The sequence below is a fragment of the Thalassotalea castellviae genome (genome assembly GCF_031846185.1).
GTDB classification, from domain to species: Bacteria; Pseudomonadota; Gammaproteobacteria; order Enterobacterales; family Alteromonadaceae; genus Thalassotalea_H; species Thalassotalea_H castellviae.
Window position 1 is genome coordinate 1 of sequence record NZ_JAVRIF010000001.1, and the last position, 57,671, is coordinate 57,671.

The window sequence follows — 57,671 nt, forward strand, 5'->3', positions numbered from 1 at the left end:
AATTTGAATACAAACAAGACGACCTTCGGCTATTCCTTTAAAAAACAGCCCGACGAGGTTGAACTTTTAGGCTGCTCCATCCCGCGTCCGAATGGTTTAAGTTTAACTTAAACAAGCCAACAACATTTTTATTCCGTTATTAAAGAAAGGTTTCACTGCTGTGAAAACGAGGCGTATCTTAAGGATAGTTACCGAATAATGCAAGGCGTTTTAGCAAGTTTTTTGTTTTTTATGCTAATAAAATGCTAATTGTTTTTTTTATCAACAAAGAGAAGGATATATGAACAATTTAATGGTCATTTTTAAAGCACAGAGAAATATCAGAAATTATTTCGTGATTTAAACTGTTTTATAATTATTGCTCTATCAGTAACGCCTGTCTTTGTTTATAATCGCGGGCATTACAAATTCAGTCTCCATAGGTCTTGAAAATCTACATGCAACAGTTTTTAGCATTAACATCTCCTGGTATAGAAATTCTTTTAGCGCAAGAGTTAAAAGATTTACATGCAGAACAAGTAATACAAAAGCCAGAAGGGGTATATTTTACTTCAACAATTGAAAATGCTTATCACATTTGTCTGTTCTCACGCTTAGCGACTCGCATTTTACTCAAGTTAGGTGAAGGAGATGCCGAAAATAAAGACGCGCTTTATGCAACGGCTAGAAGTATTAACTGGTCTGAACAATTTTCATCGGATTGTAGCTTTGCTATCGACTTTGTCGGTGTATCTGAAAATATAAGAAACAGTCAATTTGGTGCATTAACTATTAAAGACGCGTTAGTTGATGATTTTAGAGATCAAGGTTTTGATAGGCCTACAGTCGATAAACATGCACCTGACATTAGTTTTCAAGCGAGACTGTTAAAAGAAAAAGTAGCTATATACCTCGATTTTTCTGGTCGTAGTTTATTTAAGCGTGGTTATCGACAGAATACCGGTGCTGCGCCGTTAAAAGAACATTTAGCTGCAGCCATTATTATCCGTTCTGGTTGGCTCGATGATCCGTCAAAACCCTTAGTCGACCCTATGTGTGGCTCTGGTACTATCTTAATAGAAGCGGTTTCTATGGCGGCTAATTATGCTCCTGGTATCGATAGAGAAAAATGGGGATTTTCAAGTTGGCAAGGTCACGATGAAGAAAAATGGTGCGAACAATTATCTTATGCCAAACAAACATCACAGTTTGGTTTAGAAAAACTTAAAACTAAAGTGTTTGGCGTTGATATTGACAGTCGTGTATTAAAAACGGCTCAACAAAATGCAAGAAACGCTGGTTTACAACAATTTATTGAATTTTCTTGTAAAGATATCAACAAACTAAACAACGCGTTTGGTCCTAAAGGTACTTTTTTGTTTAACCCTCCTTACGGTGAACGTATTGGTGAATTACCAGAGTTGGTTGAAAATTTTGTTTTATTAGGGCAAAAATTAAAAAATCAATTCATTCATTGGCGTATCGCAATATTAACAGCGAATACAGAATTACTAACGTTAATGAAGCTAGCTAGTTTCAAACGCTACAAATTTAAAAATGGCCCATTAGATTGTCAATTCGCCCTCTATAATATTGATGAGAAGCAAGCAGCTGGAAACAGTCATCATTTAGAGTTTGAACAAAAAGAGTCGGCCTTTGCTAACCGGTTAGCAAAAAATAAAAAGAACTTAAAAAATTGGCTTAAAAAAGAACAAATAGAGTGTTATCGGATTTATGATGCCGATATTCCAGAATACAATGTTGCTGTTGATGTTTATGGCGATTATTTAGTTATTCAAGAATATGCTGCACCGAAAACCATAGATGAAGCTAAAGTCATGAAAAGGTTGCAAGAAGTTATTTATTTTGCCCCGAAAGTGCTTAATGTTGCCACTGATAAAGTCGTATTAAAAACCCGCGCGAAACAAAAGGGTAGTAATCAATATCAAAAAGTCGCTGAGAGTAAGCAATCGATTGTGTTATCAGAATATGGCGCCAAACTAAAAATTAATGTCTGGGATTACCTCGATACAGGGTTATTTCTTGACCATCGTAAAACTCGGCAAATGGTCGCGAAAAAAGCAAAAGGGAAATCATTATTAAATCTTTTTGCATACACGGGTTCTGTTTCATTACAAGCAGCTCTTCATGGTGCTGAATCTGTGACGACTGTAGATATGTCTAATACCTACTTAAATTGGGCTCAAGACAACTTCACCTTAAATAACTTATCTGGTCATAAATATCAATTCATCCAAGCCGATTGTTTAAAGTGGCTAAAAGACAACACACAAACATTTGATATCATTTTCATTGATCCGCCAACGTTTTCAAATTCTAAAAGAATGGAAGATAGTTTTGATGTGCAACGTGATCATATCAAGGTGATTTCAGATGCTTTAAAGTCATTATCCCAAGGTGGTGAAATTATTTTTACTAATAATAAGCGCAATTTCAAAATGGATAATGACGCCATTTCGGATCTTGGGTTAACCGCCCAAAATATTAGTGATGTAACGCGCGATAAAGATTTTGAACGTAATAAACATATTCATAATAGCTGGCTGATCAGTCGAAAGAGTTAAGATTGATGACAATAAAATATCATTTATACAGTAGTGTCGGCTGTCATTTGTGCGAACAGGCTATCGAGATTTTTTCGAAAACTTCACAGCACAAATACCTAAAAGTTATAGATATTGTAGATAATCCATTAAATCAGGATAATTTAGTTGATCTTTACGGTATGCATATACCTGTTTTAGAACGATTATCAGACAATCATCAATTATTTTGGCCATTTGATATCAAAGAAATTACCGCGTTTATACAAGAGAATTAACCGTTAATCACGCGCGTATATACATTTAAATAAAAGAGTTAAAAGTTAGCATGGAATTGATTCGTATTAGCCAAGGTGAATTAGCCTTTGGTGAAGATAGTATTTTAGATAAAGCAGAATTAACCATTAAAACGGGTGAAAGAGTTTGTTTAGTCGGCAAAAATGGTGCGGGTAAATCGTCATTAATGAAAGTTTTGATGGGTAAACAGACTTTAGATGATGGCACTATGCTAATTTCTAATAATGTAAAATTAGCCATGCTTGAACAAGATCCACCGGAATCTTGTTCGATGACTGTTTTTGATTATGTTGCGCAAGGCGTTGAAGAAAATGCCGAGTTAATCAAACAATACCATGCAATAATTCATTTAATTGATGAAGACCCCTCAGAGGATAACCTTAATAAGCTGGCCAATGTTCAACAACAACTTGATCAAGCAAATGCTTGGCAAGATGAACAACGTATTGAAAAAGTACTGACCACTTTAGCGCTTGATGCTGACAAAATGGTTAGCGACTTATCCGGTGGGTGGTTACGTAAACTTGCTTTAGCTAAGGCACTTGTCAGTGAACCCGATGTATTATTACTCGATGAACCTACTAACCATCTTGATATTAGCAGCGTACTTTGGTTAGAGCAGTTTTTAAAAGACTTTAAAGGGACAATTATTTTTATTAGCCATGATAGGGCGTTTATTCGTGGTTTATCGACTAGGATATTAGATTTAGATCGAGGTCAACTTGTGAGTTATCCTGGAAATTATGATTTATATATTGAACAAAAAGCGCATGACTTAGAAGTGCAAGCTACCCAAAATGCACTTTTTGATAAACGCTTAGCGGAAGAAGAAGTATGGATCAGACAAGGTATTAAAGCCCGTAGAACTCGTAATGAAGGCCGTGTTAGAGCCTTAGAAAAATTACGTGTTGAACGACAACAACGTCGTGATGTGAAAAAACAAGGAGATATTAAAATTTCCGCGGGTGAACGTTCCGGTAAACTAGTGTTTGAATCAGAACAGTTAACAATGGCGTTTGATGAAAAAGTTATTTTTAAAGGCTTAGATTTATTGATCACGCGCGGAGATCGCTTAGCACTCATTGGTGCTAACGGAACAGGTAAGTCGACCTTAATTAAATTACTCATGGAGCAATTAAAACCTACGTCTGGCAAAATGCGTATTGGGGTGAACCTTGATATCGCATATTTTGATCAACATCGCGATGCTTTAGATCTAAATATGACCGTACAAGATACCGTTGCTGAAGGAAAACAAGAAGTTACCGTTAACGGGAAAACCCGTCATGTTCTCGGTTATCTGCAAGATTTCTTATTCAGTCCGAAAAGAGCACGAACACCAGTAAGAGCACTTTCAGGTGGAGAGAAAAATCGTTTATTACTCGCCCGGTTATTTTTAAAACCAAGTAATTTACTAATTCTCGATGAACCTACCAACGATTTAGATATAGAAACTTTAGAGTTATTGGAAGAAGTCGTTGCAAATTATGCTGGAACAGTTATTTTAGTCAGCCATGATCGTGATTTTGTCAATAATTGTGTAAATACTTGCCTATATTTTGATGGCAGTGGTCATATTACTCAAATAGTTGGTGGCTATGATGATGTTGATTCATATTTAGCATTAAAAGATGAACAACGAAAAAAAATGTCTGAAGGTGTTGAAAAATCGGTGGACAACAACACCAATAAAGTTGCAAGTGCACCTAAACCGAAAATAGTAACGAAAAAGAAACTTTCTTTTAAAGAAACAAGAGAGCTTGAAGCGTTACCTGAACAAATTGATGAATTCGAACAATTAATCTCATCATTACAAGAACAAGTTAATTCAGCTGATTTTTTTAACCAAGACAGTGAAATAACTAAAAAAATATTGAACCAGCTTGAAGAAACTGAGTCGAAGCTTGAAGTTGCTTTCGCAAGGTGGCAAGAGTTAGATGAATTATAGCAAGAAGTGAGAGTACAGTAGTTAAATGAATAAATTTTTAAAATCAGTATTAACCCTTGGTATAAGTAGTGCTTTAGCTGCTTCTTCAGTCAATGCAGCTACTTATCAGATTATTGATAAAGGTGCCGCTGAAAAACTTAAATACACTTATTCTCAGCAAGAGAATAACGTCGGGGAAATGGCGATATCGGGTACCGATGTCTATAACTTCCCAGTTTTATTTCAATATTTAGACAGTGACGATTTTGATGAAATCGTTTATTTGGCGTTTTCTCAACATGAAAATATTCATGAACTAGAAAATATTGAAGACGAAGATGCATTAAGAGCAGGAACGCCTACAGCGAATGATTTATCTTGGGTAATTCAATTTCTAAAAGGTAAAAACGCTGATTCTTATTATCAGAAATATGGCGATATCATAGCCATGACAAATTTCGGCGGTGAGTCTGTTGAATTTACCGTATTTGACCAATATTTTGAAGGAACAGAAACCTATACACGTTCAACCGTTGATTATATAAATGGTGTGACTGATCAAGGCTGGATTTATGGTAATGGTTCCGCACCATTTTTACCCGTAGATTTCACTGAAAGTGATGATGATGAAGTAACCTTTTGGATCAGTGAATTTACCACCCGTGGCTTTTTATCAACTGATCAAGGTCAAACCATCATTCCCATTATGCCACCAGAGAATAGGTATGGCGGTGAGTCAGCGGTGTTACATATAAACAATAATGGTGTTGCTGTTGGTTATGCCAGTACAGTGATTAATGAAGCAGCGTTAGAATTTATTGAAGACGAAGACGGTGGTTGTGCAGATCCTGAAAGATTAGAAGATCTGCTTTTTGAAGCATGTGTTCAAACAATCTCATCAACTATGTATAACACAGAAGCGTTTAAATGGAATGTTGACGCATCGGGTGAAATATCTAGTGAAGCTTTAGGTTACTTGGTAACACCTCATGTTGACGATCAAAGACAATTTACCAGTGTTGCACAAGCAATCAATAACCATGGTGTTGCTGTGGGTTATTCAACTGGTTGGATTGACGAAAATGAAACGGATCCAAGTGCTACTGAGCCTACAAGTACTTATGCGGTGATATTTAAAAATGGTACGGTAACGGATTTTACCGAAGATCATGGAAAACATTTCGAATCTCGTGCTTATGACATTAACGATGCAGGGATAGCTGTAGGGCATGCCACCACAATTAGTAACGGCTCTTATCGAACAAAATTTTATTATGTAGATACTAATGCTGAAAACCCCGAAATGATCTTACCCCAAGGTTACTTTACCGGTTCAGCAAGTACAGCTAGAGCCATCAACGAACATGGTTTTGTTGTCGGTGAAGGTGAAGTTGAAACCCATAACGACAGCTCAACAAACCCTCGTCGTACCAATGGGTTCTTATATGATATTAATACAGATACATTCACTAATTTAAATGATTTTTTACCATGCTTGAGTGAATACACCATTATAGAAGCACGTGATATTAACGAAAATAATGAAATATCAGCCACGGCAATTGTAAAAGTGCACAGAAGAGATTCAAAGGGCGAGTTAATGTATGACTCATCAGGTGATGCATTAATGGAAGATGTCGTGCGTGCGGTAAAAATGGCACCAATAGCAGGTGAAATTGAAGATTGTTCTGAAGTAGAAGATAAAATAGAAAGACAAGGTGCTGGCTTAGGTACTTTAACTTTATTATTGTTAACTGGGTTTGCCAGACGTTTTACACTTAAAAAGTAGCGTTAAGAATAATACTTGAATTACTAAAATAAAATGCACCTGAAGGTGCATTTTTATCTCTAAAGAAAAAGGAAAATACTCGCGTTAACTTATATAGTTTCTGTGCTATTCCCTTTACTCAGGTTAGAAAACTAATATAGTCGAGCAAAAAAAACGCCAATAAAATTGACGTTTTTGTATGTAATTGTAGGCAGTCTTAGTTGAAGATTATTTTGATATATAAGCGACTAAATCTAAAACTTTGTTTGAGTAACCAATTTCATTGTCATACCAAGAAACAATCTTTACAAATTTATCGGTTAGCGCAATACCAGCCCCAGCATCAAATACTGAAGTACAAGTTTCCCCGATAAAGTCATTTGATACTACGTTATCTTCAGTATAACCTAAAACGCCTTCTAACTCACCGTATGATGCAGCTTTCATTGCATCACAAATTTCTTGGTAACTTGCAGGTTTGTCTAAGTTAACCGTTAAATCGACAACAGAAACATTCGGTGTTGGAACGCGAAATGCCATCCCTGTTAATTTACCGTTCAATTCTGGTATAACTTTACCCACGGCTTTTGCTGCACCTGTAGAAGATGGGATAATGTTTTGACCAGCGCCACGGCCACCACGCCAATCTTTCACAGATGGACCATCAACAGTTTTTTGTGTCGCGGTAGTAGCATGAACGGTTGTCATTAAACCGTCAGTGATGCCCCAATTGTCATTTAATACTTTAGCAATCGGCGCTAAACAGTTGGTAGTACATGATGCATTTGAAACAATTTCTTGTCCGTTATATTTATCTTGGTTTACGCCCATAACAAACATTGGCGTATCATCTTTAGATGGAGCAGATAAAACTACTTTCTTTGCACCAGCTTCAATATGTTTACGGGCAGTTTCGTCTGTTAAAAATAATCCCGTTGACTCAACAACCACATCTACGTCAATTTCGTTCCACTTAAGATCCGCTGGATTTCTTTCTGCGGTTACTCGTACGGTATTACCATTTACAACCAATTGACCGTCTACTACTTCAACAGTCCCTTTAAAACGACCATGTGTTGAATCGTATTTAAGCATATAAGCCATGTAATCAACATCAATCAGATCATTAATACCAACAATTTCTATGTCATTTCTTTCTGCTGCTGCTCTAAATACAAATCTGCCGATACGGCCAAAGCCGTTGATACCTACTTTAATAGTCATAATGGATCCTTAATTACAATAATGTAGTAAAATTACATTATTTACAGAAAAACTCAAGAAATAATTGCTTAATCGCAAAATAAAACTCGTATTAATTAATAATATTACAGTAATATATAAAAATATTACATGTTTTAGTGTTTTGGACATTTAAATTGAGCAATTTAATGTGAACTCGACTAATAGCATGATAAAATATTCACAATTTGACTGATTTAAAATTTACTCTCTGGATAACTCATGAATCAACAACCACAACAGTGTGACATCGGCTTTATCGGCCTTGGCGTTATGGGCAAAAACTTGGTATTAAATTTAGCAGACAATGGCTTTACCATTGCTGCATTCGATTTAGATAATGACAAAGTCTCTGACGCAATAAAACAAGATAAATTCGAAAATAACTCTGATATTGAAAGAGTTATCGGTTGTTCATCTTATACTGAATTATTGTCTAAATTAAAATCTCCTCATTTAATTGTGTTATCAGTCCCTGCAGGAGAGCCAGTTGATCAAGTGTCAGAAAGTTTAATTGGCGCAGGTATTCAACCTGATGATATCGTCATTGATACCGGTAATAGTTTATGGGTAGATACGGTCGCTAGGGAAGAAAAGTATAAAAATAACTTTATTTTATTTTCTTCTGCTGTTTCAGGTGGTGAAGAAGGGGCAAGGTTTGGACCATCGTTAATGCCGAGTGGCGCTCCCTATGCTTGGACAAGGATTCAACCTATTTGGGAAGCGATAGCGGCGAAAGTAGATCCGAAAACAGGTAAACCTTTAGAGCGAACCAAGCCCGGCCAAATAATTGAACACGGTGAACCTTGTACTACCTATATAGGTCCAGCTGGTGCAGGACATTATGTAAAAATGGTTCATAACGGCATTGAATACGCCGATATGCAAATTATCTGTGAAGCTTACCATGTACTACGTGCAGGGTTATCACTATCAACGGATGAAATTGCTGATATCTTCGAACAATGGAATCAAGGCCCATTAGATAGTTATTTAATGGAAATATCTGTTGAAGTGCTACGGCATAAAGATAATGAAGGTAAACCTTTAGTTGATTTGATATTAGATAAAGCGGGTCAAAAAGGTACCGGTCTTTGGACAGCAGTGAGTAGTCTAGAGGTTGGGGCACCGGCGCCAACAATTACACAAGCGGTTTATGCTCGTTCTATTTCATCTTTCAAAGAATTAAGGATTGCAGCAGAGCCTTTATTATCAGGACCTGAACAAATAACTTTCAGTGCTGAAGAGAAACATGCATTCATTGAAAATTTACATGATGCACTTTATTGCTCTAAGATTTGCGCGTATGCACAAGGTTTTCAGTTAATGAAATTGGCGGAAAAAGAACATGGCTGGCAATTAAATTTTGCTAATATTGCAAAAATCTGGCGTGCTGGTTGTATCATCAGAGCGGCTTTTTTACAATCTATCACCGACGCTTTTCAACGAAATGAAGATCTTGAAAGCCTTATCCTCGATGAGTTTTTCGCTCAACAATTAAGTAAAAATCAAATGTCTTGGCGTAAAGCTATTGCAAAAATTACTTTAATGGGGATCCCCGCAGGCGCATTGTCTTCTTCTTTATCTTATTATGATTCAATGCGAACTGCAGTGTTACCTGCTAATTTATTACAAGGGCAAAGAGATTACTTTGGTGCCCATACATTTGAGCGAGTTGATAAATCAAAAGGTAAAAAATATCATGTACAATGGGGAACGCCTGATAAAAACATGATTGAGATCTAAAATGAGCAACCAAGATGATATTTATAAAGATAAATTAAGTGACGACGCTTATCGCGTTTGTCGCTTAGCTGCTACCGAACAGCCTTTTACCGGTAAATATAATGATCATTGGCTATTGGGTGTTTACCACTGCGCGTGCTGTGAACAACCTTTATTTGAATCAAGCACAAAATTTAATGCCGGCTGTGGTTGGCCTAGCTTTTTTCAGAGTTTAGATGATCGGGTAAAGTATTTACCCGATGACTCCCATGGTATGCAACGTACTGAAATACAGTGTGCTGCATGCGATTCGCATTTAGGTCATGTATTTGATGATGGGCCAAAACCAACGGGTAAACGATATTGTGTTAATTCATTGAGTTTACACTTTCAAGCGAAATAATCTCACTCAAACAACCTCTTTAAAATTTTGGTGCGGTAAACGTTTCACTTAATATTTTATCGAGTGTTGTTTCTGCTACTTTATCTAAAAATTCCACTTTTAAATGGTGAAGTGCGACATAATTATCTAATGTCGTTTGTGAAAGACTGCTGTCATCAGGCATATATAATTGCAATACCCTTAACCAAATATATGATTGTTTTGGTTGCTTTTTATCGGCAAAGATTGATGATAATGATTTAAAAATTTCTGGGTTAATATCATTGCCATCTTTATATAACTCTAACGCATGAAAGAGTAGCTGTAATGTTTTATTTTGATCTCTTTTTATATAATAAGTAGCCAACTCATATTGCGACTCAGGTGTTTCTAATTCGCCTGTACCTTCTAGGGCTAAAAACTTTTCTAAGGCTTGTTCGTTTAAATAACGAGTCCAATGAAAATACAGTAAGCGTGGGTGTTCAGAGCCGCGCGTTTGCTCAGCTATTTCTTCAATCCTTTGGCGAGCTTTCATCATGTTTTCTATTCTACGGGTTTTCTTTTCTTTTAATTTAATATGCTCAATTTTTGAAGCGTGACTGACACATTTATTATAGTTTTCATAAGCAATCAATTGATTAAACTTTTGTAAGTCACCGGCAGTTTTTTTATGTGCTATATTTGCAGCACCAACGGCTATTCTCTCTCTTTTACACCAAGAATCTTCATGAAATTCTCCACAGATCTCCGGGTTTTCTTCACATAATTGTGAAAAACTCGGCCCTGAATCACATCCCGTCATAAGTAATAATGACAAGAGGAGAGTAAATAATAACGTTTGCATATGTGTGCCTAATATTATTGATAAATTTTATGTAACCTATGGCGAAATGTTTTATGTTCCATTACAATACGCACCGCATTTCACTATTGTGAATTCTAACTATAATTTATAATAGTACTTCGTTCAATTGACTGAAATAAAAAGGTTTACGCAATGACTTCTCATCTTGAGGAACAATATCAAACTAGTTGGCAAGAGCGCCAAACATTTGCTGAAAATATGCAGCCAATAATTGGCCAACTTTTTAGAAATAATGGTATCGAAATATCTGTTTATGGTCGTCCTTTAGTGAATGCTTCGGCAATCGATATAATTAAAGCACATAAATCTGTAGCACTTCATGAAGAAAGTAAACTTCGTTTACGCGAAAGTTTCCCGTTCGTTGAAGCATTAAGTAAAATGAATTTAGCTCCCGCTCGAATTGATGTCGGAAAATTAGCTTATCGTTATTTATTTAAAGGCGAAGCAAATGGTCTGTCAATTGAACAATTTTTAGAAAAAGAATTAGTAGACATTGCTAAAACCAACGATTTACTTGAATCGAAAGATATTGTTTTATACGGCTTTGGTCGCATTGGTCGTTTACTCGCGCGTTTATTGATTGAGCGTGCCGGTCCAAGCTCTACCTTAAACTTACGCGCTATTGTAATTCGTCCAGGTCAAGAAGGTGATCTTGCCAAACGTGCAAGTTTATTACGACGTGATTCTGTTCACGGTGCTTTTAACGGTAGTATCACAATTGATGAAGAAAACAATGTCATCAGAGCCAATGGTGCTTTTATCAAAGTAATTTATGCTAAATCTCCGGCTGAAATTGATTACACAGCACATGGTATTAATAACGCATTAGTTGTTGATAACACAGGTATTTGGACTGATGAAGAAGGTTTAGGCCAACACCTTAAATCAAAAGGTGTTGCAAAAGTTTTATTAACAGCTCCTGCCAAAGGTGATATAAAAAACATTGTTTATGGTGTAAACGAAGATATGATTTTAGCAGATGATAAAATCATTTCAGCTGCCAGTTGTACAACCAATGCAATTACGCCTGTTTTAAAAGCGATTAATGATAATTTTGGTATTAAAAACGGTCATGTAGAAACGGTTCACTCTTATACGAATGATCAAAACCTAATTGATAATTACCATAAAGCGCCTCGCCGTGGCAGAAGTGCTCCTTTAAATATGGTGATCAGTACAACAGGTGCTGCAAAAGCTGTGTCTAAAGCATTACCAGAGTTAAAAGGTTTACTAACCGGTAACGCGATACGCGTTCCAACGCCAAATGTATCAATGGCAATTATGAATTTAAACTTAAAAGAAGCGACCGACAAACAATCATTAAATGATTATTTACGTAATATTTCTTTAAATTCTAAATTACAAAACCAAGTAGATTATACTGCTTCAACAGAAATCGTATCAACGGATTTAGTTGGTTCTCGTTATGCAGGTGTGGTTGATTCACAAGCAACAATTGTTGATGGCGACCGTGCAGTATTGTATGTGTGGTATGACAATGAGTTTGGTTATAGTTGTCAGGTGGTAAGAGTGATGCTTGAAATGTCTGGCATTGCAGTACCAACACTGCCTTTGAATTAATTAATTCATCAGTCATACTAAAAAAGGCACATAAAGTGCCTTTTTTTATTCATGTTTTTTATACAAAGGCCGATAAAGTATATTAAGCTATAGCTTAAAGTTACTGATTTTTTATTCAGCACAGCAATTTTTAAGGGTTTTATATGTCAATAACAATCGCATCATCAAGTAATACCAATACCAATATTGATACAGGCCATGCGTTACTTACTGCAAAAAAAGTTCAAGATCAACAAGAGCTTGAAGGTCAGTTAGCGATGAAACTTATTGAAGGGGCGAATGTAGAAGCGGCTAGTTTACCGACAACGGCAAGTAGTGGTCATCATATTAATGTCAAAGTCTAAGCAACTGTCTATTAAATGCAACGAGCGGGTTTAGGTAAACCCGCATATTTTGTTGCTTGTTTAGCCGGCCCTTCAGGAAACAATCGATAAAGGTATCGACTACTTGCTTTTTCCTCGCCAAATTCTGCTTTCATTGCTTTAGTTAACGCTCGTATTGCTGGAGAAGTTTTATAGTTAAGGTAAAACTCTCTGACGAATGTGATCACTTCCCAATGTGCTTGTGTTAATTCAGTATTATCATTTTTGGCAAGTATTTCAGCCAACTCTCTGTGCCAATCAAGATAATTCACTAAATAGCCTTGAGCGTCAGTTTCTATTTCTTTCCCTTTAAATACTATATTCATTATTGCCAGGTTACCGAGTTATCATATTGAAATATTAGTTGATTAAGCTTTGCTAAATTAATACCGTTACTATGGTTTGCTAAGGTTATTCCACGCGCTATAGCGTGTTGTTCAACCACATAGATTTGCTGGCAACTAAGTTGTAATTCTTCAAAAATTTGATGATTAAGAGTGTAACAACCATCATCAATTAAAACGATTGAATCATCCGCTAATAAATTGTCGCGACAAAGCTCAATATCTGTATTTATAAAAGGTGAAAACCTAACTAAATGAAGTGTTTTTTTATTCATCTTTAAAACCTTAACAAGATATCACTGGCCGTTAGTTTAGTTGCAAAATCTTTTTTATCTAATACTTGAACATTATCAATATGGAAACATAAAGGTAATTTACGCTGAGTTAAACTTTCTTTACAAACATAAATATTTTCTAAATCATAAAATTCAAACGCTGAAAATGTTTTAAGAAAATCTTTCATTTGAATCGATTCAGGCTGCTGATTGTTAACTAATTGCCATACACCATCACCTTGAAAAAAGAGATGAGTAACTTGTTCGTATGTGCCCATAATAAGGGCAATATCCAAGGAGTCCTTGGCATTTGCTTGGCCAAAGGGCGATGACGTATTTAAAATAGAAATTGTTTTAGTCGTTGGTTCAGACATTATAATTGCACCACACGATCAGCTTTAAGCGATAATTCTACAAGTTCACCTAACCCAGCAATAGTAAAGCCACTTATTATCAAGCTAGTACACATTGGCTCTTCTGCTTTTATCAAACCATGTTTTTCTGCTGCCGTACTACAAAGATAGAAGGGCACATCATGATCTTTATTTAATTGTTGCCACTTATTATGTAAAGGAAATTCGTCATTGGGTAATGATAAATACTGACTTGCATTTAAAACACCGGATTGATAAAAAAATACACCTAATAGCTCAACACTCTGACTTAGCGCTGTTTCAATAAACTGATAAGCCGTCTGAGTTAAAGGACTCGTGGGTGGGGTGGTAACAATAACCGCCAATTTTTTCATCGAATATATCCAAACAAAATTTAAAAAAAAGCCTCGATAATTCGAGGCTTTTTATTATATCTGATTTTTTAGCAGAGATTAATCATCACCGCCAAATACACCTAATAAATGAAGAAGGTGAACAAAGATGTTATAGATGTTTAAGTATAACGAAACAGTCGCTCTAATGTAGTTTGTTTCACCACCATGAATGATACGACTTGTATCAAATAAAATTAAACCAGACATTATCATAATAATGGCAGCGCTTATCGCAAGAGATAGTGCTGGAATTGCAAAAAAGATATTAGCAATAGAAGCAATAATCGCCACGATTAAGCCAACCATTAAAAAACCACCCATAAATGAGAAGTCTTTTTTACTTGTTAATGCATAACCAGATAAAGCAAAAAATATTAATGCTGTTCCACCTAGTGCTTGCATAATTAATGAAGGACCGCTTGGCATTGCCGCATAATAATTTAACATTGGCCCAAGTGAAGCCCCCATTAAACCAGTGAATGCGAATATCCAAAATATGCCACTCGCTTTATCTGCTTGCTTATGAACCACAAATAATAAAACAAAAGCGACAAGGGTCATAATTAACCCAGCCATATGAGACAAGCCCATAGACATTGAAATACCTGCGGTTACGGCACTAAATGCTAATGTCATTGATAACAACATGTAGGTATTCTTTAACACTTTATTGATTTCAATTGCTGAGCTCTTGCTCGCGGTTTGAAAACTCATATTAGATTGCATAAACATTCCTCTAAGAACTTTAAGTTATATTTGTAAGATAAGGCTTTTATTGAGAAGTTCAAGTGCAAAGCAACTTTTCATTTATCACCTTTGACATATTATGACACGTGATTTACAAAATACTATGCTTTTTGTTGATCAAATTCAGATATTATTTGTGATCTTTTGTAACAAGACAAACTATGGTCATTTATCATACCGCATGCTTGCATATGCGCGTAGCAAATCGTTGAACCAATAAATTTAAAACCTCGTTTTTTCAGATCTTTACAAAAGGCATCAGACTCAGGGCTTGTTGCTGGATAATCTTCTGCATTTTTTATTTCATTCACAATGGTTTTATGATCAACAAATCCCCACATGTAATGACTAAAGCTACCAAACTCTTGTTGTATTTCAATAAAACGTTGCGCATTGTTTATAGCTGCTTTGATTTTTAATTTATTACGAATTATGTCTTTATTTAATAACAGTTCTTCATATTTAGTATTATCAAACTGAGCAACTTTATCCACATCAAAATTTGCAAAAGCTTTTCGATAACCATCCCGTCTTTTTAATATTGTATACCAACTTAAGCCGGCTTGTGCTGATTCTAATGTTAAATATTCAAATAACTTTTGATCATCATAAACAGGAACTCCCCATTCTTCATCGTGATACTTCACATAATCTGCTTTTGATGTATCTAACCAAGGACATCTACAAGGCTCATTATTAGTCATTTTCTTCCCTATATGGTTGAATGACAGGCAAAGTGATTAATTTTTTAGCAATCAAACATTTTTAGCAAATTAATACTTTACAAGCGATTAACGACACTTTAATATTCGCCTCGTCTTAAGGCAAGCGCCAAAAGATATCTGGTGAGATGGCTGAGTGGTCGAAAGCACCGGTCTTGAAAACCGGCAAGGGTTTGTAGCCCTTCTAGAGTTCAAATCTCTATCTCACCGCCATATTCTAAGAAACCGCTAATTGAAAAGTTAGCGGTTTTTTTTCGTCTTTTATTTGTTAGATAAATTTTAGGGTTTGTAGCGTAATACCTTCGAGTAGAGTTCAAATCTCTATCTCACCGCCATATTTAGAAAAGCCCGTTACGATAGTGACGGGCTTTTTGCTTTTTAAGTTACAACGATAAAATCAAGATAAAGGTTTGTAGTGCAATACCTTCGAGTAGAGTTCAATTTCTATTTCACCGCAATATTCTAAGAAACCGCTAATTGAAAAGTTAGCGGTTTTTTTCGTCTTAAATTTAATTATTAATCATAGGGTTTGTAGCGCAATACCTTTGAGTAGAGTTCAAATTTCTATGCAAAAAGTACGTGGTATTTTTATGACTTTTCGTTCGATAAAAATTAAATAAATTCTTAAGATTGTAAGTACAACACTTTAATTAAACCTGCTTTTAATATTTTTATGTTCTAATTTTAAAGTCAATAAACTGTTTTTTTACAAAAGGTTGCAGTTTAAGTGATAAATAGTTACTGTAACTGTATAAATATCAACCGACGGATGTTGGTAATATTTGATAATAATAATATAAAAATATAATTGAAGAGGGGATGTTCTATGGAAAAAGTAAAAACTGAAGGTGGAATTGAAAACGAAAATTTATTCCGTGCACTTGTTACGGCACCAATTGCGGTCTTTTTTGTCATAATAGCGGTTAATTCAGTCACATCATCCGGCTTATTTTTATTTAAGTTTATCTTTGTTTGTATGGCGGTATATTTTTCATTAAGTACACTCGCGTATGCAGCTTTCTATTCAAATGACCATCAAACAGAAAAAGCAGATAAAATTTTTAACAATAAGAATTTTTTCAACTTAGTGTTTACAGCTCCGATTTCTTTATCGCTGATAATTTTCACCGCTTTATCATTTTCTTCAAATGCAAGTCTGTTTTTTAATATTGTCTTTGGAGCGTTAGCTTTTATTTCCTGCTTATATACAATTGCATATGCTGCTTTTTATACCAATGATTGTTATGAAGACAATGCCGAGGCTCATTAATTACTACTCTTTATTTATCAGCTACAGTCTTTAATTGTTGAAAAGCCCAGTAACTATATTGTTATTGGGCTTTTCTGCTTTTAACGAGTAAATTGTAATAAACTATGAATGGTGAACAGAAAACATACAATTCCGACAAGATTGATATATAGTTAGTGTTATAAGCATTCTAATTTATGAGAAATCTATTGGAGGTTTTATGCTTAAGCTATCTTATAAAAAATTATTCATTATTTTTTCTTGGCTTTTCATTGTTTCATGCCAGTCAACTATTGCGACTTCCGATAATACATCTATTTATAACGAATTATATTTAGATGATGAATTTGAAGTTGATTCAGCACAATCCATAGAATCCGAAGAAGAAGTGTTTGCGCTCGATGATGAAATGAAATTAATGGTAACTGAAAAGTTACTTTCAGTACGAGCCCCAAATAAAAGAGCTAAACGATTATTAAGACATATTTTTGCAAAAGAAAATATCGATTTAGCATATCAAAGCGCTGCCAATCTCACGGCTAGTCAAGCCTACCATAGTCAAACGGCTAATTGTATGTCGCTCACTATCATGGCCTATGCTTTAGCGAAAGAAGCCGGGCTAGATGTGAAGTTTCAAGACGTGAAAGTTCCTGAATATTGGGTTAGAAACGGGCAATACAATATGCTCACTGGCCATGTAAATTTAATACTGACTGAGGCTAAAGTCCCGAATAAAACGGTAGTTTACGGCAGAGAATTATTACAAATTGATTTTGATCCTGATATTTATAAAAAATCATTTCCGAAAAAAGTTATCACTAAAAATACTGTTTTAGCGATGTTTTATAACAATAAAGGAGCTCATGCACTTGTCGACCAAAATTATCAACTTTCTTATAAATACTTAAAACAAGCGACACTTGTTGACCCGTCGTTTTCATCGGCATGGGGGAATTTAGGTATTCTATATAAGTTAAATGATTTAACTGACTTCGCGGAAAAAACTTATAGACATGCCATTGAATTAGATAACGATAATCTTACAGCACTAACTAATTTATCGCTATTATTAGAAGATAATAATAACCTTGAACAAGCACGTAAAATTGAGAAAATGTTGCATGATAAACGCATTAAAAACCCTTATTATCATGCGTTATTAGCAGATGAAGCTTTTTTTAGAGGTGAGAACCAAAAAGCTTTAAAACATTATAAACGCGCTATACGTATGGATAATAAAGTCCATGAGTTCTATTTTGGTATTGCTAAAGTTTATTATGCCTTAAACCGAATAGAACGAGCCGAAAATGCGATGAATAAGGCCATTGCCTACAATCGTGCTTCTGCAATTGAATCCCAATACCTAGCGAAATTAAACTTTTTAAAAGACTTGGAGATTGCCAATTAAACACAGAGTTAGCGTATTAGGTTTGATATCTGCTGGTTTACTCGCCTGTAGTGCATGTCAATCAACAAACACAGTAGAATATTTAAAACCATTAACAATAAATATTAAATCAGAACAACTACTGAATCATTTTAAAGTCTTGTCATCAGATACTTTTCAAGGACGAAAAGTGTCAACAACAGGCAATAAAAAAGCTCAACAATATCTTATTGACCAGTTATCAACCTTATCCGTTCAAGGTTTTAAAGGGCAATACAAGCATTCTTTTCATTATGGCTCTTCTACTTATCCTAAATCTGGTAACAATATAATCGCTTTCATTCCTGGTAGTAACGAAGCAAATAAGTATATTGTATTAACGGCACATTTTGATCATTTAGGTACTAAAGGTAATCGCATTTTTAATGGTGCAGATGATAATGCTTCTGGTACATCGGCATTACTTGCTATGGCTGAACAATTAGTTAATCAACCATTGTCACACCATATTATTGTTTTATTCACAGATGGCGAAGAAAATGGCTTAAAAGGGAGTAAAGCATTTATTCATGATAATCAAGAGTTACTCAAAAACATTAAGTTAAATATTAATATGGATATGCTTGCCGGTAGTAAACGCAGCAAAAACTTACATTTTATTGCGCGTGGTTTAACTAAAATATTGACCGATAATCAACTGACTATGTTTTATCAAAATCAACAAACCCGAGAGCTCTCTGTTGTTAAAGGGTTTAAACGAGAAAGGCATTCATTAAACAAACGGACTCATTGGTTGCTTGCCAGTGATCATGGTAGTTTTCATCAAGCGGGGATTCCGTTTATATATTATGGTGTAGGCACCCATTCTAATTATCATAGCCCGAGTGATGAATACTTAAATACCAATCATCAGCTATTAACTAACGCTACTAATATTATTTTTCAGCAACTTTTGTTTCTCGATCAGGCAATTTAAACTCATCCTACCATTAACTTTTCATGTTAAAGCACGTTATAATAGTTAAAATCTTGAAAATTAGTTATTGGATATTTCAAAATGCAAAAGCGTTTTATTACGGCACAAGAGCTTTTAGAAGACTCATTTCGTGTGGCTGCAAAAGTTTATGAAGATGGTTTTAGACCTCAGTTTATTGTTGGTATTTGGCGAGGTGGGGCACCAATAGGTATTGCTGTACAAGAATATTTTGATTTTAAAAAAGTTGAAACCGATCATATTGCTGTTCGAACGTCATCTTATTACGGAATCAATCAACAAAGTAAAGAAATTAAAGTACATGGTTTACATTACATTATCGAAAATGCCAATGCTGACGATGGTTTATTAATTGTTGATGATGTTTTTGATTCAGGTCGCAGTATTGAAGCACTAATAGCTCAATTACAATTACTTACAAGAAAGAACATGCCATCAGACGTTCGCATTGCTTGTCCATGGTATAAGCCAAAAAACTCTAAGGTTGCAATCAAACCTGATTATTATGTACATGAATCTGATGAGTGGTTAGTATTTCCACATGAGCTTTCAGGCTTAACACAAGAAGAATTATTATCGGGTAAAACAGATTTAGCGAATATTAAAGACTTATTTGTTTAATAACCTTTAATTGGTTTTAATAAGCACAATAACCTCATTATTGTGCTTTTTATTTTTTGGGTGATCATTTACATGGATACGGGAAAAAAATGACACGTATTATTTTGATAAGTGTATTGGCTTTAATATCGTTTAATAGTGTTGCAAAAAATCCGGTGATTTTATTGTCTGTTGATGGCTTTTCACAACGGTATTTAAAGGAATACCAACCCAAGAATATTCTTGCGCTCTCTCGAAAAGGTGTTATAGCACAAGGGCTTATTCCTACTTTCCCCTCAAAAACGTTTCCCAATCATTTATCGATAGTTACGGGAATGTATCCTGCTAATCACGGCATTATTCATAATAATTTTTATAACCGATCATTACAGCAATACTATACAAAAGGTGCCGCTGCAAAAAATCCAGCTTGGTTATTCGCAAAGCCCATTTGGACGATAGCTGAGCAACAAGGCATAAAATCGGCAATATATTTTTGGCCTGAATCTGAAGCTAAAATTGACGGTGTATTACCGAGTTACTATTTCAAATATAAGCACAATGAAAGCAATTTAAACCGGATCAATCAAATCGTCGATTGGCTAAAACTCCCTGAAAATCAAAGACCAGAGTTAATCATAGGTTATTTCTCAACCATTGATGATGCAGGACATCATTATGGTCCGAACTCAACTGAACTCGCTCAAGCGGTCAAAAATTTTGATCAATTACTTGGACAATTACTCGATAAAATAAACCAAGAAACTGAGTTTACGCCAAATATCGTATTAGTATCAGATCATGGCATGATGACAGTTGATAAACAAAAAACCTTATTGTGGAAAACATTGTTTGAGAATTTTACGTCGTTAAATATTGTTAATGGACAAACGCAGTTATTCATTTATGAGAAAAATCAAAACATATTAAACGATGTCCGATCACATTTATCATCACTGCCTGTAAAATCCTATTTTCAAGTTTTTGATAAAAGCGATTATCCAGAACATTGGCATTTTAACAATCATAATGCCGCTGTTCCTGACATGGTGATTAATGCGCTACCTCCAACAACATTTATTGATGAACACTCAGACAATAATCCTGGTGTACATGGGTATGATCCTTATGGCCAAGACGAATTAACGGGCATTTTCATCACACAAGGACCAGATGTAAAAACCGGCATTCAAATTAATGCTTTTGAGAATATACATGTATTTTCATTACTCGAAAAATTACTCGAAATATCGCCTTCTGATCAGGTTGATAGTCAAATAAGCATTCTTTCAAATGTTATAAATACTACTAAAGCTAATAAATTAATCACTAAATCTAACTAAATGTATAAATTTCCCAATGAAAACACGGTTAATACTTTATTTTCATAGGGAAAGTAGGGTATGTTTAATAGTTAATAATGAATAACAACAATAAGTCTTATTAATAGATGTATAGTACCTATATTGCACGTCAAGCGATTCTTGACAGAAACTCAAAAACGATTGGTTATGAACTATTATTCCGTGATAGTTCTGAAAATACGTTTCCTGAAATTGACCCGGATGTAGCCAGTTCAAAATTAGTCATTCAAAATCATTTATTAGGTGATATTAAAGCAATCAGTCTAGGTAAATTGGCATTCATTAATTTCACTGAAAAATGTCTTATCAATAAATACCCCTTGATGTTTGACCGTGATTCAATTGTTATCGAGTTAGTAGGGCATATCACAGCAACAGATCGTCTAATTAAAATTATTAAGTACTATAGTGAGAAAGGCTATAAAATCGCGTTAACAGAATATGATCTTGACACTAAATGGGATGCATTATTCCCATACCTTTCAATCATTAAAGTTGATATTGAATCTGTTAACCCAAAACGTTTACAGCCTGTTATTGAGAGAATCAAACCGTTTAATATAAAGCTTGCTGCAGAAAAAGTTGAAACTAATTATCAGCTTCAATCGCTTGCCGAAGTTGGTTTTAATTTCTATCAAGGTTTTTTCTATCATGAACCTGAAATTCTTGAAGGGCAGACATTAGCGCCATTTAAAACGCAAATGTTAAACTTGATCAGTGAAACATTTAATATTCCACTTAATTATGATGCTATTGCAGATATTATTAGTCATGACGTCAATTTAACCGTTGGCTTACTAAAAATGGTTAACAATGTCGCTACCAGCACTAAAGTAGAAATTACTTCATTAAAACAAGCAACTGCGTATTTAGGTGAAGATAAACTTAAACAATTTGTCACGATTTTAGCGCTATCCAAATTAACCACGGATAAAACTAACGAAGTATCAAGACAAGCTTTAATCACCGCTAAACTCATGACCGCTATTGCCACAAATCAACCATTTGCTGAAATTAGTGATTTTGCTTTTATCACAGGTTTATTAAGTGCTATCGAAGTTATTCTTAGTATGCCTATCAGTGAAATTGTTAAAACGATGCCATTAGCTTCACCCATTGAACGAGCGTTAGTAAGTCACGATGGTTTATTAGGTGAATTGTTAGAGTTAACAACAAATTATATCACCGGTACTGATGACCACATTGAACCGCTCATTGAAAGATATTCACTGGACGCTGAATTTATTCATAAAGAATTTGTTGAAGCAAGCCGTTGGTGTCAAGAATTGGGTTTTTAAACAAAACTTGGTAAAAGAATATAGTTCTGTGGTGCTTATTGCCGAAAAGGCATAAGTACTTCGCAATGTTAGTTTTCTATATTGATTATTCTGATAAACATCAAACACATTAGCTAAGTGCTTTTATTGGGCGAATTCATGGCTTCACAACAATTAATTCCTTTATTTCCAACCTATGATGAATTAATTAAATTGGATTTTTCTGATTATCCACAGTTATCCAAATTTATAAATGATCCAAACCAACCATGGCGATTAACACTATGGCAATGGGGTAAATCGTTCCTTGAATATACTGGTCGCAATAAATCAATTCACACTTATGATCGTTTTAGAAACGAAGTAGAGAAATTTCTTCTGTGGGCTTTTCTTATAAAGCAATCACCGATTGATGAATACCGAAAATCAGATATTTTAGATTATGCTGATTTTTGCTGGAAGCCTCCTGTAGCTTGGATAGGTTCGAGTAATCAAGAACGATTTAAGTTACAAAATGCCTATTTTCAAATAAATGTAGCTTGGCGTCCTTTTAAAATACAAGCGCCAAAAAGCCAGTTAATTAAAGACATTGATAAAAAGAAATATCGACCATCTCAACAAACCTTAACTTCTAGCTTTACCGGTATTATTGTCTTTTATAATTATTTGATGGGGGAAGAGTTTTGCTATGGAAACCCTGCTCAAATTGCCAAAAAAGACTGTAAACATTTTATCAATGATGCACAAGTTAAAGAAATAAAACGGTTAACCTCAGAGCAATGGCAGTATTTACTGGATACCGCTGTTGAACTTGCTAATGCTGACGAAGTGTATGAACGTAATTTGTTTGTTATCGCGGCTTTAAAAACCTTATTTTTAAGGGTTTCAGAACTCTCGGAACGCGCAAATTGGTCGCCAGTGATGGGACACTTTTGGCAAGATGAAGATGAAAACTGGTGGTTAAAAATTTATGGCAAAGGTCGAAAACTAAGAGATACCACGGTACCTCCAGACTTTTTACCCTTTTTACAACGGTATCGATTATCGCGTGGGCTTTCTGGCTTACCATCAAGTGGTGAGAATAATGTCTTAGTTGAAAAAATACGTGGCCAAGGCGGCATGACATCACGGCACTTAAGACGTTTGGTTCAAGATATATTCGATCAAGCCTATTTAAAAATGAAACAAGCTTCAGGTGAAAACAAAGCCCTAAAACTAAAAGAAGCTACAACACATTGGTTAAGGCATACCGGTGCGAGTATGGAAATTGAACGAGGTAGGGCACTAAAAGATCTGTCTGAAGATTTAGGTCATGCCAGTATGGCCACCACAGACACCATTTATGTTCAGTCAGAAAATAAAATGCGTGCTGAGAGCGGTAAAAAACGCAAAGTCGATTAAGTGATTCATTACTTCACAGTAAAACAATGATTTACCCTTTGATATTTATCTTTTACGATTATTGATAAGAAATGATGGATCAAGTCGTGATTTAAGTGTTGACTCACTCAGTTCAGTCATTTCAATGGCCACATCTAATACGGTTCTATTTTCTGCATATGCTTTCTTGGCGATTTCAGCACTTTTATCATAACCAATTAATTCATTTAGCGCGGTTGCCAATATAGGATTTTTTGCCAGATTTTCTTCAACCTTGGCATAATTAATAGAAAAATCTCGTATGGCTTTATCGGCTAATGAACGTGCGCACTGACTTAAAATCTCAATGCTTTGTACTAAGGTATGGCCAATCAAAGGTAACATAGTGTTTAGTTGAAAATTACCAGAATGACCGGCTAAGCTAATAGTTGCATCATTTCCTATAACTTGTGTACAACCCATTAAAACAGCCTCTGGGATCACAGGGTTAACTTTGCCAGGCATAATGCTACTGCCTTTTTGAAGTTCTACTAACTGAATTTCATTCAAACCATTAATTGGGCCGCTACTTAACCAACGAAGATCATTACTGATTTTACTGATGCTAATTGCCGTTGTTTTAAGAATACCACTAACAAGTACTGCAGTATCTTGAGCACTAATAGCATGAAAATAATTATCAGCAGGTTGAAAGTGTAATTGTGTTTGCTGGCTAAGGTACTCGGTAACTTTCTTCGAAAATTCGGGATGTGTATTCACACCTGTGCCGATAGCTGTACCGCCAATTGCCAGTTTTAGTAAACTTGGGAAAGCATTATTAAGCTGTTGATAAGCATGGTTTATTTGCGAACTCCAAGCGCTAATTTCTTGTTCAAAACTAAGCGGCATGGCATCCATTAAATGTGTTCTACCTGTTTTTATCGTAGTAGCATGTTTTTTAGCTTTGCTATCTAACGTGTCACGTAAGTGCAACAAAGAGGGCAATAAATTATCGGAAATGAGTTTAGCTGCGCTGATATGAATACATGAAGGAATAATATCATTAGAGCTTTGTCCCATATTGACATGATCATTAGGATGAATCGACACATTACCTTTAGTATTAAGCTCAACCAATGTGGCTATCACTTCGTTGGCATTCATATTAGTACTGGTGCCCGAACCAGTTTGAAAAACGTCAACGGGAAATTGTTCATCATATAAACCATCAGCAATCGCATTAGCCGCTTGTTTAATTGCATCCGTTTGCTCTGCGCCCAATAAATCCAAGGCATTATTGGCTTGTGCACAAGCGCATTTTATTTCACCTAAAGCCCACAAAAAAGCTCGAGGCATTTTAATATCGCTAATCGTAAAATTACTCATTGCTTTTGTCGTTTCAGGACCATATAACACGTTATCAATGCCGGTTTTATTTTGTTGTTCAACGTCATTTTTATTCTGCATTAAAGTTTCCTTTTTCCTGGGTTTAATTTTTTAAGCAATTAATCATCATCATTAACGCTAAATACTTATTACATTAATAAATCATTCACATCTGATAACTTGTCCATTTAACTGATGATGTCTAAACAAATCCACTTGGTGATCCGAATAAATCAAAATTGAATTGACGAAAATGTTTTATGATTATTAGTTAATATCATAGAACAATTCTTGGTAATAACTTTTTTACATTAAAGACAGGTTAAGTAAATTTAAATCAAAAATACAAATTGGAAAACTTAATCTCAACGATGTAAGTTTTCTCTGTTAATTTTACCAGCAAAGATACGTAAAACTTGTCAGAATTCACGTAGCGTTACGTAAGTTAAATTATTGAAAACCTTAAATCTTGAATAAACCTTATAAAAGTCAGTTTAAGTAGATAACCACATGTATTAGTCATGTTATTGTATCCACCCTTACTATGTCCGATACTAAAAGGTATCGGATATAGTGGTATGTACTTTGAATACTCTATTCACTGTCTGCCGTTTTGTGTTAATCCAAATTTAAAACTGGATCGGTTCCAGTCTTCTCTGGGAATTCATCTTATTGAATTAGTTAAAGTAATTAATGTTTTGGCTTACTAACAATTTACCGTTTGCAAGTTAACAACAAGATCCTATTTTACTGAACGCTACGTGCATGAAATTTAAATTTGCGACTATTCCTTCGTAAATTTCACGTAGCGTCACGACATTAATTTTAATTATTAGTATATTTTAATTCTGTCTTTAGTCTCTCAACTGTATGAGACCATTTAGGTGTTGTTGGTTTACACACTGAATTTTGATTACCAAACAAACCTGTTTCACTAAAAGCAGATTTTATAGACTTCGTGTCATGCCATTTAATTGGTATTAAATATTCTGCATTATCATCATCTAAACTTTCAAACGATGAATAATTACCTTCGGTAGATAAATCATTAATGGTTTTATTTTCAAACTCTTTAAACTGATAATTTTCTGCTCGGCAAATATCACCAATAACTTATCCTACACCAACATATCCATTACCTGGGATATTTACCCAAATTCTGCTGCCAACTTCTAAACTGTTTAAAGTATTTGAATACCAGCGACCATGACCCGCACTAATATAGCCGTACTTTCTGGCATCAGCCCAATGACGTTCTTTACCATGACCAAACGATACATAAAATTCTCCGTTCCATGGCTCTTTTGATGATTTTGAAATAACACGTTCTTGTGTTTCTTCAGGCGGGATCATCCAGGCACGGCTCAAATACTTATTCCCATTATCTTCAAACACACTAAAGAAAACGGCATTTACTGGTATTTTTGCTTTGTCATTCAGGTAATTAATTATCCGTTCTGAACTAGCATCTAGCTCAGCAGCTACGATTACCATTTGATGTGATCCATCGTAATTAACTTCACTAAAAGCTAAACCAAATTTAGACTTAAACGCCCTATCCAAACTTTGTTCGTTTAACGAACGTTTTTGGCTGTATTCGAAATAGATATCAACTAACTTACTGTCATCAATATCAACGACCCATGAAGCATAATCAATAGCTTGAGCCACAACATCTCTAGGCGTTTTATGCCTTTTTAGCTCAATAATAATTACGCTTCCGCTTGCGTCAATTGCTAGCAAATCAATGTATTTATCAAAAGCTGTTCTGACTTGCTGACCAATAATCATCCACCCAAAATTAAGAATGGATATATCAGCAACTATTTGTTCCTCTAATAAATTTTCACTCTCAATAACTACTGGAGAAAGCTTTTTAGGCCTACTTCCGATCTTCCAAATGCCCTGTTCAATTGCCATTATTTATCTCTTTTGTTATTAACTTTACCTACTTAAACAAGCGTTCTTGAAAGCAGACAAATTTTCGCTTAATGGACTAGGCTTTAACAAAGCAACCTCTGAAAAACCTATAGCAAGCCTAGATGATTTGCTTAATAAGGTGAATAAAATCTGTACTTTTTAAGTACAGATGACCAATCTTTATCTCCTCTGACTTTACAAAGAAATGAAGTGTTAGCCAATACATTAAAATATTTACTTTCCTCAACATGTAGTCCGTTGAAGAAATTTTCATGAAGCCTATTTAGATCACTCAGCCAGTTAGCTATTTCGGACTCTCCTAAATTACATGCTTTAGAGCTTCGTTTAATATACTTTAATGCTTTACTCTTATTTGAGTTTTGAAATTCAAATAAAGCTAATTCCCTTAAAATCAAATCAAAGGGGTGCCCTTCAGAGTTAAGATCTACGAAAGAAATCTGAGCTTCAATAAGTACAATTAACTCTTTTGTATTTTTTAGTGAACCATTTAATAACGCATCATTTGTAGCTCTTAAAAACCAGAAAATATCGAAGATCCCTAACTTACAATCATCTTCATTTTTAAGTATTTCTAAATAATTATTTACAGCAACTAATGGTTGATTTGTTTTAAGTAAATACATAACTTTATAATTAAAAAGTCGGCTAATATCTCCTTTATTACTTATTATATTTTCGAGCTCACTAATTTCTTTAATCAACTCATCGTTTTTTACACCGTATTCTAAGCAAAGAATGTTACAACGAATAGATGTCATCTTGGACTTCACACATGCTCTAGATGAATCAAACTCTGATTGTTCAACATCATCCAGTAATAATGTCCATATATCGTTATAGCTAGAAATTAGTTCAGAGAATTTATTTGATAAATTTAATGCTTGCTCAAACTCTAACAGATTTATGTAAGTTTCGATTTCCGAAATTTTAAAATCTAAAATAATTGGGAAAAAATCAGGATTAGAACCAAGCCTATTAACTAGTTCATTTTGCAATTGTGATATTTGAAGGGCGTGCTGTGTTTCTCCAAGGTGATTATCTATAATAAGGATCAAGTTCCTTAATTTAAAAATAATATTATTAAAATCTCTTATTTTATACTGAGAATCATATTTTGATAGCTGTATGCTAAGCTGCTTTAAAATAGCCAATACTTTATGATATTGGTCTGGCGTGTTAAAACTCCTCCATAAACGTTCAATAACAGCTTCGAATGTTATTAGATACCCAGTTGTACCTGTCGTATTAAATACTTTAAAAAGCACTGACTGTATAGCTATTTCAGTTCTAGTCGTCTGTTCTTTAGAATGGATAACTAACCATCGATATAAAGCAGTGATTAAATCCCCATTTCTTTTAGCAATGTTAGCTCTACGTTCTTCATAATTACCAAAAGATTCAAATCTTGAAAATCGACCTTGAGAAGCCAGTTGTTCTAATAACTCTTTTTCATTTTTATGGTGGTGGTGGTAATTTAAATTGGCTATAAAGTCAGCTGTAACAAGTCCCCAGGAGTTATTAGCATAATCCATGTGAACTTTAAGGTGCTTCCCTATTAACTCAACCATACCCTTAGAAGTTAAATCAACCTCTAGCGCTAACGGCAATGAATTTATAATGTCCTGGTTAACATTGCTAATGCTAGTTTGTAATTCACCATCAATAGTCCTAGTAGCAATAATCAAATCTAGATTAGAAATGACTTCACCTTCAGGTAAAACTGTATCGCATAGTGCTAATAAGTCTGAAAGCATTAGTCTATATGTTTTTTCTCTGCTAGAAAGAGAATGCTTAGAATAATTAATAGCAGCTAAACAGTAATGATCAAAAGGTAAGTTATTTAGCTTTTTCAAAAACTGATTAGCCATTCCTACGGCTTTATCATGGCCAAATTCTTTTCTAAACTCTGTTAGATGGAACTGCTTTATTGACTTTAAATTTAATTCAGCCGGAGCTGACTTAAATTTAGTTGTAAAAGTATTTTCGCAGACCCTATAGCTCTCAGAAAATAAGACACCAGATATCAACCATTGACCTCGCTGTGATTCGAAATCACCAGACTCATCAATGTACAAAGTATATTTCATTTATTCTCTCTCTAATGCTATTTCACCGCAACTGGGGCACTTTATGTTATAGGGTTGCATTGATTGTGTTGCATGATATGACCAATGTTTGCCATGTTTAAAAAGCCTATTTCGGCAAGAACCACAATAATTGATAAATGTTTGGTGCTTACAATCCGTACAGTTGCATATCCATTTTATTCCTCGCGGTGTTGATTTAATCTGCACCTCGTGCTCAGTATTACCGCATACAACACAAAACAACTTCTCTTTTGGCATTGGGTTTATACCGAATTCTTTATTTACACCATGCTGATGTATTACCCAGTCGTTGTAGCCCTCTTCGCCTAACCCATTGCTCTCTATTCCATATTGAAAAAACATACCAAGAGCCATTTGTAAGCTATCTAGATATTTACCTTTACTATGTATTGGAGACAATAATAGAGCACCGTATCGGTGATTAGGAAAATATTCATCCCAGTTAAATAACTGAGTTTCACCCATAAAGTTATTTACAGCCCAATCTTGAGGTGTTTTTATTTCAGGTACAGCCTTTAAAGATGGGTGTAAAATAAATACTTTATTTTCCCCAGACTCTGAATAATTTTTGGCATTGTATAACTCATTTACAACTTCAGATATCCCCCCCATAGCCTTTATGTTTTCGTAAAATTTAGCATCTAAAACCATACGTTTGTTTTTGGGGCTACTGTCAGTAAAATTGCTATCTAAATCAATTACAAAGTCAGCTCTCCTTGGTGTACTTTTACCTTTATTAAGTGGTAATTCTTTTTCATACCAAAGCGATATTTGACGATATGTTTCACTATTTTCAAACTGAATTTGAACATTTCTCACTTTACTCGGCTCAACATTTACAATTTGTGCAAGTAATTTACTTTTCCATTGTTCTTCTGGTAAAAAGCGAAATTTATCAATTAACACTTTAATTATTTGAAGAAAACACCATCTCTCATAAATAAGAGATGTATTTAATATTCCTATCTCTTCAGCTTCTTCCAATCCCTTAAATAAATTTTCATCGATACCTGACAAAGTTTGTATTTCTTTATAAAGTTTATGAACACCTTGATAGTTAGGATTTTGAATAAAGGACATCGAATTAGGAAAAACGCTATTCTGCTTTATGTTTAAATTTTGTAATTTCTTAAGAACATTACGCAATCGTTTTAATGTTGGAGACAATTTAGAAGATAGATTGTTGTTGCGAGTAATGGCGTCATTAGCAGACTCAATCAATGCTTTTATTTCGGTTTTCTCTTGTTCTTGGTCTGTTCTTTCACTTTTAGTAACTGGACGAATCCAGTTATCTTCTTTTAATTTTTTAGCTTGTTTCACTAGGCTTTTAAGCTTTTGTTCTGTCTTAGAGTTTACTAACTCAAGTCCTTCCACTATGCGAAATACAAGGTTATGGACAATTTTGTTATTTCTCATTCCAGTAAAGTAAGAGACCTTAGCTTTAAATCGATATGTATTATAAGGCTTTAAGATAGAAGCAAATATATTATCAAACTCAATCCGATAGTATTCACCTTGTTCTAATACTTTCAATCCTGAATGGTGAAAAAAACTAAGGCTTTGTGAATATTCAAGTTGTTTACCCAGTGTCAACTCACAACTATCATCAAAATCAATTAAGTCTGGCGAATATGGGTTTAATGGTTGTTCGGCAAGTGCTTTATTAATCATTTGCCTTTCCCACAACACAGCCTTTTTAAGTTCTTTATAATCAGACTCAACTGCTTGTTTGTTTATTTTTATCGTATCACTAAAACTGGCTAACCTTTCTTCTTGTGCTTTTACTTTTTCATCTAATGATGTTGATACGTACGAAGATACTTTTCCTAAATTTGACAATAAGTTATATAAACGATTAACAGTAAATAGGACATATTGATTTTCAGGTACATTGTACGATGGTTTGTATGCTCTACTTGTTAGCTGTGATTTAAAACCGCTCGAAGCTATTTCCATGAAAGTACGAGGTGTAGGTTTAACTTGCCTTAAACTTTTTAGTTCTTGGATTTCTCTCAATTCAGATTTAGGTTTATCTACAATTTTTTCCACAAATGAAATATAACGGTGAAAGTATTCAAGTGATGAATCATCTAATATTTTAACTTTCTTTTCTTTAACTGGAGCTGAGATGTAACTAGTTTCATGAAGGATTAAATACCAGAGTTCATTTTTAAAATCCTGTAGATAATTTTGTAATTGTTCATATGTAAAACTATGCGAACGAATTTTAATTAAACAACTATATTTGCCAACTCTTAATTTTACCTTGCCAGCGCTCCTGAATATCTCTGATTCCCACCGTCTATCTTCACGCTTATTCTCTCTTTTTCCTTTAAACCATACTTCACCTTCGACCCACCAAGTGCGTTTTGTTGCATTATCAATTACTGGAATTAGTTGTGATTTATCACCATTAGCTCTCTCAAAGTAAAGAGGATCTTTGATTTTTTCATCAAGCAAATTGAAAGCAAGTTGGCCTGTTATCCCCAGTTCAACTTTGCTAAATGCTGTAGCTTCTAGCTCAAAGTCAGTATTACGCCCACGAGTAATTTCAATACAATCCTTGGATTCTTTGATACTTAAAGCTGATGCTTTATCCTGCCACTTTATTCGGACATATTTAGCTTCAAGAATATTTTCAGGTAAGTCCATTTACTATGCCCAGTAATTAACAATCCAATCGTTAATCTTTGCTTTACTAACTAACATCTCAAACTCTTCCACTACATCTATCCCTTTAGATGAGTTGACTTTGTTCTTTATAATATGCGGGTATAATTGGGCTTGTAGTTGAAGCAATAGATCTTTTAACTCTGTATCACCCAACATTTTACTCCCATCAAACGTTAATTTAGGCAGTATTTTTTGAATAAAAAAGTTATTCATAAATAAATCAGGATCATCAGAGAATAAGCTTAGTTTTTCTTGATAATTCAAACCTTGCCTTATGGTTCTAAGTCCAACTTCCACTCCCATAGGAGTAAAAAAAGACTTAGTTAATCCAGCAAGTGTTAGGCAAAACTCATTCTTTACATTAAATTTTGGATATTTGTTTCGGGTGCCAAACTCATGAGCATCAAACTTAATTGCTTTGCTTGCATCTTGCTCTGTATTTATTTCAGCTTCAATTTGAGCCCAGTCAAATAGTAAAGGGCTGTCAAACTTCATTATATGCGCTCTATCTAATATTTTAGGTGAGAGGTAATGTGTTGTTTCATCAATATTAATGGCTCCGACAATTCTTACATTTTTTGGGAAAACTATAGATGAAGGTATATTAATAACTCCACTAATCATTCGCCTTAAATCAGAGTGATATTTAATCAACGAATCTTTATCACTAAACCCAAAAATCCTTTTTAGTTCAAGGTTAATTTCTTCATCTTTTAGTAGTTCAACGAAGTTGATAATGTTACCTTTTTTATATTTTAACTTTACTTCATCGACTATTTCCAGAACATGCTTAAACTCTGACAGTACATGTGAAGACTCGTCATCTGCATATAAGTGTATTTCCGGCATCCCATCTCTTTCTTCTAACAAGGACAAGAAATCAGCAAAATAATACTCAACACGAGCAAGATTCATTTCATCTAAACAAATAAAATACGGAATATCTGGATTTTGAGAAGCTTCCAGCAACGCTTCCAAAAATGGAGTGGATAAATATTTTTTTTCTAATGGGTTGTAATACCCAAGTAAATCCTCTGAACTAGTCCAGTTAGGTTTTACAGGTATAATTTTTGAAACTCCGCCAACAGCGTCAGCAAAAGACTTAACTAGATTAGTTTTGCCAGAGCCTGATTCACCAGCTAAAACAATTAGATCATTCGTCTGTAAGAGAGCAAAATAGTTTTCTAATATGTGCCGAGGGTACATTATATCTTTGCCATATAAATAAGCTTGAATGTGGGATGTAGCGGCTTTGTAATCACCTTTAAAATCATCCAAAAAGCTTAATAAAGAATCTCTATGGTTATCTATTTGGGGCTTCATTATTATTTGGTTATAAACATTCTCATCTATAAACTCTAATCCCATTAACGTATCTGCCTGAGTTTTTACAAAGGCATTTAACTTTTCAAGCATCTTCATATGGTTTTCCTTGTCTTTATCTAACTGCTCTTTGATACTTTGTAATTCTTGAATTAACTCAGATTTTTTTGCTTTTGACTCTTCAATAGCCTTATTCAAAGCTAAAGAGTTTTCACCTTGCTCTTTAAGTTTTTTTTCAGTGTTAATTACTTTATCTTCAATAATTTTTAAACTATTTTTGACCGACACTTCTTCGGCACTCAAACTACTTACGCTTTCTTCTAATTTGAAAACACTTGCTTCTATTTCAATCTTTTTTTGTTCATGATTTTCTTTTAAATCCCTAGACATCCTATCTTTTTCTGCGTTTATTTCAGCTAAGATCGCAGGCTCTAATTTCATTTTACTTAACTGATATACTTGGTTGTATATAGTTTTTTCAATTAATACATTCCCTTCATCATCCAGAGCAACGTCATCATTATCAATACGTTCTATAAGCCGAAAGCTTTTGTATTTTGTTTCTAATAAAAGAGGGTTATCATGTTTATCCCTTTCCGTTGGTGAAGCTAACTCCAAAGTAGCTTTAACTATTGCTTTATTAAACTTATCTAGCATTAAATTAATGTCGTCTTTTCTAGCTAAATAACCAGAAACATATAAGCCTCTTTGAGCAAGGGTTTCTTTATCGTCTAAACCTAAAACGGGGTACTCTAAATGCTCACCATCTAAACTTTGAACATTTTTCAAAACAATAAAAGGTCTATCATTTTTACCACTAAACCGTTTTATTTCCCCAATTACCTCTATTTTTCTTCCATTATTAATCTGCCACTCATGCTTCAAAAAAGATAATAGCGCCTCGTCATCAAAACCTTCAAAGTCTTCAAAGTCTTCAATATTAACGGTCATTTTCTATTCTTCTTAAAATTCTCAGCCTGAGCAAAAATTTCTTTATACACTTCATCACGGCTTACTGGTGGATAGCCAAACCTGGCGAGCAGCATGATCAAATCTACTTTTAGTTCAGCCTTAATATCATCACGGTTATTCCAGTCGGTATATTTGGCTTTATCATCAACAACTTCTTTCACCGCTTGTGAAAGATCAATCAACTTATCGTCTGGATAGGTAAAATCATACTTAACAGCCAACGATTTTAAGATGTCGTAAAAAGCTTTTTCTTCAAAGCTAATACCTAAGTCATCGTTAGAGTCCATCTCTGTTTTAAGGTCGGTAAACATATTGATAATTTCATCAGAGAAATCTTCTAGTACTTCACTCACCAGTACATCTTCTTCTTTACGCTCATTGTACTTCTCAACTAAAGCCTTAAAGCGTTTGGTGAAGTCTACTCCCTGAGCAAGATTAACCTTTTTCATTTCATCAATGGCTTTTGCTAACATTTTTTGTAGCAGCATTATCTTGGTGTTGGGCAGCTTTATCTTGCCAATTTTGGCAAGATAGTCTTCATCGAAAATATCAATCTCACCATCATCATTGCCAAGTTTGAATATTTCCTCGACACCATCACTTTTAAGCGCCTCTGCAATCATTTCTCGTACTTTAGCGTTCATTTGTGCGGTATCAGGTGCTTCACCTTTGGTTAACTTGTAGATGATAGAGCGCACAGCAAGATAGAAATGAATAAAGTCACGTTCTTGTTGAGATAGCTTCTCGCTGCCACAACAAACATCATAAGCCGCTTTTAAACGCTTAACTAACGCCATAAAGCGTTTCTCAAGTTTGCCTACAGATAGTACAAATTCAGCCGCATTATTTAAGCAATTTAACTGTGCCACTGGCTCGCCAGTGAAATAAGGCGAGGAATCGAATTTATGGAAAATACGATTGAGTAAATCTAAATGATCTTTAACAGCAATAACCGACTGATTGATATCTTCAAAATTCGTTTCTTCTGACTTTGAGAACTGCGCTAACGCTTTATTCATCGCAGTTTTAATACCGATGTAATCAACCACTAAACCCTTATGCTTGCCTGAAAACTTGCGGTTAACACGAGAAATGGTTTGAATAAGGTTATGTTTTTGCAGAGGTTTATCAATATAAATTGTATCAAGAAACGGTACATCAAAACCGGTAAGCCACATATCTACGACAATAGCGATTTTAAAATTAGATTTATCATTCTTAAACTGACGGTCTAACTCTTTACGATACTCTTTAGTACCCAGTAAGTTATACAAGGCTTCTGTATCATCTTTGCCACGTGTCATTACCATTTTGACACGCTCCATTGGTTTGATTTTCTTACGCTCTTGCTCAGTTAACGTTGAGCCTTTCTCGCACTCCAGTATTTCAAACCATTGTGGGCGTAACTCTTCAAGTTCCTGATAAAACTGATAAGCAATTTCACGAGAACTACTCACAAACATGGCTTTACCTTTTATGGTCGAGCCTTCATTGATGCGTCCTTCGTAGTGTTCAACAAAATCTTTCGCAAGCGTGCGTATGCGATCAGGGTCACCCAAAATCGAATTCATACTCGAAGTCGCTTTCTTGCTTTCTTCTATTTGATGTTCATTGCTACCAGAATCTTCACATTGCTTGTAATAGGCTTCTATTTCTTCAAGCTTGGCATTGTTAAGTAATACTTTTGCCGCACGGCCTTCATAAACAATACGCACCGTTATTTCATCTTTAACCGACTCAGACATGGTATAAGCATCAATTACCTTACCAAATACGTCTAACGTGGCGTCAATAGGCGTACCAGTAAAGCCAACAAAGGTCGCGTTAGGTAATGAGTCATGTAAATACTTTGCAAAGCCATATGTACGTTTTACGCCTTTATCAGTAATTGAAACCTTTTGGTCTAAATTAACTTGGCTACGGTGTGCCTCATCAGAAATACAAATAACGTTAGTACGCTCTGTTAGTACTTCAATGTCTTCGGTAAATTTATGAATAGTCGTTAAAAAGACACCGCCACTTTGTCGGCCTTTAAGTAATTGTCTTAATTGGTCGCGGCTTTCAACACTAACAATATGATCATCGCCAATATAACTTTTGGCGTTGGAGAATTGTTGAGATAACTGATCGTCTAAATCTGTTCTATCAGTTATTAATACAATGGTCGGGCTTTCAAATTCAACGCTTTTCATTAATAGGCGAGATAAAAACTGCATGGTAAAACTTTTACCACAGCCCGTTGCACCAAAATACGTTCCGCCTTTACCACTGCCTCCTTCACCATTAGGTAACTTACGTTCTTTTTTAATATTCTCATAGAGCTTCCTAGCTGCGTAATATTGCGGGTAACGACAAACTATTTTCACTTCACCTTTAGATTTATCAGGGAAGTAAATAAAGTTACGAATAACATCACACAAACGTTCTTTATCAAACAAGCCCTGCAACATAGTATGCAAGCCGTTAATACCATCTTGCTCAATTGATTCATCACCAGTAACTTTGCGCCATGCATAATAAAAATCATATGATGCAAATACATTGCCCATTTTATTATTTACACCATCGCTAATAACGCACAATGCATTGAAAACAAATAACTGGGGAATATCACGGCGATAACGTGTGGTTAATTGAACATAGGCATCATGTAGTGAAGCTTGTTCTTCACGAATAGCACTCTTAAATTCAAACACAACAACAGGCAAACCGTTGATATATAAAATACCATCAGGAATACGCATGGAGTTATCTGCTGATGGGCTGTCAATCTCTAGCTGATTAACCATTTTAAAAATGTTGTGCTGTGTTGTTGCAACATAAGGTACGCTTGGCTCAGCTACCATAGGTAAAACTTCATGTGACTCATGAGCAACCGCTACTTCTTCCCTCTTTACTTGGTCATAGTCAATCAGCTGAATATATAAATCTTTTTTAGAAGCTTCGCCTGGCTTACTACCTGATTCACGTTTTAATAAAAAGCCATCACTTAACCATTTACAGAAGGTTTTATTGCTTTCATACAAGTCACCTACAGGCAGAGTTTCAAGCTGTAGAATAATGCTATCAATTTCACCTGTGGTAATGTCATCAGCCGCATAACGATTAGCTAAATAGGCTCTTAAATCATCTTTAATTAGCACCTGCTCAGGTTGTCTAGAGCCATCAGTTGCGGAAAGCTCTGCACCGGAAGTGTATGGATATCCTTGATCACCCAGTAATTCTATAATGGCTGCTTCTAATTGTGCTTCTGTAAATTTCATAAGGTTACTTCCTTTAAACCATCTTAGAATTCTGGTGACTCTTCACTTGATTGTTCAACTGTACCAGCTGCCACTGGAGGTACAGGAGAAAATATATTTCTTATTGCTTCAGACGACATTTCTTGTTGAATTTCAGTACACCTGTTCTCGGCAGCCGTTATTCTTTCGCCTGGCAAGAAATTTACATTGTTATTCTTTAATATATCGAATACACCGTCACCGTAAGGTTCTTGTATTAACCCTTTAAGGGGTTCTAGGGATTTTCCCCTCTAAAGTAACATAAATCGCCATACTCACCATATTTAAAGGCATACAAAGGTGGGTTACTTCTCCAAAGTATGGCAAATTATGAGGTTAACAACCCCTTAAACTTAATTTAATTCCTATGGCTATAAAAAACGAACTATCAATTCTTACCAAAGCTGAGCAGCTTGATCTATATTCTCCGCCGCTATTATCACTTGAACAACAACGATTGTATTTTACGCCAAACGAGATCGAGTTAACAGAGTTGAAAAGTATTCGCCTAAGGAACCACCGATGCTATTTCATTGCGTTATTAGGGTATTTTAAGTCTAAGCCTGTGATTCTTTCACCTAGCTTTAACCTCATCTTTGACGATATGCAGTTTATTTCAACGCAAGTTCAAGGAGGCAAAGGGATCAGGCCTTTCAGCATTAATAAGATGCAGCGTGACCGTATATATCAAAGAATACTGAGGTTATTAAACTATCAGAAATGGGACGAAAGTCTGCACTTTGCGCCGCTGTACGAACATCTTGTTATGGTCGGCAAAGCTTGGCTTGAGCCTCGTTATCTATTCGATGCAGCCGCTGAATATCTAGCAACGCATAGAATTGCCATCCCTAAATATACTGTCTTACAAAAGCTTATCAGTCGTGTTATCCAACAGGTCAAGAAGGCGTTAAATAATAAGCTTCGTATTCATGTTTCATCTGAACTACACGGATTTCTAAATACTATTATCGATGACAAAGATGGGCTCTCCTTAAGCCAGCTTCGAGCCGGTGCAAAAAGCGTTATGGTGACAGAGCTAAAAAAAGAACTGACGGTGTATCATCAGTTACAGCCTTATACAAGACAGATTGATAATGCTGTTAAGGGCTTAGCCTTATCGTCTAAAAACCAACAACACTTCGGTGAAATGGTGGATTATTATGGCAGTAAACTAAAACGCTTTAAGCGTCCACAGCAACACCTATGGTTGCTGTGTTTTCTGACTCAACGCATACGGCAAAGCCTAGAGCGATTGGCTGATGGGTTTATTCATCATATCCGTAAACAACAAGAAGCTGCGCATGCGTTTGCCCAACAGGCAGTGTTTGACTCATGGAGGTCAGCTGCAGACAATGTCACCAAAGCCGCAGAATTACTGCATCTGTTTGTTGATGACAGTATCGACGATAATCAACCATTTGCAACGGTTAGGCAACAAGCATTAAGTGTAATGAATAACCAAGATATAGAAACGCTATGCCTGTACTTAAAAAAGCAAAAACGCACGGTAGAAGAATATCAATGGCAATATTATGATGATCAAAACGGGTTAATTGAGCAGTTATTAAGGCCCGTGTTTCTATGTCTTGAATGCCAAGCAGGTAAAGGCTCAGAAGCATTAGTGACCCAGCTCAAAACCACAAAAACAGAACTATTAGCAGGTAATACATTGCAAACAATGGATAGTACACTTATCCAACAAAAACATCGTCCATGGTTAATTAACAAGGATGTTGTTCATCCACAGCGATACGAATGGTTGCTTTACCGTCAACTGGCTTCTCGGCTTAATGGTCGAATTTACTTATCAAACGTCACTAAATATCGTGCGCTAGAAGACGACTTAATTGCATCGTCAATACAGCCTGATCTATTGGCATCATCAACATTGGAAAAGCTAAAGCAGCCGATTCAGAAGCTACTGCAAGTAAAACAAATACGCTTAACAACATCCCTAGAAGATGTTGCTCGTCACATTGATAATGGTGATAACCGCAATGTGATCATGAAGAGCCGAAGTGGCACACGATGGCGACTGCCAGTTAAAGGCTCCCAATCACTTGTCAACAACCCTTTCTTTAAACAAATGATCCCCGTCAGTATTGCTGATGTGTTGCGTTATGTTGAACAAGAAACCAACTTTATGCAATGCTTCGCACACGTGCTGCCAATACAAAAACAAGTAGGCGCCAATCAGGATGATTTATTGGCTATTCTAATTGCGAATGCGACACATCGCGGCGTATATGGGATGGCACAAATATCTGATCGCAGTTATGAGCATCTAAGCACTATACAAGCTAATTATATTAGGCCTGAAACCTTGCAAGAGGCTAGTGATATCATCAATAACGCAGTAGCGGCACTCCCTATTTTCCGCCACTATCACATCCAAGAAGACGTCCTGCACGCCAGTACCGATGGGCAAAAATTTGAAACTCACCTTGAGACTTTTAAAACTCGCTACTCCTCGAAATACTTCGGCACCAACAAAGGTATTACGGCCATGACGTTAGTTGCCAATCATAGTGCGTTAAATGCCCGTATCATAGGATCTAATGAGCATGAGTCCCATTATATTTACGACTTACTACAATCTAATACTAGTGATCTTAAGCCAGATGTCCTCTCAACCGACACCCATGGTGTTAATCATGTTAATTATGCCTTATTGGATTTATGCGGTTATAGTTTTGCGCCTAGGTATGCTCAGTTCACCAGTGTGATCAATGACCTATTTAACGTAACTGAAAGCGACGACGGAAACACGCATCTGGCGCTGAAAAAGCCGATAAAAATGAATGTGATTGAAGAAGGCTGGCAGGATATTCAGCGTATTGTGTTATCCCTTCAAGAAAAACGCACAACACAGGCATTGCTAGTACGCAAATTATCTGGTTATCCATCTAGACACCCTATATTACAAGCATTAACGGAATATAATAGGCTCATCAAAGCCCAATATTTACTTGATTATATTGATGATGCAAGTCTGCGCCAATATGTTCAACGAGCACTGAACCGAGGCGAAGCCTGGCATTTCCTCAGGCGAGCTATTGCATCGGTCAATCGTGACCAGTTCCGTGGAAAAAACGAATCAGAAATAGTCGTCTGGAACGAGTGTGCCCGTTTGACGGCAAATGCTATTATCTACTTTAACTCGATGATCCTAAGTCATCTATTACTGCACTTTGAAGAAGTTGGTGACGAGGAAAAAGCAGCAATAACTCGACAAGTATCACCCGTTGCATGGCAGAACATTAATCTGAGCGGCACTTATCAGTTCGCTAGTAACCGCAAACTACCTGATTTACAGGAAATAACTAGGCCTATTGTTGAAAATGAAGTCTAAAATGAAAGGTAACCCAGCTCCACAAGCCATTAACTGCGAGGGTTGTGGCGATTTATGTTACTTTAGAGGGGAAAATCCCTAGAACCCCTTTAAAATACAACTGATAAAGCAGTAACCAATAATTATCTTTGTCATAATCACTTGCTAGTTGAAGCCAGCTATTAACAAACGCAACGACTTTCTGCTCGTGAACGCCCATTTCTAGTAAGAGACAAATAGAAACGCAATCTTTACTTGCTATAACTTTTTCTGCAAGTTCATCTTCAACAATAGCTCCAGCTCTTAATAATGAATGAAGTGGCCAAGCCATGCCGTCTGAACGTCTTTTATCTGCGTTAACTCTAATTATTTCGATTAATTGAGTACGATAATTAGCAGGATCTATTTGCTCATTAGTTAGAATCAAATCTAATAGCGGAAGTAATACAGGAAAGTGCCAGGCTAGATTTAATAATGGCTCTATTAACCAAAAAGCAGCATTATCATCTAAGTGAGATAAAACAAGAGAAACAGCATATTTTAATACGCTGCCGTCAGGTGTTAATTTATTAACTTCGATTGCTCTATTAATAAAAGTTAAAACTTCAGTTGCTGTTAGCTTGGGTTCATTTTCTCCAGCATTTTGTAAACGACTAGGTAAAGCACCCCTAAGCTCTAACACCCAAGTATCTTCGACTCCACTTGGTAAGTCTTCAACAATTGTTTTTTTGAGATTTAAAGTAAGCTTATAGGTTGCTAATTCATCCCCTAAATCCTGTAAAAATCGCTGCGCTTCTTCATCACTATCACAATAACAAGTGTAGTCATCAATATAACGGTAAAACTCATACCCTTTGTCGTTCAATATTTTATCAACACAGCCTAAAATGAGCTCTACAACTACGCTAGACGTTGCTGAGCCGATTGGAATACCTTGAGTTTCATTACGCTTAGTTTTCCGCTGATACATATCAAGTTGATTAAACCAAGCTTGCCGATCATTCTTTTGTGCTTTAGCTTGTGGAATGCCCACCGCAGCCCATGGAATGGCATGCGAATAAATACTATTAAAACAATTAGCTATATCAGCTTGAACTCGAAAACGCTTAGCAAACCCTTTTTGATGAGAACGCGAAACTTTCGCCATAGGTTCTTCATAATTCATCACCATTAAGCGTTTATCTTCTTCATGCAATTCAGGCTTTACAATACTATTGTCATTGCCAGTAACTGATTGCAATATGTTCCAGTTATCGTGAATACACTTTGCTAACAATGCATATGATTTAGGATGAATGAGCCCAAGTACTCTAGGGACATTGTTGTATCTCGTAGCTTTATATTCAACAAGATCATAGCCCCCACCTCGTCTATCACCGACATCTGCCACTGCGGCTAATTCTTCTGCAATTTCGGGGGTGTATTGCCTAGTTGTAATGCTGGGCGGTAACTCACCAACATTCGCTCTCTGGTTTGGAAAGTAGTTATAACGTGTAAGCGCTTCATACAAAGCTCTTTTACCGTCTGTATCACCATATATTCGACTCATGCACAATCCTTTGCTGTTGGTATAGTTAATTCACCAGAGATCAGTTTAGGTAGTAGAGTGTCTCTTGTTTTTTCAAGAGAAGCTATTTGAACACGGTTATTTACCTGTTTATCTGCATATGACTTAAATGTATCTTCGATCTTGGTTGCTAGATTGACTGGAGGAAGAACCACTTTTTGCTCAGACAAGATCTTACGACTAAGTTCTGTTTGTCCTGTACTTCCTTCCCCTAGAGCTTCTATACTCCGCTCGTTTGCTAACATAAGCTGTCCAAAGGTATAAGCTAATATTTTTTCAACATTAGGGCGAACAACTGTAACATGTGAATCAACGATCGTTGGTTCTGGTAAACTATGAACTTGGGCAACTCTACCTAGGGTGCCAACACCAGTTGAATTTACCAGTACATCACCAATCAATAACTCTCTACCAGCAACCTTTCTCAATTCGGGGTTATTTCTTCTACACAAAGAGAAATTAATTTCATGATTTCTTATACATTTTTGATTGATTACTTGAATACCACCTTCTTCGGTATATTTAGGCGAAATTCCACGACGCAATTCAGTTGTTATTTCTGCTAAATCAGAAATTTCCCACCCTTTGGGTATCCAACCGTTGATGCCGATTGAGGGCTCATCGCTTTGTTCAAATTCACTCGGGAATAGTTGTTGGATGTCTTCGGGTAATGGTCTAGCGTCTAGCTCACCATTAGCAATTTGTTGCTGTACTTGCTGACGCTGTTCGGCTTTTTTCTGCAAAGCTTCTGGGAAGTCGTTAACCGACATACCGCTAGCAAGGGCATTGTCAAAAACCGGGTCAAAATCAACAAACCAGCTTTTAAATAACGCTTGCGCCATTTGTTCAAGGGTTTGATTGGACTTCTGATTTAGCGCAATTTTATCATCCAAAGCACCTAAAACCTTTGAGACCTTGATTTGTTCATCTATTGGCAAATAAGGAATTTTAATAGACTTGATAATATCAGGGCTTAAATTAGGTTGACCTGAACCACTTGCAGCGTTGAACAGTATCTTTTCATATTTTTCTGAAGAAAGTATGTAATACAAATAACCTAAATCAAGAGACTGTTTAGGTACAAATTTACCTACGCGTTGATTAAGCAAAACTTTTTTATTATTAAGGTTTCTGAAACGTCCAACCCTACCGACACTTCCTTGACCTGTCATTGCAATTAGGACATCGCCATCAGCTAGCAAGAACTTATTTAACTTTTCGTTCATTTTCTCTTCAGAGAAAAATTGAACATCATTCATTTTTACAACTTTGTTATTAACATTCTTAATCTTAATAACAGGTATCCCTTCAGGATCTTTAAGGTCTTGGCTTTTGAAAGCAAAACCACCTAAGAAGTTGCAGTGTTCACCAAGACTAACGAGCATAACCCAGCACCTCCAAGTTTTGGCGAATAGCTTTATCTAATTCTGCTGCTTGTTCCATTTGGCTGTATAAAGTTTGGCTTAGCTCTTTCATTTTCACTTCGAAGGGAATGCCATCGTCCTCAATTTCAGCTGCACCAACGTAACGACCTGGTGTTAATACAAAATCATTCGCTTTAATCTCTTCAAGTGATGCAGATTTACTGTAACCAGCTTTATCTTCATAGCTTTCTAACTCGTTGCCATCGGCATCTTTCTTCTCGCCTCGCCATGCATGGTAAGTGCGAGCAATATCAGCGATATCCTCAGTGGTTAGCTCTTTATGTACACGGCTGACCATAGTGCCGATTTCACGGGCATCAATAAATAGCGTTTCACCTTCACGATTACGATAACCTCTTTCAGAATCTTTTTTCTTATTCTTGGTGATAAACCATAAACACACCGGAATTTGTGTGGTGTAGAAAAGCTGCCCCGGTAAGGCGATCATACAATCAACTAAATCTTGCTCGATGATTTTTTGGCGAATAGCACCTTCGCCACCGGTATTTGAACTCATTGAGCCATTGGCCAGTACAAAACCTGCGGTGCCATTTTCACTAAGCTTTGAGATCATGTGCATGATCCACGCATAGTTAGCATTACCTGTTGGTGGTACATCAAAACCAGCCCAACGGCCATCGTCTACTAATTCGCTATCACCACGCCATTGCTTTTGGTTAAACGGCGGGTTTGCCATGATGAAATCGGCTTTTAAATCAGGATGCTGATCTTTAAAGAAACTATCACCAGCCACTTCACCTAAATTACCTGAAATACCGCGAACCGCTAAGTTCATTTTGGCTAGTTTATAGGTGGTATTGGTGTATTCTTGGCCGTAAATTGAAATGTCTTTACGGTTGCCTTTGTGGCTGTCGATAAACTTTAACGACTGGACAAACATACCGCCAGAACCACAACATGGGTCGTAAATTTTACCTTTAAATGGCTCAATCATTTCAGCAATTAACGCAACGACAGATTTTGGCGTATAGAATTCACCACCGCCTTTGCCTTCGCTTGAGGCAAACTTACCTAAAAAATATTCGTATACTCGACCGACTAAATCTTCTTCGGTCATTTCACATTCGCTAGCGGCTGTGTCGATGTTATTAATAGTATCGATAAGTGACGCGAGCTTACTGGTAACAAGCCCTAAACGGCTAAAGTAGTTTTCTGGCAATGCGCCTTTTAACGATGGGTTATTCTTTTCAACCGTGTGCAATGCCGTATCAATTTTTACCGCAATGTCGTCTTGCTTCATGTTCTTTTTAATAAACGACCAACGAGCTTCTTCAGGCAGGTAGAACACGTTGTCTTGCATATAGAACTCAACTTGGTCTACAAAGTCGCCCATACCACCATCAATCAAGGCTTGGCGTTTATCTTCAAACTTATCACTGATAAATTTTAGGAAGATAAGGCTTAATACCACATGCTTGTATTCAGACGACTCAACACTACCACGCAGTTTATTAGCGGTATCCCATAAGGTTTCTTCAAAATTAGTGTTTTTTTGGGTCGTACTTTTTTTACTTTTGGCGGTTGCCATAAATTTTACCTTTAATTCAATTTTAAGCGGTGCTCTAAATCTTTTAGTAACATCGCATATTTAATTTGTTATTAATTACACGTTAGGTTGTTCTTCTTCATCTTCCGCAATAATATTCAACACTTGCTCAAGGTATTTACCATGCGCTGTCGATGTGGCTGAGCGCAAATATGGCGGAATAACCTCTAGGAATTCACTTTTAGAAATAGGCTTAAATTCACATAAAGCTGCGATCATAGCTGGCCTTAGCAATCTACTTGCTAACGGCACTCCATCGTTAGTAGGGATAACTTCCTCAACAAACTTTTGAAGTTTTATCTCTAATAAATCATCTGTTTGAATAAACTTATCTAGCTCATGTAGTACTTGGTTCTCATGCTCGACAACGTTTTCAATTTCTTCTACTTCAGATTCTATCTCTGCATGTTCAGGTACTTCTGTTTTTAGCTGATGTAATGCTTCAATAATAGGCTTTAATTGAGCTTGTGGGTTTTTGAACCAATCAGTTGACCATATTCGCTTAATCTTCCAGCCTAAACCTTCTAATACCGACTGACGTAATCTGTCTCTATCACGTGCAGATTTAGCCGAATGATAAGTTGCCCCATCACATTCGACGCCCATTAAATAGCGTCCTGGTTGACCAGGGTCTTGAACAGCTAAGTCAATAAAGTAACCTGCTACTCCTACTTGTGGCACACAGTTGAACCCTTCAAGTTTTAGGGCGTTCATCACGGAAATTTCGAAATCGCTATCAGGCTGTTTGCCTGTATGCTTTTGCTGTTGAAGCTTGCCTGTTTGAGCAAAACTTAAAAAGCTTTTCAGCGCTTGGACACCAGGGCTCGATGTTTCTGAGGCTACAATATGGCCTTCGGTCATTGAGCTGAAAACATGCATGCGTTTTTTAGAACGTGTAAATAATACGTTTAAGCGTCTGCCACCTGCGGCAGAATTAATTGGGCCAAAACGCTGAGGCATTTGTGCAGCACCTGCTTCTTGTGGACCGTAGGTGCATGAAATATAAATAACGTCTCTTTCATCACCTTGCACATTTTCAAGGTTTTTAAGGAATAATGCTTCATCTGTATTAGCGTTATCCGCCAAAGCATCTCTAAATTGAGGGTCATCTTTAGATAGCTCTTCCACACAGCGCTCTATTTGCTCTCGCTGTTTTGAACTCATAGCAACCACACCTAATGATTCATGTGGGCGATGCAATAAATGGTTTCTCACTGCTTCTGCAATGACTTTAGCTTCTTCAATGTTATGCTGATTTACAAAGCGACCACTTTTTACGTGGGTAAACTTGATACCAAATTCATCACTTTTACTTGATGGTGATGGGAATACCACTAAGTTACTGTCGTAAAACTCTTGGTTTGAAAAGGCAATTAAGCTTTCGTGGCGTGAGCGATAATGCCAACGTAAACGACGAGCATTGAACATTGGGAAAGAAACATCGAGGATGCTTTCTGATTGCTCTATAGCTGTGGTATCTTCATCATCGTTATCAACTGCTTTATCAAAAAAGCTAGTTGGTGGTAATTGCTTTGGATCACCAACAACAACTAACTGTTTACCCCTAGCAATAGTACCTAAAGCGTCTTGAGGTTTAATTTGTGATGCTTCATCCATAACTACTAAGTCAAATTCTAATTGACCAGGTGCTAGGTATTGAGCTACTGAGTGCGGCCCCATCATGAAGCAAGGTTTTAAAGCCACTAAAGATTTACTGGCTCTTCTAACTAGCTGTCTTATAGGTGCATGGCGAGTTTTTAAGTTCACCTGATGGTTGATAAGTCCCATTTCAGTATATGAACCGACTTTGCCGCTTGAAACGCCTGAAACAGTATTTTTTATTCCGGTTTGCGCTACTTGATACGCTATTTTTTCTTGTTGTAATGTTTTTAGCTTATTGTCGTATTCTCTAAATTGTTTACGAATTGCATTTTGGTCAGCCCCTGAAAAATAAGCTAACTCTTGGTTTTCATTTATTATTTCTCTCGCAAGAATATCAAATACGGAGTAAACATAGATTTGTTCAATGTTTTCTAAATCTAAAGCACCGGTTTCGGTGTAACGTAATAAATTCTCTAATCCTTTATCTGACAAAGATGATCTTATTCTTATAAAATCTACCCAAGTGCTTAACCAACGAGGTTGGCTAATCGCTTTATTATTGCGTTCTTGCAAGCGTGTAAATTTACCATTTGTACCTTTAAACCAAGCATTCTCATCTAAATCAACCTTATTAGAGAGTTCTTGTAACGTTTGCTGATAGTTATTAAACGCAACTGAAAGACTGTCTAAATTCGAGGTAATTAACAAGAGCGCTTCACTACTAACATTATTTAATAAGTATTCTTTTAATGGCTCTGATTCGAGCAAATTAATTGCTCTACCTAGTTCTAATGTAGATTCTATTTTTATTAGTTGTGCTCTAGAATCATTTCTAATTGATAGTTGGGTGCTTTCATCAAATAACTCCTTCGCAATATCATTTTCATCAAGCGTATGCTCTGCATTAACTAAAGATGAAATTTGTTCAATACATTTTGTTAACTGACTTAAGGTAAAGTCTTTCTTTGAAAGTGATTGTAGGGTTTTAATATCGTTTTCTAGTTCGTCAACAAACGATGAAATACCAACGTCTGCTGATAAATCTGTGTTTTTGTCAGCAAATAATGGATGCGAGAAAACATTTTCAAGTTGAGGAAACAATTGAGAAAACTGTTCAAATTCGGCAAGTGATTTTGATGCTGCTAAGTGCTTTACCCCTTTAAACAATTCACTTTCGATAGAGAATAATGAATTAGCAAAAGACACTTTTTTACCAAAGCCTACGCCGTATGAGCCTCGAACATCTTTATACCAGGCTCTAAGACTGATGAGTTCAGCTATTGGTGTATCAATCCCTTTAAACTCATGTTGTAGCAAAGTTTGGTATGCAGGTTCCTTGTTTAATTGATCTATCAGCTCTCGATACGAAGTTAAACTAGCAATTAGTGGAGCTAACTTTTTAACTTTAGGCTTCAACCCTTTCGCGTACATAAGCAGTTTAGATTTAGCTGCACGCCACTCACCACTAAACCAACAGAAAATCCCTGCATTTTTCATAATGCTATCAATTTCTTTTAGTTCATTTGCTGTAGGTAAATTTTCTAGGTTAAAGTGTTGCTCTAAACTCTTGTGTAAAGGTTGAATTTTAGGAAGAAGCTCTTCTAAATTGCCTAGGTGCTGGTCTAAAAGTTCATTATCAAATAGTTCATGTCTTCTAGATATCAGCGTTATATCGAGGGCGTTAATATGTTCAAAGTACTGCTTACATTCTAAAAAGCCATTGTGCGATGGAGATAATAAATCAGATAAACTGCTATCTTGTTCTGTTAGTGTTTTTAAATCATCAGAAAGCGAAAGACTTACGTCTCTTAATGTTTTAAGTAGCTGTAACTGTTGAAAAACATTAGTAAGTTTTAATTCGAGGCTTTTACACTCTTTTTGTAAATTGTTATTTGATTTTGTAAAGCGTTCTAGGTTTTCACCTTCGTTTAAAATAGTTATTTCGAATAACTCTTCCAGCGATTCTAACAACTTAGATATCGCTTTATATTGCTTAATATATTCGGTTAATTCATTAGCTTTCTGAGGTGTAATTAAGCTTAGAGCCTGTAGGTGTTCTGTGCCTTTTAATTTAGGTATCTTGTTACTGTCAGCTAATACTTGTTTCAATGAACTAATATCATTCACAACATCGCTGTTGAGCTGTTCATTAAATGGCTTAACTGATTGTTCTAATTCAGCAATAGTACTATTCCAACCAACTAGGAGCTTGCATACATCATCACAATCAAATAGCTGAATAGATTTATTGTAGACACCAAACCAAGGATGGTCTGATAACTCCGCTTCTGAGCCAAATTGTTTTTTTACCTCATCAAACACATCAGCATATTTTTTAAGTTCATCGGTAGTTCTTCTTGATGATATTTCATCGAAGCTTTGGCCATTAATATGATCAGGCTTAATATCTTCTAGTGAAATATTTGCGAATTCTTCACGATAGCGTGTTGCTGTAGAAAAGATTTGATGAATTGTTCTCCCGGTGTTTTTCCATGTGCTGTTGATCAAATTAGCATAACGAGTTAATGCTTCTTTTTTCTCTTCATACATTTGGATATCAATATCAATTGATGACGGATAACGATAATCATCTTGGTTGTTTATTCGCTTGGCTATATTTTCATATACTTGCTTTTTCTGTGTTTTATGACTGTGTAATTCTAAACAAAAATCACCTAAACCAGCTCTAGATAGTCTAGATTTTACAACTTGAAGTGCAGCCATTTTTTCAGCTACAAATAGTACTTTTTTGCCTTGAGAGATAGCTGCTGCTATTAAATTAGTTATAGTTTGAGATTTACCAGACCCTGGTGGCCCTTCGATAACTAAATCTTTGCCCTGAATAGCATCAACCAACGCACTGTGCTGAGAGCTATCTGCATCATCTATTAATGGATATTGGTTATGTACTTCATCAAGCTTATCTATTAGATATTCTTCACCGAAACTTGTGTTACTTCCATTACCATCATCTATACCTTGTTTAGCAAAAAACTTTTGAAGAATTGAGTGGTTTTGAATGTTGCTCGCACCTTGAGGCCAACGTGCAGGATCTAAATCCAAGTACATTAATAACTTGCCGAAATCGAACATAGATAGAGTAGAAAATCGCTTAACTTTCCATTGAGGTTTATGTCTTGAAAACTGGCTTTCAACGTTCTTCAAGTATTCTTCTGGTAAAACGTCTTCCGTTAATTCAGGTAGTTCAAGATGAAAATCATGCTTAAGTTTTTCTCTCAAAGATAGGTTTGAAATTATATCTTCGCCGGTGTATTCAATAGTATAAGTATATGTACCAAGCTCTTTATTTAATGAAGCTCTATCAATCTTAACCGGTATTAAATACAGTGGAGCCTGCCTAGTTACGCTTGAATTTTCATCTTCAAACCACTCAAGAAAACCAAATGCTAAATAAAGGATATTTGCGCCAGTTTCTTCAATTGCGGTGTTTGCCTTGGTTCGAATATTACGTAATTGTGCTTCTAGCTCTCGTGGATAAAGAAGAGATTGGATATTGGTATCGTTATGCTTTGAATCTTTAGATTTGACACTTAATGGCAGCTCATAGTTTGTATTGAACCCTTTGACTTTTGCCCATTCTTTAGCACTTGGATCAGCTTTTACTTTTACCTCTTGGCCATCATCATCAATAACGATATATCCATGCTCAATTAATTCCTCTCGCAAAGGTTCATCAATTGGTATAAAAGTAAACTTATGGCTTTCAAGTATGTTTTCAGCTAACTGATCTGGCATTTCATCTATCACTCGGATAAAACCAGATCTACCATGTTTAAAGTTTAACAGCCGGTTTCTGCCAGTTAGGTCTAATAAGCGATTTCGAATCGTCTGCAAAGAATCAAATGCAAAGTTCTCATTTAACTGAGTATTAGTTGAATTATCCATATCTTGAGGTACTCCCTTTTTATTGCATTGAAAACCGTTTGATGATTTGTCAAATAACTCCAAATAGCCTTTCTCATTTTTAAACACTAGATCATTTAACTTTGTATTTAGATAATGAGTCCCAACAGCCAATGGTATATCGAGATTTCTGCTCAGGCTTTTCAGTGTCTGCTCATTTTTTAACTGTAAGACCTGTAAAATCTTTCTAGACAACTCATCCATTTATAAAACCTACTATCCTTTATAACCAGGTGCAATAGCGAGGTTTTCAGCACCGTATAATGTTTTATTATTCTGCAAATACAATTGATATTCAGGGCCTGAAAGTGAGCCACTTTCAGAACAATCCACGTTCCAACGCCTTAGTAAATAACCTGCCATTGCTGCTCTAACATCTAATTTGAGTACGCCATTTTCCATACCGTAATCCATTTTAATGGCGGTTGGGTATTCAACGTTCTTAGGGTGCGGAACGATTTCTAGTGGCATGATTGTATTCCACTGTTCATCTTGCAGCTTAATCTCGTTTACTTCAGGCTCGTTATTGATAACCGTTACTTTGGCAAGGCGTGTTAAAACAAAATCTCTAAAGGCATTACTCTTTCTGTCATAAGCTCGCACATGCCAACGAAGGCCATTATCTACAATGGTATGTGGTACTAATTCACGAGCTCCAGAGCCACTTGAAAGTGAGGTATAGATGACACTTACCGCTTTGCCGTTAATCATCGCTTGGGTAAGTTTGGCGATAACATTGATATCAGGAACGTTAAGCTGACTTGGCTGCTCTACTGGGAACTCAACATCACCAATAGCATCAAAGCCATCAGAGATTTGATGTGCAAGCTTAACTAGCGTGCGCTTAGCATCATGCGTAAATAGTGGCTTGAAGCTATTGGTTAGAAAGTACTTCTTTTGCGTGTTGTCATACGCCATGTTTTTTGGCGCATGCTCTTTATAGAGGTTGATATCGCGTGTAGCGGCAGAAACACCAAGCTTGAAGTGCTGGACAATTTCGGAGCGTGTAACGCTTCCGGTAAAAAACAACTTAAAGTCAATATAGGCGAGACGCTGCTGTTGAGCGTAGCTTAACTTTTCCAATTGATTGTCCATATCGTAGAAATTTCTTTTTATTATTCAAATAGTCAAAGTTAGTATGTCTCATAATGAATCACACCTCAATAGGTAAAATGTCAATATTGGTTATTTGTCTGATAATTATTCGCATTAGTTTGTTTGCATGTGAAGGCCCTTTTACACTATTTCCTCAGTTTTACGGTTATTTCGCGTATTATATTAACGGTAATTTGACAATTACCAAATATGACTTATGGTTAATTTTTATACAATTATAATTACTAGTAATGGTCAATATCATGGACGACTTTAATCGCCGGCAGATGCTGAAGGCTCTATCTATAGTACTAGGCTCATCTTTGTTACCCTCTTGCTCTATTTTCACTGGTAGAGATTCGTATTGTAAACACTATAAATTTGATCATTTAGATAAACCCGATCAAGACTTTTTAAAACTAACCCCTGTTATTGATATGCACGCGCACTTTTTTAATGCGACGGATCTTCTTGCCGTTGAGTATGTTATGGGCCCTGTGCTTAATGACTTTTTAGGTAATAAGTTCAAGTTTACCAGAGCATTATTAACACGTATTGCAAACGGTATTTTTGGTGTACTAGAAAGTAAAAGAAAATTTATTCATGCCAATGCCGAGCTAATTTGGCTGTCATCTTCAAGTGCTTGTGCACCTGATATTGAATATGGAGAAGTTTCAAGTCAATTTTATGATGTGGTGCAACAAGAAAACCGTAATAAATCACTTTCATTTGATAAAACCCAACCATCCATGAGTTTCGACGACCTACTTAATGCATCAGCAAATGAATTATCTGGTGGTTTCCAAGCTCAACAAAAACAACTATATGACGCTAACACTAGGATTGAGTTTGATAAAGACACAATACTTAACGCGGTAAATTTTAATAGTGTGTATGAACAACAAAAAGGACTCACTAAGGGCTTTCGAACGTTTGCAACTTGCCCTTCTGATCCTGGTTTTTTCTCTAGAATTTTTGCTTTTGTTGGCCGTGTATTGGTTCGGCGCAGTACTAATATCCAAGCATACTATGATCGATATACTAAAAGTCCATTGTTCGAAGGCACAGGCGTTAGGCATGTAATGAATATAGGGTGCGATTTTGATTTTTTCTTAGGTAAAAATTGTAGAACACCTAGCTCATCAATTGCTGATCAAATAAAGGTCAATGAAAAGTTATACGAACATACCAATGGTTATGCTATCCCAGTACTTGGTGTAAATCCTTGGAAAGCAGCTCATGATAATGATTATTGCGATCTCATCGAAGGCGCTCTTTCTAGAGGTATATATAAAGGCGTTAAGCTTTATCCTTCGATAGGTTATTCAGTTACCGGAGATTTCAGGAGCGGTGTTAAAACTTATCAATGCGGTGGTAAAGGGGTAACTAAAGATATTATTTTTTCAGGAATCAATAAAATATTCGATATCGTAGAGGATTATAAGGGCTATGTTACATCACATACTACTCACTCAAAAGGTGGTCAGCCAGGCTCTGAAAAGCTCGCATCATCGAAATATTGGAAAGAAATATTAGATCAACGCCAAGATATGCGGATTAATTTTGGTCATATGGGCGACACAGGTAGCAATATTGGGTCGCATTGGCGTAAAGGCTTTTTAGACTTAATGCTAAATTATGAGCATGTGTATGCAGATTTTGGTTATCACGAGTATGCAAACTATCAAACATTAAAGTCTGATTTAGTAACATTTAAACGTTACGGACAAGCGCTATTTAATAAAATCACTTATGGCTCTGATTGGTACATGATTTCAAAAGATAAAGGCTCAAATGCATACCTTTGTAATTCAGTTAGTAACTTTAGAAAAGCAGTGGCTGAAGGAATTATTAGCAAAGCTCAATTTAAAGCAATGATGTATGACAACGCTAACAAATTCTTAAAGCTTTAACTTCAATCTATTAAGTTCTGTTCTATGAGCATTGGACTTAGTAGTCACTCAATTTAGTTTAGCTATAAATTTATAAGGAAATTCAATGTTATTAAAATGCGTTATTTATTCGGGTTTACTTTTTGTTATTTTTGCAACACCCACTCAAGCTAGGTCGATTTGGCTCAAAGGGGAGTACCATGAACAGATGAGCCTTGATTCCATGTATTGTGCACAGGCTTCAGGTGAACAACCCACTTCATGTGCTAACCGCCCTACGTCTTGGCATCAAGGTATCGATTTAACGAGTATTCATATTGGTACTTTGTCACAAGAAGAAATGATTAAAGCCGTGCGATTCCCTGACGATCCTGTTAAAGAGTTATCCTTTAAAAATCCTATAGGACTTATTCGTTGGTCATGGAATATGGGAATTGTTGGTTGTAACGATAAAGTAAATGGCCTAGTACAAGGTCTACGCTGCAGTTCACATTATGGACCGTTTCAGTTTTTACATGCAATGAGTAGTAAAAATGATATTGAGGCAAAAGAAACCAAAGCAAAAATTATGTCATGGATTGAATACTTAACATTAATTATTGAAAATAAAAATGACTTTATAAAGTCAAACTATTGTGAATATTGGTCTAGTGAAAAAGAAAAACAAAACCCAATTGCTAACTATATGATCCCCGAAGGTAAAGATGGGTTTCCCTGTAAATTGGATAGTGGGCCCCCTTGGACAATAGCAACACCATTGGCTTTTCATTGTAAGTTTAAAATCGTAACTTGTAATGTTAATTTAAATGAAAGGAATATAAAAAACAATGCGATCGGCGCTTTGCTACATTTGATTCAAGACTCTTATACTCAAGGACACGCTATACGGGGAGATTGTTGTAATAACACCTCAAAAGTTGATATTGCAAAATACCGATGTTTACCAATAGAGCAATTTAATTCTTATCAGAAGCAAGAAAAGAGCGCGCATGCCGATGCCGATGGACAACCCTCAGCCGGAACTTCCTGTAAAGATAATCAAGTGCAACACGATCCAATCACTGCTGGCGCAATAATATTGTGGAAAATACAACATGAGAAAACTAATTTATCGGCATCTATATATCAGTATTTAGATGCTAATGTTTTTCAACTTATTAACCCGAACGCTTTATCTTCAGCTGGGCAAGGTTTTCAAAAAATTTAGCTATCTGTAATGCAGTAAAGATAATGTTCGTACTTTTACATTTTTTATAAAGCGTTATTAAAATGTCTATAAAATAATTCTCACTATACTGGTGAACTATCGGTATAGTGATACAAATAAGAGCGACGTGTATTGGGAGGTAATTGAGCGTTTACCCTTGATGTTGCAGCTTAGTCCAGTCGTTGATGATCTCAGTGAGTGTTCCGTTTTGTCTTAAGGTTTTAATGGCATTGTTTATCTTAGTTAACACGGTTTTATCTGCTAGTTTTTTACTGATCATAATATAAATATCATCGCTGTAAATGGTGATCGGGTGCTGTTCGAATTCACCTTGCATTTTGTATTTATTGACAAAAGCATTCATGGTTACCGGATCAACTAAAAAACCATCGATATGACCTTTAAGCAGTAATTGTACATTTTGTTCTATGTCTATTACTTCGTTAATTTGCGCGCGAAATTTAGATTGTTTGATCAGCTCTTGATAATCTTTTCCGTAATAATATCCCCCTTCAACACCTATCATGTAAGGGCTTGATATTAAATCCGCCAGTTTATTCAAAATAATACTGTTTACCTGACCTTTTTTAACATATAACTTTACGGTTTCTTGTCGATAAGGAATGGAATAATCCGCGTATTGCGCTCTGTCTTTGCTATAAGAAGCCCCCATCGCTAGATCCATGTCTCCGGTTTTAATGTAATTTAAATGGCGTTTCCATGGTAATTCGGTATAGGTAACCGATAAATTTGCTTGTTTGATGATGGCATTGAAAATATCTAAATCGAGCCCTGTTAGTTGTTGTTTAGAGTTATGATATTGATACGGGTACCATAACTCCCAGCCTACGGATAATGGAGCTTGTTGAGATACACTGTGAAAAGAAATCAAGAATAGACCAATAACGGATAGTTTATTTAACAGTCTTTTCATCAATGAATACCTCGCTTATCGGTTGTTATTTTAGCGGTTTTGCAGCTAAAACCAGCTTTGGATCTAAACGCATTTGATACCAATTAATGCGCCAATCTAAGTGTGGTCCTGTCGCTCTTCCACTAGCACCCACAGCTGCAACAATATCACCTTGGGTAACGGTATCACCCACATTAACATATGCATCACTTAAATGAAGAAAGCTTGATGTGATGCCATGGCCGTGATCAATGATCATAGTGCCACCAGAGTAAAACATATCTGCAACATATAGTACAACAGTACCATCAGCCGGAGCTTTTACCGGATCGCCAGTTTTACCCGCATAATCTAAACCATAATGTGGGCTTTTCGGCACACCATTATAATAACGCTGACTACCGTAAACCCCCGTAATAGTCCCTTTTATCGGTGCAATAAACCCTTTTGCAAATGCGTCGTTTTCACTGAACTTAGCGCGAGCCGCTTTCACTTGGCTACTGTCTTTCTTTGCCCTAGCAATTGCCACAGGGTTTGGCTTCATAATCTTTTTAGCAATACCTTCAACGCGTTGTATATTATATTGACGTGTTTTAGGGGTAAGCATTCTAGTAAATGTTTTCCCTGTTGCATCGGTAATTGTTAAGGTATGAGTTTGTTTATCATCACGGCTAAAACCAAAAACAAAATCGCCAGAAGCAGACACCGTTAGTTTTTTGCCATCAAGTTTGACTATATTATCAGCGTTTGTTTTACCTAAAACATAGCCTCCTTGTGCTATATTTCCTGATAATTCAAATGGCATATTATCGGCTTTTACAAGCGCACTATTGAAAATAATACTCGTAATAAAACATAAGTGAGCGAAGACGTTTTTTTTATGCACTGGCAATAGCTCCTTTCCCTACTCCTTCATAAGCAATAACTTTAATTGTTTGCGTTGGCTTAGGTTTATTGATTTGTCTGGCAATATAGTCCGCTAATAATTCAACGGTTGAATCACAATCTACCACTTCTAAAACCTTTTCATCCACCGCAATATCAAACCGCCCTTGAGGAGCTGTATATGAAAAATACTGATGAGCATCAGTCAATTTGTTTTTTGCTTGCTCCGATAATTGAATGTCAGCTTTAGCTACGCGATCATCTTCTGATGCAATATATATATCTTCCCAACGTTGGCACCAAAAAAGTTCGAGATCTGTTGATCGTTCATCATTAATATAAAAGTTAATTTTAGAGCGATGACCATGGGCGATTCGTTGACAATTACCATCATGCAACTTTAAGCCATGCGTGTAATGATAATAATCACCAGCAATATTTTCAGGACGTAAGGTTAATGTTAACCCTTGCACATTAGTTGGTAACTCTTTCAAAATTATGTCAGTTAAATGTTCATTTACTGAAGTTATATTAATTTCTTCGGCAGCTATTTTTGCAAAAGCACATGTGGGTGACTGCAAGAAATAATCAGCGCGCTCTGTGTAAACATCAACAAATTCATGATCTACATTTTCTGTTGAGTTAGAACATTCAATCATTTTGTTATTTATCGGTAATAACAATTTATGATCAACGGCTTCGTCAATAATGGCTTTTATTTGCTTTTTCACTACCGCGAAATCTAATACCATGCTCATTTCATTCAATGAGCCATCGAGTAAAACATCAACTATCCAGCTT

41 protein-coding genes and 1 tRNA gene (1 of these 42 running past the window's edge) are annotated in these 57,671 nt (G+C 35.9%); 19 read left to right on the plus strand and 23 right to left on the minus strand.

Annotated features, from left to right (window positions below; genetic code table 11):
- Window positions 1-437: 437 nt before the first annotated feature.
- Genes rlmKL through RM573_RS00020 form a run of 4 tightly spaced genes read left to right on the plus strand, consistent with a single transcriptional unit; the run spans window position 438 to window position 6,556 of the window.
- The gene (rlmKL, locus tag RM573_RS00005) at window positions 438-2,564 is read left to right on the plus strand and encodes a bifunctional 23S rRNA (guanine(2069)-N(7))-methyltransferase RlmK/23S rRNA (guanine(2445)-N(2))-methyltransferase RlmL (protein ID WP_311575313.1); all 2,127 of its coding nucleotides are present in this window, start codon (window positions 438-440) and stop codon (window positions 2,562-2,564) included.
- A gap of 5 nt (window positions 2,565-2,569) precedes the next feature.
- On the plus strand, window positions 2,570-2,821 hold the full coding sequence (locus RM573_RS00010; protein WP_311575316.1) for a glutaredoxin family protein: 252 nt from the start codon (window positions 2,570-2,572) through the stop codon (window positions 2,819-2,821).
- A 50-nt stretch (window positions 2,822-2,871) separates the two neighbouring features.
- Complete coding sequence (uup, locus tag RM573_RS00015) at window positions 2,872-4,788, plus strand: ATP-binding cassette ATPase Uup (RefSeq protein ID WP_311575318.1); 1,917 nt, start codon at window positions 2,872-2,874, stop codon at window positions 4,786-4,788.
- Between the two features lie 25 nt (window positions 4,789-4,813).
- On the plus strand, window positions 4,814-6,556 hold the full coding sequence (locus tag RM573_RS00020; protein ID WP_311575320.1) for a DUF3466 family protein: 1,743 nt from the start codon (window positions 4,814-4,816) through the stop codon (window positions 6,554-6,556).
- A gap of 207 nt (window positions 6,557-6,763) precedes the next feature.
- Here RM573_RS00020 and gap read toward each other — a convergent pair whose 3' ends face one another.
- Complete coding sequence (gap, locus tag RM573_RS00025; protein ID WP_311575322.1) at window positions 6,764-7,759, minus strand: type I glyceraldehyde-3-phosphate dehydrogenase; 996 nt, start codon at window positions 7,757-7,759, stop codon at window positions 6,764-6,766.
- Between the two features lie 240 nt (window positions 7,760-7,999).
- Here gap and gndA point away from each other — a divergent pair, with 240 nt between their 5' ends.
- Together gndA and msrB are read left to right on the plus strand one after the other, a co-directional pair.
- A complete protein-coding gene (gndA, locus tag RM573_RS00030) occupies window positions 8,000-9,523 on the plus strand; it encodes an NADP-dependent phosphogluconate dehydrogenase (protein ID WP_311575324.1) in 1,524 nt (507 codons plus the stop codon).
- Window position 9,524: 1 nt separating this feature from the next.
- Window positions 9,525-9,905: a peptide-methionine (R)-S-oxide reductase MsrB gene (gene msrB, locus RM573_RS00035; protein ID WP_311575327.1), complete on the plus strand. Its 381-nt coding sequence runs from the start codon at window positions 9,525-9,527 to the stop codon at window positions 9,903-9,905.
- Window positions 9,906-9,924: 19 nt separating this feature from the next.
- On the opposite strand, the gene RM573_RS00040 is transcribed toward msrB, so the two are convergent.
- On the minus strand, window positions 9,925-10,728 hold the full coding sequence (locus RM573_RS00040; RefSeq protein ID WP_311575330.1) for a DUF2989 domain-containing protein: 804 nt from the start codon (window positions 10,726-10,728) through the stop codon (window positions 9,925-9,927).
- 153 nt (window positions 10,729-10,881) lie between these two features.
- Between RM573_RS00040 and RM573_RS00045 the strand changes: the two genes are divergently transcribed.
- On the plus strand, window positions 10,882-12,330 hold the full coding sequence (locus RM573_RS00045; protein WP_311575332.1) for a glyceraldehyde-3-phosphate dehydrogenase: 1,449 nt from the start codon (window positions 10,882-10,884) through the stop codon (window positions 12,328-12,330).
- Window positions 12,331-12,473: 143 nt separating this feature from the next.
- Window positions 12,474-12,674 carry a cytoplasmic protein gene (locus RM573_RS00050; protein ID WP_311575334.1) on the plus strand — a complete coding sequence of 67 codons (201 nt, stop codon included), beginning with the start codon at window positions 12,474-12,476 and terminating at the stop codon, window positions 12,672-12,674.
- Between the two features lie 11 nt (window positions 12,675-12,685).
- Here RM573_RS00050 and RM573_RS00055 read toward each other — a convergent pair whose 3' ends face one another.
- The 6 genes from RM573_RS00055 to RM573_RS00080 all read right to left on the minus strand — a co-directional run bounded on the left by RM573_RS00055 (window position 12,686) and on the right by RM573_RS00080 (window position 15,531).
- Entirely contained in the window at window positions 12,686-13,018 is a 333-nt protein-coding gene (locus RM573_RS00055) for a TusE/DsrC/DsvC family sulfur relay protein (RefSeq protein WP_311575336.1), read from the minus strand.
- On the minus strand, window positions 13,018-13,311 hold the full coding sequence (gene tusB, locus RM573_RS00060) for a sulfurtransferase complex subunit TusB (RefSeq protein ID WP_311575337.1): 294 nt from the start codon (window positions 13,309-13,311) through the stop codon (window positions 13,018-13,020). The genes RM573_RS00055 and tusB overlap by 1 nt, the downstream gene beginning before the upstream one ends.
- A 2-nt stretch (window positions 13,312-13,313) precedes the next feature.
- Window positions 13,314-13,685, minus strand: coding sequence for a sulfurtransferase complex subunit TusC (gene tusC / locus RM573_RS00065; protein ID WP_311575340.1), 372 nt, complete (start codon window positions 13,683-13,685; stop codon window positions 13,314-13,316).
- The gene (tusD, locus tag RM573_RS00070; protein ID WP_311575342.1) at window positions 13,685-14,059 is read right to left on the minus strand and encodes a sulfurtransferase complex subunit TusD; all 375 of its coding nucleotides are present in this window, start codon (window positions 14,057-14,059) and stop codon (window positions 13,685-13,687) included. Before tusD ends, tusC begins: the two co-directional genes overlap by 1 nt.
- A gap of 78 nt (window positions 14,060-14,137) precedes the next feature.
- Window positions 14,138-14,806 (minus strand): Bax inhibitor-1/YccA family protein, encoded by a 669-nt coding sequence (locus RM573_RS00075; protein WP_311575344.1) that lies wholly within the window; start codon window positions 14,804-14,806, stop codon window positions 14,138-14,140.
- A 122-nt stretch (window positions 14,807-14,928) separates the two neighbouring features.
- Entirely contained in the window at window positions 14,929-15,531 is a 603-nt protein-coding gene (locus tag RM573_RS00080) for a DNA-3-methyladenine glycosylase I (protein WP_311575347.1), read from the minus strand.
- Between the two features lie 140 nt (window positions 15,532-15,671).
- Here RM573_RS00080 and RM573_RS00085 point away from each other — a divergent pair.
- The 8 genes from RM573_RS00085 (at window position 15,672) to RM573_RS00120 (ending at window position 23,821) form a co-directional block, all read left to right on the plus strand.
- A tRNA-Ser gene (locus RM573_RS00085) sits at window positions 15,672-15,762 on the plus strand.
- 613 nt (window positions 15,763-16,375) lie between these two features.
- Window positions 16,376-16,819 carry a PDDEXK family nuclease gene (locus tag RM573_RS00090; RefSeq protein WP_311575350.1) on the plus strand — a complete coding sequence of 148 codons (444 nt, stop codon included), beginning with the start codon at window positions 16,376-16,378 and terminating at the stop codon, window positions 16,817-16,819.
- A 199-nt stretch (window positions 16,820-17,018) separates the two neighbouring features.
- Complete coding sequence (locus tag RM573_RS00095; protein ID WP_311575352.1) at window positions 17,019-18,206, plus strand: tetratricopeptide repeat protein; 1,188 nt, start codon at window positions 17,019-17,021, stop codon at window positions 18,204-18,206.
- Window positions 18,196-19,161 carry a M20/M25/M40 family metallo-hydrolase gene (locus RM573_RS00100; protein WP_311575355.1) on the plus strand — a complete coding sequence of 322 codons (966 nt, stop codon included), beginning with the start codon at window positions 18,196-18,198 and terminating at the stop codon, window positions 19,159-19,161. Before RM573_RS00095 ends, RM573_RS00100 begins: the two co-directional genes overlap by 11 nt.
- 81 nt (window positions 19,162-19,242) lie before the next feature.
- Window positions 19,243-19,800, plus strand: coding sequence for a phosphoribosyltransferase (locus tag RM573_RS00105; protein ID WP_311575357.1), 558 nt, complete (start codon window positions 19,243-19,245; stop codon window positions 19,798-19,800).
- Between the two features lie 89 nt (window positions 19,801-19,889).
- On the plus strand, window positions 19,890-21,122 hold the full coding sequence (locus RM573_RS00110; RefSeq protein WP_311575359.1) for an alkaline phosphatase family protein: 1,233 nt from the start codon (window positions 19,890-19,892) through the stop codon (window positions 21,120-21,122).
- 107 nt (window positions 21,123-21,229) lie between these two features.
- Window positions 21,230-22,441, plus strand: a complete 1,212-nt coding sequence (locus RM573_RS00115) for an EAL and HDOD domain-containing protein (protein WP_311575361.1) — start codon at window positions 21,230-21,232, stop codon at window positions 22,439-22,441.
- Between the two features lie 138 nt (window positions 22,442-22,579).
- Window positions 22,580-23,821, plus strand: a complete 1,242-nt coding sequence (locus RM573_RS00120; RefSeq protein ID WP_311575363.1) for a tyrosine-type recombinase/integrase — start codon at window positions 22,580-22,582, stop codon at window positions 23,819-23,821.
- 45 nt (window positions 23,822-23,866) lie between these two features.
- Here the strand turns inward: RM573_RS00120 and RM573_RS00125 are convergent, their stop codons facing one another.
- The 7 genes from RM573_RS00125 to RM573_RS00155 form a co-directional block, all read right to left on the minus strand.
- Window positions 23,867-25,246 (minus strand): class II fumarate hydratase, encoded by a 1,380-nt coding sequence (locus RM573_RS00125; RefSeq protein ID WP_311575365.1) that lies wholly within the window; start codon window positions 25,244-25,246, stop codon window positions 23,867-23,869.
- A gap of 1,032 nt (window positions 25,247-26,278) precedes the next feature.
- The gene (locus RM573_RS00130; protein WP_311575367.1) at window positions 26,279-27,085 is read right to left on the minus strand and encodes an endonuclease NucS domain-containing protein; all 807 of its coding nucleotides are present in this window, start codon (window positions 27,083-27,085) and stop codon (window positions 26,279-26,281) included.
- Between the two features lie 131 nt (window positions 27,086-27,216).
- Window positions 27,217-29,193 carry a hypothetical protein gene (locus RM573_RS00135; RefSeq protein ID WP_311575369.1) on the minus strand — a complete coding sequence of 659 codons (1,977 nt, stop codon included), beginning with the start codon at window positions 29,191-29,193 and terminating at the stop codon, window positions 27,217-27,219.
- The gene (locus RM573_RS00140; RefSeq protein ID WP_311575372.1) at window positions 29,194-31,866 is read right to left on the minus strand and encodes a nuclease domain-containing protein; all 2,673 of its coding nucleotides are present in this window, start codon (window positions 31,864-31,866) and stop codon (window positions 29,194-29,196) included.
- 3 nt (window positions 31,867-31,869) lie between these two features.
- Window positions 31,870-34,161 carry an McrB family protein gene (locus tag RM573_RS00145; RefSeq protein WP_311575375.1) on the minus strand — a complete coding sequence of 764 codons (2,292 nt, stop codon included), beginning with the start codon at window positions 34,159-34,161 and terminating at the stop codon, window positions 31,870-31,872.
- The gene (locus RM573_RS00150; protein ID WP_311575378.1) at window positions 34,158-37,445 is read right to left on the minus strand and encodes a type I restriction endonuclease subunit R; all 3,288 of its coding nucleotides are present in this window, start codon (window positions 37,443-37,445) and stop codon (window positions 34,158-34,160) included. The genes RM573_RS00145 and RM573_RS00150 overlap by 4 nt, the downstream gene beginning before the upstream one ends.
- A gap of 23 nt (window positions 37,446-37,468) precedes the next feature.
- Complete coding sequence (locus tag RM573_RS00155; protein WP_311575380.1) at window positions 37,469-37,621, minus strand: hypothetical protein; 153 nt, start codon at window positions 37,619-37,621, stop codon at window positions 37,469-37,471.
- Between the two features lie 209 nt (window positions 37,622-37,830).
- On the opposite strand from RM573_RS00155, the gene RM573_RS00160 reads away from it, so the two are divergent.
- A complete protein-coding gene (locus tag RM573_RS00160; protein ID WP_008126957.1) occupies window positions 37,831-40,815 on the plus strand; it encodes a Tn3-like element ISKox2 family transposase in 2,985 nt (994 codons plus the stop codon).
- Between the two features lie 52 nt (window positions 40,816-40,867).
- Here RM573_RS00160 and drt4 read toward each other — a convergent pair whose 3' ends face one another.
- The 5 genes from drt4 to RM573_RS00185 all read right to left on the minus strand — a co-directional run bounded on the left by drt4 (window position 40,868) and on the right by RM573_RS00185 (window position 51,973).
- Window positions 40,868-42,343: an antiviral reverse transcriptase Drt4 gene (gene drt4 / locus RM573_RS00165; RefSeq protein WP_311575391.1), complete on the minus strand. Its 1,476-nt coding sequence runs from the start codon at window positions 42,341-42,343 to the stop codon at window positions 40,868-40,870.
- Complete coding sequence (locus RM573_RS00170) at window positions 42,340-43,746, minus strand: restriction endonuclease subunit S (RefSeq protein WP_311575395.1); 1,407 nt, start codon at window positions 43,744-43,746, stop codon at window positions 42,340-42,342. The genes drt4 and RM573_RS00170 overlap by 4 nt, the downstream gene beginning before the upstream one ends.
- The gene (locus RM573_RS00175; protein WP_311575399.1) at window positions 43,736-45,334 is read right to left on the minus strand and encodes a type I restriction-modification system subunit M; all 1,599 of its coding nucleotides are present in this window, start codon (window positions 45,332-45,334) and stop codon (window positions 43,736-43,738) included. The genes RM573_RS00170 and RM573_RS00175 overlap by 11 nt, the downstream gene beginning before the upstream one ends.
- Before the next feature lie 75 nt (window positions 45,335-45,409).
- Window positions 45,410-50,860 (minus strand): DUF4011 domain-containing anti-phage protein Hhe, encoded by a 5,451-nt coding sequence (gene hhe, locus RM573_RS00180; RefSeq protein ID WP_311575404.1) that lies wholly within the window; start codon window positions 50,858-50,860, stop codon window positions 45,410-45,412.
- Window positions 50,861-51,094: 234 nt separating this feature from the next.
- Window positions 51,095-51,973: a BrxR family transcriptional regulator gene (locus RM573_RS00185; RefSeq protein ID WP_311575409.1), complete on the minus strand. Its 879-nt coding sequence runs from the start codon at window positions 51,971-51,973 to the stop codon at window positions 51,095-51,097.
- Between the two features lie 263 nt (window positions 51,974-52,236).
- Here RM573_RS00185 and RM573_RS00190 point away from each other — a divergent pair, with 263 nt between their 5' ends.
- On the plus strand, window positions 52,237-53,886 hold the full coding sequence (locus RM573_RS00190) for an amidohydrolase family protein (RefSeq protein WP_311575414.1): 1,650 nt from the start codon (window positions 52,237-52,239) through the stop codon (window positions 53,884-53,886).
- 85 nt (window positions 53,887-53,971) lie between these two features.
- Complete coding sequence (locus RM573_RS00195) at window positions 53,972-55,072, plus strand: hypothetical protein (RefSeq protein ID WP_311575417.1); 1,101 nt, start codon at window positions 53,972-53,974, stop codon at window positions 55,070-55,072.
- Between the two features lie 151 nt (window positions 55,073-55,223).
- On the opposite strand, the gene RM573_RS00200 is transcribed toward RM573_RS00195, so the two are convergent.
- The 3 genes in view from RM573_RS00200 to RM573_RS00210 are tightly spaced (at most 25 nt apart) and all read right to left on the minus strand, a layout consistent with a single transcriptional unit that may run on beyond the window.
- Window positions 55,224-56,006 (minus strand): substrate-binding periplasmic protein, encoded by a 783-nt coding sequence (locus RM573_RS00200; protein WP_311575421.1) that lies wholly within the window; start codon window positions 56,004-56,006, stop codon window positions 55,224-55,226.
- A gap of 25 nt (window positions 56,007-56,031) precedes the next feature.
- Window positions 56,032-56,871, minus strand: coding sequence for a M23 family metallopeptidase (locus RM573_RS00205; RefSeq protein ID WP_311575425.1), 840 nt, complete (start codon window positions 56,869-56,871; stop codon window positions 56,032-56,034).
- Window positions 56,864-57,671, minus strand: partial view of a 6-carboxytetrahydropterin synthase gene (locus RM573_RS00210; protein ID WP_311575429.1) — the 3' portion only. Its footprint extends 74 nt past the window's final position; only the last 808 of its 882 coding nucleotides appear in the window; its start codon lies beyond the right edge, outside the window — the gene reads right to left on this strand; it ends in the stop codon at window positions 56,864-56,866. The genes RM573_RS00205 and RM573_RS00210 overlap by 8 nt, the downstream gene beginning before the upstream one ends.

Excerpts from the sequence above, each read along its gene's own strand:
- rlmKL (WP_311575313.1), top strand. The coding sequence starts at position 438 with ATGCAACAGTTTTTAGCATTAACATCTCCTGGTATAGAAATTCTTTTA.
- RM573_RS00010 (WP_311575316.1), top strand. The coding sequence starts at position 2,570 with ATGACAATAAAATATCATTTATACAGTAGTGTCGGCTGTCATTTGTGC.
- uup (WP_311575318.1), top strand. The coding sequence starts at position 2,872 with ATGGAATTGATTCGTATTAGCCAAGGTGAATTAGCCTTTGGTGAAGAT.
- RM573_RS00020 (WP_311575320.1), top strand. The coding sequence starts at position 4,814 with ATGAATAAATTTTTAAAATCAGTATTAACCCTTGGTATAAGTAGTGCT.
- gap (WP_311575322.1), bottom strand. The coding sequence starts at position 7,759 with ATGACTATTAAAGTAGGTATCAACGGCTTTGGCCGTATCGGCAGATTT.
- gndA (WP_311575324.1), top strand. The coding sequence starts at position 8,000 with ATGAATCAACAACCACAACAGTGTGACATCGGCTTTATCGGCCTTGGC.
- msrB (WP_311575327.1), top strand. The coding sequence starts at position 9,525 with ATGAGCAACCAAGATGATATTTATAAAGATAAATTAAGTGACGACGCT.
- RM573_RS00040 (WP_311575330.1), bottom strand. The coding sequence starts at position 10,728 with ATGCAAACGTTATTATTTACTCTCCTCTTGTCATTATTACTTATGACG.
- RM573_RS00045 (WP_311575332.1), top strand. The coding sequence starts at position 10,882 with ATGACTTCTCATCTTGAGGAACAATATCAAACTAGTTGGCAAGAGCGC.
- RM573_RS00050 (WP_311575334.1), top strand. The coding sequence starts at position 12,474 with ATGTCAATAACAATCGCATCATCAAGTAATACCAATACCAATATTGAT.
- RM573_RS00055 (WP_311575336.1), bottom strand. The coding sequence starts at position 13,018 with ATGAATATAGTATTTAAAGGGAAAGAAATAGAAACTGACGCTCAAGGC.
- tusB (WP_311575337.1), bottom strand. The coding sequence starts at position 13,311 with ATGAATAAAAAAACACTTCATTTAGTTAGGTTTTCACCTTTTATAAAT.
- tusC (WP_311575340.1), bottom strand. The coding sequence starts at position 13,685 with ATGTCTGAACCAACGACTAAAACAATTTCTATTTTAAATACGTCATCG.
- tusD (WP_311575342.1), bottom strand. The coding sequence starts at position 14,059 with ATGAAAAAATTGGCGGTTATTGTTACCACCCCACCCACGAGTCCTTTA.
- RM573_RS00075 (WP_311575344.1), bottom strand. The coding sequence starts at position 14,806 with ATGCAATCTAATATGAGTTTTCAAACCGCGAGCAAGAGCTCAGCAATT.
- RM573_RS00080 (WP_311575347.1), bottom strand. The coding sequence starts at position 15,531 with ATGACTAATAATGAGCCTTGTAGATGTCCTTGGTTAGATACATCAAAA.
- RM573_RS00090 (WP_311575350.1), top strand. The coding sequence starts at position 16,376 with ATGGAAAAAGTAAAAACTGAAGGTGGAATTGAAAACGAAAATTTATTC.
- RM573_RS00095 (WP_311575352.1), top strand. The coding sequence starts at position 17,019 with ATGCTTAAGCTATCTTATAAAAAATTATTCATTATTTTTTCTTGGCTT.
- RM573_RS00105 (WP_311575357.1), top strand. The coding sequence starts at position 19,243 with ATGCAAAAGCGTTTTATTACGGCACAAGAGCTTTTAGAAGACTCATTT.
- RM573_RS00110 (WP_311575359.1), top strand. The coding sequence starts at position 19,890 with ATGACACGTATTATTTTGATAAGTGTATTGGCTTTAATATCGTTTAAT.
- RM573_RS00115 (WP_311575361.1), top strand. The coding sequence starts at position 21,230 with ATGTATAGTACCTATATTGCACGTCAAGCGATTCTTGACAGAAACTCA.
- RM573_RS00120 (WP_311575363.1), top strand. The coding sequence starts at position 22,580 with ATGGCTTCACAACAATTAATTCCTTTATTTCCAACCTATGATGAATTA.
- RM573_RS00125 (WP_311575365.1), bottom strand. The coding sequence starts at position 25,246 with ATGCAGAATAAAAATGACGTTGAACAACAAAATAAAACCGGCATTGAT.
- RM573_RS00130 (WP_311575367.1), bottom strand. The coding sequence starts at position 27,085 with ATGGCAATTGAACAGGGCATTTGGAAGATCGGAAGTAGGCCTAAAAAG.
- RM573_RS00135 (WP_311575369.1), bottom strand. The coding sequence starts at position 29,193 with ATGAAATATACTTTGTACATTGATGAGTCTGGTGATTTCGAATCACAG.
- RM573_RS00140 (WP_311575372.1), bottom strand. The coding sequence starts at position 31,866 with ATGGACTTACCTGAAAATATTCTTGAAGCTAAATATGTCCGAATAAAG.
- RM573_RS00145 (WP_311575375.1), bottom strand. The coding sequence starts at position 34,161 with ATGACCGTTAATATTGAAGACTTTGAAGACTTTGAAGGTTTTGATGAC.
- RM573_RS00150 (WP_311575378.1), bottom strand. The coding sequence starts at position 37,445 with ATGAAATTTACAGAAGCACAATTAGAAGCAGCCATTATAGAATTACTG.
- RM573_RS00160 (WP_008126957.1), top strand. The coding sequence starts at position 37,831 with ATGGCTATAAAAAACGAACTATCAATTCTTACCAAAGCTGAGCAGCTT.
- drt4 (WP_311575391.1), bottom strand. The coding sequence starts at position 42,343 with ATGAGTCGAATATATGGTGATACAGACGGTAAAAGAGCTTTGTATGAA.
- RM573_RS00170 (WP_311575395.1), bottom strand. The coding sequence starts at position 43,746 with ATGCTCGTTAGTCTTGGTGAACACTGCAACTTCTTAGGTGGTTTTGCT.
- RM573_RS00175 (WP_311575399.1), bottom strand. The coding sequence starts at position 45,334 with ATGGCAACCGCCAAAAGTAAAAAAAGTACGACCCAAAAAAACACTAAT.
- hhe (WP_311575404.1), bottom strand. The coding sequence starts at position 50,860 with ATGGATAATTCAACTAATACTCAGTTAAATGAGAACTTTGCATTTGAT.
- RM573_RS00185 (WP_311575409.1), bottom strand. The coding sequence starts at position 51,973 with ATGGACAATCAATTGGAAAAGTTAAGCTACGCTCAACAGCAGCGTCTC.
- RM573_RS00190 (WP_311575414.1), top strand. The coding sequence starts at position 52,237 with ATGGACGACTTTAATCGCCGGCAGATGCTGAAGGCTCTATCTATAGTA.
- RM573_RS00195 (WP_311575417.1), top strand. The coding sequence starts at position 53,972 with ATGTTATTAAAATGCGTTATTTATTCGGGTTTACTTTTTGTTATTTTT.
- RM573_RS00200 (WP_311575421.1), bottom strand. The coding sequence starts at position 56,006 with ATGAAAAGACTGTTAAATAAACTATCCGTTATTGGTCTATTCTTGATT.